Genomic DNA, 55,016 nt, shown 5'->3' with positions numbered 1-55,016 from the left:
CCGTGGTTCGAGTAGTCGTTCGACGCGAGTTCCTCCGCGCCGGGCGGGAGTTCGACCACCGCGTCCGAGTGGGTGGTGAAAGCGGTGAAGCGGTCGTCAACGCCGTCGAACAACTCGGAGTCGCCGGTGTGTTCGACCTCGCGGTAGCCGATTTCGTACTCGCCCATGTCGGCGACCTCGCCGCCGAGAACGTCGGCGAGGAGCTGGTGGCCCCAACAGATTCCGAGATACGGGAGGCCCGCGTCGATGGCGTCGCCGACCCACTCCTTGGTCGGCGCTATCCACTCTTCGTCCCAGTAGACCGACGACCGCGACCCCGAGACCACGACCCCGTCGAAGTCGAGGCCGTCGGGGAGTTCGCCGCCGGTCGCGTCGAACTCCACGAGGTCGGCGTCGAGTTCCCGCCGGAAGTTCCGCCGGGTGTCGCCCCCCTCGTGTGCGGCGTTGAGAAACGCGATGCGAAGTCTGCTCATCGTGAGATACGAAACACCTCTCGGACAAAAGGGGTTTCGCTGCGGGGAGTTCTGCCGGTATCGGAACTAATCGCTGGAGTCTTGGGTCTTGCGTTGGTTCAGTAATCACTCGGAAGATGCATCACCGATATAGTCGAAAGTGTGAAAAGCATAGTCGCATTAATTGCAGCTATGAGAGAGTATACTCGTAGACTGCAAATATATGCATTATTACTTTTGGTTTTCCTGTCTCCACTGGTGGGATTTGCTGTCTTCGACGGCTATCATATCGAGGCGACTGTGCTGATTTGGGGTGCCGTGATAGGCACTTTTTTGTTTTTCTCTTTCGACTCTGGTACCGACCATAAATTGACCCAAGAGTTGGCTAGCATCCAGTACCAACCAAACGGCACCTCATCTTTAGAAACCGGGGTCTCCGAAGCGCGAAGAACCCTTGACGTTCAAGTAGCGAACCTCAACGACATCGACACGAAAGCGATTCGAATCCTCCGAATCAACGTGCTTCTAATAGGGTTGCTCCTTTCAGCGCTCACCTTCTCTGCAAACAACCCAAAGGTTTCCTTCGATACACTCCTCAATAGGTATCTCGGAACGGGGATACTCTTCTTAATATCGTCCACTGCGACTGCTGGACTCACTTACACCGCTTCGGATCTTCGTGCTGGAATGAGTAAACCAAACCTCATTACGATGTTAGAAGAGGACTTGGTAGATAAAGAATTGAACCTCATTCTATCAAAAAGCTATGCGAAATGGATTCGCAAGAACCAGTCGGCGGAAATCCTGAATTCGTTCTATTCGACTTCCACGATACTGCTTTTGATTTACTCAGTCACGTACCTCGCACTCGGTGTGTATCATGGTCTCGTTGATGCGGTTTCTGTTTCGTTGGTTGGTACATCGAGCGTTGCTTTGTACATCATCACATTGGCTTCCGGATACCCGTCGCAGATACAACGAGTGATTGACGAAGTTGATTTCCGAATCGAATGAAGCACAATCATCCCAATCTATTTATCTCTGTAGGAGGTATCGTGAGCCACAATGGGTGACGACAACGACGAAAACGAACGCCGAAACCGAGTCTCGCGAATCGTTTTCGACGGCCAAGTAGTTTCGAAGGGTCGTCGTCCTTCCGACGAAGACGAGTGACTGTCGGCTTTTTCGAAATATCGGTTGTATTCCCTCCCGTTAGCTAACACTCACTCCATCTCGAATCGCTCCTCACCGGAGACCTGCCGTCGAATCTTCGCTCGGTCGGGTTCGCCGGTCGGACGACGCGGGAGCGACTCCACGACGACGATTTCGCGGGGGACGGCCGCGTCCGGGAGTCGGTCGGCGACGAACGCCCGGAGTTCGCCGGGGTCGGCGTCGCCGACGACCGCAGCGAGCGAGTCGCCCGAGACGACCGCTCCGGCCTCCCGAATCCCGTCGTGGGCTTCCAGCGCGCGCTCGACTGTTCGGGGGTGGACGCGATTTTCCTCGGACTCCAGCGCATCCGCCGTCCGCCCGAGAACGTAGAAGTCGTCGCCCTCGCGGTACGCGAGGTCGCCGGTCGCGACCCACTCCGGGAAGTCCTCGCCGCCGACGTAGCCGCGTGCGGTGACGGGGCCGCGCACCTCCAGTTCGCCGACGTCGCTCTCGTTCGTCTCCCTCTTGTCCGCCTCGTTCTCGCCGACTCCGGCCGCTCTGCGGCCGGAGTCGGCGAACTCCGCGAGTCGAACCTCGCAGTCGGGGAACGGCCGGCCCACGCAGTCGGGGTCGAGGGCCGGGTCGGATTCGCGGTCGGCGTCCGAAGCCGCGCGCTCGACCGGGACGACGAGGTTGTTCGGCCCGGTCTCGGCCCGGCCGTAGGACCGGACCACGGGCGCGCGCTCGGCGAGCGCCTCGCGCGCGTCGGTCGGGAGCACCGACCGCGTGCCGACCCACTCAACGCTGTCGAACTCCGTCGATTCGAACGACTCGTCGGCCACCAGTTCGCGGTACTCGGTCGCACCCGCGAACAGCGCGGTCGCGCCGCGATTTTCGATTACCGCGAGCGCGTCGGCGGGGTCGAACGCCCGGAGGACGACGACCCGCCCGCCGACGTAGAGCAGGGGGAGCGCGAGTCGGTGGAGTCCGTCCGCGTCCGAGAGCGGAAGGAGCGTCGGCGCACAGTCGTCCCTGCCGAGACCCCACGCCGCAATCGCGGTGATGCAGTTCCACTCGACCGCGCGCTCGGGCAGGTCCACCACGCGGTCGGCCCGCCCGTTCGCGTGGAGGTACAGAAGCGAGCGCTCCGGGTCTGGGTCGGCCCGGTCGTAGTCGGACTGCTCGGTCTCCTCGCCACGACGGAGGTCTTGGAAGGTGTATTCGCGGTCGTCGGCGACTTCACGAACGAGGTCGCGCTGTGCTGGCTCGTGGACGACGATTTCGGGGGCCACGATATCGAGGGGTCGCTCGACCGTCTTGGGCGTGAGTCGGTGGGAAATCGGCGCGAGCGCGGCCCCGAGGCGACGGGCCGCGAACAGGAGCGCCAGCACCTCGACGCGATTCCGCGAGACGACCGCGACCGAATCGCCCGCCTCGACGCCGAGGGCGTCGAGGCGGGCCGCGAAGGTGTCGGCCCGCGCGTCGAGGTCGGCGTAGCTAATTCGGCGGTCGTCGCTGGCGTCCGCGACCGCGAGTCGGTCCCCCCACAGCGCCGCCCGGCGTTCGAGCGAGAGCGTCATAGCCGGGGTTCGACGCGCCGAGACGTAGGCGTTGTTGCAGTCGGGAACGAACGAATCTTCCGGGCGGCAAAATCCCACGGCGGCGATAGGTCTATGTGTCACCATCACATGGTACCGAGTGGATCGACATGCAACCGTGCCAAAACTGTCAGGCGGTCATCGACGAGTACATCTTGGATAAACAACTCGAACCCCTGCGAGACCTCACGGTCGACGACTTCAACGTCTGTGCCGACTGCGCCACCATCGTCGGCGAAGCGTGCGTCGAGTGCGGCGGTGCGGTCTACGTCCCGCGAGGAGTCGCCGCCACGCCCGACTACTGCCCGGCGTGTCGCTCCGAGCACATCGAGCGCACGGGTCGCGACCCCGGTTGGACTCTCGACACCACGACCTGCTGAACGGTCCGTCCGCGGTCAGAAGTCGCCGCCCTTTCTCCGCCGTCCGTCCGCCGGTCGCCACTCCGGAGTGCGGTCAGTCCTCGGCGTGGGCTTCCAGAAAGCCGACCAGCGCGTCGTTGACCTCCTTCGAGCGCTCCGCGAAAAACAGGTGTTCGCCGGGGAACGCCCGGAACTCCCCCTTCGGAAGCCCCTCGGCCAGCAGGCGACCGTCCGCGACCGGAATCACGCGGTCGTCCTCGCCGTGCAACACGAGCGCCGGGGTCGTGATTTCGTAGAGACGGTCGCTCACGTCGAAGTTCGCCATCGCGTCGAAGTGACCCCTCTGAGCGTCGAGCGCGGCGTCCTCCGCGAGTCGCCACTCAACGATGCGCTCGACCAAGTCGTCGGTCTCCAGCAGTTCCTCGCTCGCCGCGGGTTCGAGCGAGGCCCGAAGCGCATCGGAGTCGTCGCCGACCAGCAGGCGCTCGCGCACGTCCGCGGGGACGCCCTCGGCCCGCGGCCCGCCGGACGAGGTACCGAGCAGGGTCAGCGACCGAGCGCGCGAGTAGTCGAGGGCATATCGGAGCGCGACCATCCCGCCCATCCCCGCACCGACGAGGTGGACAGTCCGCGCCCCGGAGTCCGAGAGAACGGCGTCGAGGTCGGCGGTCATCTCTCCGACGGAGTACCGACCAGGGGCGTCCGACTCGCCCGTGCCGCGCGTGCTCGGAACGACGATGTCGTAGTGACCGGCGAGCGCGGGGTACTGCCAACTCCAGAGCCACGGGCCGTGACCCGCGTCGGCGAGGAGGACGACCGTCTCGGCGTCGGGAGCGTCGGATTCGGCGACTTCGTAGTGAATCGAGACGCCGTCGTTGTCCGCGTAAGGCATGGGTGGCGGTTCGATTTGGCGAGGTTTGAGTGGTTCGCTCTCGGAATCTCGTCCGTTTGCGGTGCAGATGCGGTTTTTATTGGCTCAAGTGGTTGCTTGCTTCTGCGTTTCTCGACGAAGTTCACCGTGATGCTGTCGAACGCTTCGTCTGCTTCGAACAACAAAATCAGTACCGGGGAACAGCCAGAAAGCCCCCGCCCGGTCGCGGTCGCTGACCGACATATCTGGGCCTCTCCGCCACGCCCGGCCCAGATAGAGGTCGGTCAGACGACCACGTAAACGCGACCGGACGGCCCCTTTCAGTCCCACCCGAGGTTTGTGTCACCGGCAGATTCTCGGCGGACGGTTCACCGGCAGATTCCCGGCGGCTGATTCACCGGCAGATTCCCGGCGGCTGATTCACCGGCGTTTCACACCGTTCGGTCTCTCGGCGACGCCGTTCGGCGTCGCCGAGAGACGCACGCTTTTTGTCACCCGTAAGTCAACACCGAACTCATGGAAGCCATCAAGGACAGCGTCCACGACCACATCCCGGTCTGCGACCTCGCCGCCGACCTGCTCGACACGCCCGCCCTCCAGCGGTTGCGCCACGTCAAACAGCTCAGCACGGTTCGGCTGGTCTACCCCTCGGCGAATCACACCCGGTTCGAGCACAGCCTCGGCGTGTATTACCTCGCGCGCGAGGCGCTCGACCACCTCGGAATCGAAGGCCAGCGCGCGAAGGCGGTCCGGGCCGCCGCCCTGCTCCACGACGTGGGCCACGGCCCCTACGGCCACCAGACCGAGGGCATCATCGAGCGCCGACTCGGCAAGCACCACGACGAGGTCGGCGACCTGCTCGCCGACGGGACCCTCGCGGCGGTCCTCGAATCCCACGGTCTCGACCCCGGCGAAATCGCGAGCCTCGTCGCCGGTGAGGGGAAGCTCGGCCAGCTCGTCGCGGGCGAACTCGACGTGGACCGGATGGACTATCTCGTGCGCGACGCCCATCACACCGGCGTTCCGTACGGCACCATCGACCACTCGCGACTCGTCGCCGCGCTCCGATTCCGCGACGGCGACCTCGTCCTCTCGGAGGGGAACGTCCACACCGCCGAGAGCACGCTGGTCGCTCGCGCGCTGATGAACGCGACCGTCTACCGCCACCACGTCTCGCGCATCGCGGGCGCGATGCTCGAACGCGCGGGCGAGCGCCTGCTGGATTCGACTACCATCCGAGCCGAGGAGTTCGCCCGGATGACCGACGACCGACTGCTGAGCGCGCTTCGCGACTGCGAGGCGACCGCCGACGCCGCCCGCCGACTCGAACGCCGCGACCTCTACAAGCGCGCGGTGTGGTCCGAACTCGGCGAGGTGCCGGAGGCGGTCGTCACGGCCGACCACGCCGCAGTCCGGGGGTTCGAGCGCGATATCGCGGCGAAAGCCGGGGTCGCACCCGAGTCGGTGCTGGTCGATACCCCCGGCGAACCGAGCATGCCCGAGTCCTCGACTCGCGTGGTCGTCGGCGACGAGGTGCGGCGACTCGGCGACGAGTCGCCGCTGGTCGAGGGGCTACGCGCCGCGGCGCGCGCCCAGTGGCGGTTCGGGGTGTACGCGCCCGAAGAATCGGTCGGCGAGGTGGGCGCGGCGGCCGAGCGCGTGCTGGGAGTGGACGCGTAGGAGTCCGCGGAACGGGGAGAGCGGTTTTAGCTCCCAGACCCGTGATACCCTTCGATGGGAGTTGGAAGCGACGCGCGCCGGTGTGGACCCGAACGAAGCGCTGGCTCTTCGGTGGGAGAGAGTAGTTCCGGCCCCGATACATATTGTCCTCGGGAACATCTTCCTCGTGTATGCCGTCACGGAAGTGGGAGTACGAGACGCTCCGGCCGAATCGAGACTCCACGATGAAGGAGGCGACCGACCCGAAATCCCAGTTGAACGAACTCGGTCGCGAGGGGTGGGAACTCGCCGACACCGTCGATTACGTTGGCGGCGGCACCAAGTTCTTCGTACTCAAACGCCCCGCGTCGGCGACCGACCGCGAAGATGAGTGAGCGTCACGGCGACTCGAACGACGGAAACAGCGGGGGCGATGGCGAAATCAGCACCGCGAACACGATGCGCGAGCGGGCCGACGAGAGCCGTCTCAAACTCCGACTGCTGCTCGAATCGAATCGCCTCGTCGTGACCGGCGTCTTGGCCGCGTTCGTCTTCGTCGCGTTCGTCGTGTCGAGCGCGTTCATCTACCCGACGTTCCGCTCGACCGCTATCGCGGGCGACGTGATAGAGACGATGTTCTCGGCGATGATTGGCGCGGTCATCACGGGGACGACGCTCGTAGTGACTATCAATCAGCTCGTTCTGTCCCAAGAGACCGGACCGCTGGGCGACCAGCGCCAGCGCATGAGCGACGCGATGGACTACCGGACGTACGCCAGCGAACTGCTGGGGAAGACGACGCCCTCCGACCCGTCGGCGTTTCTCTCCGAACTGGTCCGACTCAACGAGAAGCGCGCCAACGAACTCCGAGACGCGGTCGAAGAAAGCGAAAACGACCAACTCCGCGAGGAAGTCGGGGAACTCACCGACAGCATCACGGGCAACGCCGACACCGTCACGGACCAACTCGACGGCGCGGAGTTCGGCACGTTCGAGGTGCTGTCCGCCGCGCTCAACTTCAACTACTCGTGGAAGGTGTTCCACGTCGAACGAATCCGCGAGGAGTACGACAACCTCACCGACGGCCAGCGAACCGCGCTGGACGAACTCCGAACCGCGCTGGTGATGTTCGGTCCGGCCCGCGAACACATCAAGACGCTCTACTTCCAGTGGGCGCTCGTGAGCCTCTCGCAGTTGATACTCTACGCCGCGGTGCCCGCGCTCACCGTCGCGGGAATCATGCTCGCGTTCGTCGGCGGGGAGTCGTTTCCAGGCGCGACGCTCGGCCTCGCGAACGTCCTCTGGGTGGTCGCGGGTGCGTTTACTGTGACGCTAATTCCGTTCCTGCTGTTCACCGCCTACGTGTTGCGAATCGCTACGGTTGCGAAGCGGACGCTCGCCATGGAACCGCTCATCCTCCGGGACTCCCAGCGGTAAACCCTCTCGTCGAGGGTGTCTCTCGGTTCGTCGCAGCAGCCCACCGGACGTCTTCCGCGAAAAAGAGGTCTCCTACGCGTTCAGCACTTGCTTCAGCACGTCGGGCGCGTCCTCAAGCGCCCCGTCCAACTTCCCGGCGTCGGGACCGCCGCCCTGCGCGAAGTCCGGCGGGCCGCCGCCGCCACCGCCGACCTTCGCGGCGAGTTCGGAGACGACCTCCCCGGCGTTGACGCCCGATTCCTCGGGGACGGCGACCACGAACTGCGCGCCGTCCGCACCGCTTCCGATGACCGCGATTTTGCCCTCGTCGGCGAGCGCGTTCGCGGTCGCGCGGAGTTCGCCCATGTCGGCGTCGATGCGCTGGATTACGGCGGTCGTGTCGCCGACTTCGACCTCCTCGCCGCCTCCGCCGCCCGAGGCGCGAGCTTCGGCGAGCTGTTCTTTCAGGTCCTCGATTTCCTTGCCGCGGCCCTTCCACTCCTCGAAGAAGCGCTCGGCGGTCTCGGGCACCTCGTCGGGCGACACGTCGAGTATCTCGGCGGCGTCGGCGAGCGCGGCCTCGGTGCGCTGGGTCGCCTCGATGGCGGCGTCCCCGGCGGCGAACGTGAGTCGCTCGACGCCGTCCTGAATCCGCTCGGTGTTCGTGATTTTGATGGTACCGACATCGCCCGTGCGCCGGACGTGGGTACCGCCGCAGGCCTGCACGTCCTCGGCGACGTGGATGAGCCGGATGTTCATCCCCGCCGGGATGCCGCCCTGATACAGGTCGAAGCCGTACTCCTCCTCGGCCTCGTGGCGGTTGGGCCACTCCTGCTGGACCGTGGTGTTCTCCATCACGATTTCGTTGGCGACCAACTCGATTTCGTTTCTGGTCTCGCGGTCGATGCGGTCGTAGTGGCGCACGTCGATGCGCGAGCTATCGACGCCCTTCTGCGCGCCCGCCTGCCGGACGTGTTCGCCGAGGACTTCGCGGGCGGCGTGGACCACGATGTGTGTCGCGGTGTGGTGGCGCATCAGCCGACGGCGGCGCTGGCCGTCGATTTTCCCGCGGACGATGTCGCCCTTGTCGAGTTCCTCGTCGGTCCGGTGGAGGATGACGCCGTCGCGAATCTGCACGTCCTCGACCTTCGCGCTGGCGTCGTCGGTGGTCAGCACGCCCCGGTCGGACGGCTGACCGCCGCCCTCGGGGTAGAACATCGTCTGGTCGAGCACGATGTCGTAGACCGTCTCGCCGTCGTCCTCGCGCTCGAACACGTCGAGGACGACCGCCTCGAAGTCGGTTCCGTACTGGTCCTCGTAGTAGTGGCGGTCGGTCTTCGGGAGGTCGGCGAGTCTCTCGTCTTCCTCCGCTTCCTCCTCGAAGGCTTCGCCGCCGTCGTGTCGGGAGGCCACGAGACTGTAGAAGTCGTCGGGCACCTCGACCTCGGTGCCGAACTCGCTCGCGATTTCCTCGACCATGTCTGGCTGGATGCCGTGCGAATCGTAGAGTTCGACCAGTTCGTCGGTCGGGATGGGCTTGCCCTCCTCGGCGTACCGCTTGGCGAGGCGCTCGACCCGGCGACCGCCCTGTTCGAGCGTCTCGCGGTACTTCTCGACCTCGGTTCGGACGATGTCCCGAATCGTGTCGCGGTTCTCGTAACCGAGGCGGTCGGCCTGCATGTCCACGAGTTCGTCGAGCGGGGCGTCCACCCCGACGTTGTCACAGAGGCGCTTGGTGCGCCGGAGGACCATCCGGGCGAGGTAGCCCGTGGCGACGTTCGAGGGAACGATGCCGTCGCCGAGCATGTACGCCAGCGTCCGGCAGTGGTCGGCGATGGCGTAGATGTCTTCGAGGGGTTCGAGCAGGGCCTCCAGTTCGGCGGTGGACACGCCGAGTTTGTCGGCGATGTTGTCGCGGGCGGCCTCCATGTCCTCGGCCTCGTCGATGTCCATGTGGCCCGCGAGTTTCGACGCGCGGTGGACGAGTTCGGCTTCCTCCTCGGAGTGGTCGATGCCCGCGTTCTCCTTGAGGAACGAAATCATCTCGGGGTAGATGGCCTCGTACACCGTGGGGGTGCCTTGGCTAATCCACGTCCAGCGTTCGAGTCCGTACCCGGTGTCCACGACGTACGTGTCCATCTTCGAGTACCGATTGCCGTCCTTCATCTCGTACTCGCCCTCGGGGTCCTGCTCCATCGACATGAAGACCAGCGTGGCGAGTTCGACGCCGCGGTAGATGACCTCGATTGCGGGTCCGGCGTTACCGCCGCCGACCCACGGGTCCTCGATGTAGACGATTTCCTCGGGGTTTGCGCCCATCGACTCGAAGAACGCATCGCAGTACTCGACGGTCTCGTCCTTCCAGTACACCTCGCCCTGATAGGCGTACTGCTCGGGGTCCTCTAAGTCCTCTCGGGCGTTGAAGGCGTGGTGGGCCATCATCTCGAACGCCATCGTGTGCCGCCCCGTCTTGCCCACGTTGTCGATGTCCTGCATCCGGATGCAGGGCTGGCTGATGGTGAGGGGGTTGGCGGGCGGGGGCGTCTTCCCGGAGGTCACGAGCGGTTGGAAGTCGTAGACCGACGCCTGGGTGAGCAGCACGTCGTCGCGCCACCGGTTCGCCGCCACCGGGTAGGGGTCGATGCGCTCGTGGCCGTTGTCCTCGAAGAACGAGAGGAACGCCTCGCGCATCTCCTCCAAACTGTACTCGGCGTCGAGACTCGGATTGTCGATGAAGTCGTACTCCTCGCAGGGCGGTTCGCCGCACGTCTCCCTGTCGCGGTCGCGCGTCCAGAAGTGCGCTCCGCACTCCGAACACTCCTTTCGGACGAAGCCCTCGGCCTCGAAATAATCGAGGCGGTACTCCTCCTCAAGTTCGCTCATATTGTTCGTTATTCGCCAACGAACGGGTAAAACAGTTCCGCAAGTGGTGTGCTGTCTCGCACGCCTCGTCGCGTCCCGACCCGATTATCCCCCGGTTCCCCCGAGCGAAAGCGAACGACGGTCAATCGTCGGCGGTCGGTCGCGCGGCCGAATCCCTCTTCCGAGCGCTCACCGGTTCGGTCCCGCAACTCACGCAGGCGTACGACCCCTCCACGGTCTCGACCACGGGCGCGTTGCACTCGATGCACTTCATGCGCGCGTCTCGCACTTCTCGCGGATAGCGTCCCATAGTAACTCCCCCGAGAGTACGTGGGTCGGTGATAAAAGACGGACGGCCGTTTCGACCGAGCAACGCGGGATTTCCCGGCGAGCGGGGCGTTTTCGAATCGCACTGCCGCCGAAACGAGCGATTTCGGGCGAGTCAGCCCCGTGCTACTCGCCGAGCGACAGCGACGCCAACAGCGCCTCCAACTGGACCTGCTCGTTCGCGCCCTCGGTGATGCGGTAATCGACCTCGCCCACTCGGTCCATCAGGCGCACGGTGGCCTCGTCGTCGAGGTCGAACTCCCACACCGACCGGTGGAGTTGGTCGATGATGTCGCCGCCTGCCATCCCCTTGTCGGTCAGCAGGTCGTCGAGAATCGACCGGGCCTTGCCGAAGTCGCCGTCGAGCGCGTGGCGGACCATCGACTCGATTTCCTCGGGGCGGGCGGTGCTGGTGATAGTGTAGACCGCCTCCTCGTCCACGACTTCGCCCATCACCGCGGCGGCCTGCAGGGCGTTGATGGCCTTGCGCATGTCGCCGGCGGCGGCGTAGACGAGCGCGTCGATGCCGTCGTCGGTCGTCTCGATGTTCTCGGCGGCCGCGACCTTCAGAATCTGTTCGGCGACCGCGTCGTCGTCGATGGGACCGAACCGGAACGTCGCGCACCGCGACTGGATGGGGTCGATAATCTTCGAGGAGTAGTTACACGAGAGGATGAATCGCGTGTTGTTCGAGAACTGCTCCATCGTCCGGCGGAGCGCCGATTGTGCGTCAGACGTGAGACTGTCGGCCTCGTCCAAAAAGATGATTCGGTAGTCGTACCCGCCGAACGACGACCGCGCGAAGTTTTTGATGCGGTCTCGAACCACGTCGATGCCGCGCTGGTCGGAGGCGTTGAGTTCGAGGAAATTGTTCTCCCAGTCGTCGCCGTAGAGCTGTTTGGCGATTGCGACCGCGGAAGTCGTCTTGCCGACGCCCGCCGGACCGGAGAACAGCAGATTCGGCAGGTCGTTGCGCTCGACGTACCGCTTCAGGCGCGCGGTGATGTCGTCGTGTCCGGCCACCTCGTCGAGCGTCTGGGGTCGGTACTTCTCTATCCAAATCTCCTGTCGGCCCGCCTTGGAGACGTCGCCGCCCTCGCTCTCGGCCTCGCTCATGTGGAACACGTGGCGCTTGCCGGTCTTAAAGCCCGCGAGGTCCGGACGCTATCACTTTCTCGCGGGGCGGGCGCGCGACCGCGCGCCCGCCCCGCAGGTCGGAAATCGCCCGTCGAGCGAGTCAGTATCCGAAGTTGCCACGAGCGCAAGTCGTGCTTAATCGACTCGTGCGCGCACAATCAGTCAATTACTATCTTCGGGACTCTCGACGTGGCCGACATGAAACGAGGATTCGCGCTCTTGCTCGCAGTCGTCGTGGTATTCTCGGTCGTTCCCGCGCCGGTCGCGGCCGACGAGACCCGGACGGGCGGCAACGTCGTCGTCGGCGTGAACGAGACCATCGACGACGACCTGACCGCGTTCGCCGGGACCGTTATGGTTCGTGGGACGGTCGAGGGCGACCTGACCGCGTTCGCCGGGAACGTGTTCGTGGAGGGCGAGGTGAACGGCAACCTCAACGCGTTCGCCGGAAACGTTCGCATCAATGGCACCGTCGCGGGTGACGCCAACGCGGCCGGGGGCAACGTCTTCGTCTCGCAGGACGGCCGCGTCGATGGGGAGTTGGAGGCCGGCGCGGGCAACGTCGTCCTCGAAGGCGAAGTCGGCGAGGACGCCCGCCTCGGCGCGGGCACCATCACGGTCGCGCCGACCGCGTCGGTCGGCGGCGACCTCGTGTACGACGGCGACCTCGACCTCGCCGACGGAGCGACCGTCGAGGGGGAGGTCCGCCAGAGCGACGACTTGGAGGTCGGCGTCACCCCGCCAATCGTTCCCGGGTGGCTCGGGTGGGCGTACGGCCTGCTGGTGAATCTCCTGCTCGGCGCGGTCGTTCTCGCCGTCTTCCCGACGTTCTCGCGCGACCTCGCCGAGCGCGCGGTCGGCGACCCCCTTCGGTCGGCCGGGGTCGGACTCCTGCTGTTCGTCGCGGTGCCGATACTGCTGGTGCTGTTCGCCATCACCATCATCGGCATTCCGCTCTCGCTGTTCGGCGCGCTCCTCTACGCGCTGGCGCTCTGGCTGGCGGGCGTCTACGGCGCGTTCGCGGCCGGGACGTGGGCGGTCTCGCTCGCCGACGCCGACAGCAAGTGGCTCGCGCTCGTCGTCGGCGTGGTGGGCGTCGCGCTCCTGAGTCGCATTCCCATCCTCGGCGGCCTGATTCAGTTCGTGGTCCTGTTGCTCGGTCTCGGCGCGCTCGCGCTCGCCGTTCGAAATCGCTACCGGGGACGCCGGTCGCGCCGGGCGTCTGCGACCGCCGCGCCCGGTCCCGGAAGCGCGCGATAGCCTCCCGATTCGGCGCGTGACGCGCCGAATCGGGAGGCTTAGGACGCTCGCCCGCCGACCGTTCGACCAGCAATGCTCACCATTCGGAACGCGACGCTCGCCGACGGCCGCGAGTGCGACGTTCGCATCGACACCGACGCGGGCCGCATCGCGGGGGTCGGCTCGACGCTCACCGAGGCGGGCGAGGTCATCGACGCGACCGGAAAGCTCGTCCTGCCCGGCGCGATAGACGCCCACGTCCACTTCCGCGAACCCGGCTTTCCCCACAAGGAGACGTGGGAGACCGGGAGCAAGTCGGCCGCCGCGGGTGGCGTGACGACCGTCGTGGACCAGCCGAACACCGACCCGCCGACCGTGGACGGCGACTCGTTCGACCTGAAGGCCGACCTCGCCGCGAAGTCGTACGTCGATTACGGAATCAACGGCGGGGTCACGCCCGACTGGGACCCCGACGAACTGTTCGACCGGCCCGTGCTGGCGCTCGGCGAGGTGTTTCTGGCCGACTCGACCGGCGACATGGGCATCGAGGAACCCCTGTTCCGCGAGGCGGTCGAGCGCGCGGCCGACGAGTACCGGGTCGTGACGGTCCACGCCGAGGACGCCGACCTGTTCTCCGAGGACGCCACCGAGCGCGGCCCCGACGACTACGACGCGTGGAGCGCCTACCGGACCCCGGAGGCCGAAGTCGCCGCAGTCGAGCGCGCCTGCGAAATCGGCGCGGACGCCGACGCCCGGATTCACATCGCCCACACCAGCACGCCGGAGGGCATCGACGCGGCGGTCGAGGGCGGCGCGACCTGCGAGGTGATGCCCCACCACCTGTTCCTCTCGCGCGACGACTACGACGACCTCGGCACCTTCGGACGAATGAATCCGCCGCTTCGGAGCGAGGAGCACCGGAAGGCCGTCTTCGAGCGCGTGGCCGACGGCACGGTGGATATCGTGGCGACCGACCACGCGCCCCACACCCGCGAGGAGAAGGACGCGAGCGTCTGGGACGCCCCGAGCGGCGTTCCCGGCGTCGAGACCATGCTCCCGCTCCTGCTCGAAGAGGCCCGAAACGGGAATCTGAGCTACGAGCGCGTCCGCGACCTGACCGCGGCCAACCCCGCCGACGTCTTCGGTCTCGCGCGAAAGGGGAGAATCGAACAGGGACTGATGGCCGACCTCGTAATCGTGGACCCCGACGCGTCCCGAGAGATTCGCGGCGACGACCTCCACGCGAAGTGCGGGTGGACCCCCTTCGAGGGAATGTCCGGCGTGTTCCCCGAACTCACGATGGTTCGCGGAAGCGTGGTGTACGACGCAAGCCAGGGGTCGGAGACGCCTCGAAGCGGGGACGAAACGCTCGACGGCGAGTTCGGCGACCCGGTCGGCGAAAACGTGCGAACGTGACGTTCGACCAACCACCGGAGACGCGACGGGAAACAATTTCCGAAATCGAACGGTTCCCCGAGAATTAGAAAACAAACGTTTCTATTTTGAGCGAGGAACGACGAGTATTGCCCGAAAAGGTGGCGTTATTTATAATACGTCCGTATTCAGTATCGTCGGCGGACCGACGCCGACTGTCGCACCGACTGCAAAATTGCTCGTCCATGAGTCGAAAGCCGTCTGGAGGACGACGGACCCCGCTGCTGGCACTTGGGGCCGTAACTCCTCGGCGGCCCTCATCTACCATTTCGTGCGAGTCGATACCGACCGTCGTGTCCTCACCCGTCCAACTGATTCGCGATGTCGGCCAGACTCTCGTCCGGTGACTCGGTGGCCTCGTAGAACGCCCGCTCGCCGGGTTCGCGGAAGCCGTACTTGAACCCCGCCTCGATTACGTCCACGAGGACCGACTGGTCGAACTCGATGCCGGTCGTTTCGAGCCACGATTCGAGGCGATTCTCGGCCTCACCGGGGTTTCGCGCGAGCGTCGGCGAGTCGTACAGGCCGCGGATTTCGCGGCCCTCGCCGGTGAGCGGCGACTCGATTCGGGCGCGGTACTCGGCGTCGTCGGCCACGATTCGAACGAGTTCGTCGGCGGGAAACAGGTCGGCCGAGTCGTCGGGAATCACTACTTTCGGACGGTCGAGTCCGCCGCTTCGGACCAGCGTGGCCCGGACGGTCGTGAGCGAGGAGTGGTCGCTGGAGATGCGGTCGGCCATAGCAATCGCTGTCGCCGGGTATGGTCGTGAGCGTAAAAACGCCTGCGGTCGTTACTCGTCGCCTTCTTCGTCGTCGCCCTCGCCGAGGAGGTCCTCGACGGACGCCTCGCCGCGCTCCGCGATTTTGACGTTGAGTTGGGCGACCACGTCGCTGACCTCGGCTCCGCGGACGGTCACGCGCTTGCGCTCGCCGTCTCGCTTGGGTTTGTAGCCGGTGCCGCCTTCGAGGAGGACCTCCTTCAGGTTCGGGCCGGACACGTCGCCGCGCATCGGGCGACCCGCGGCGTCGGAGCCGCCGGTGATTTCGACGGTGTAGCCGTCGAGACCGACCGCGCCGCCGTCTACCTCCTCGCCGATGGATTTGCCGAGGAATCGGTTCGCGTCCTGTCCGTCAACGTCGCGCTGGAAAGTCGTCCCGGAGTCGGGGTCCGCGACGACGACCTGAAAGTCTGCCATACGGAGAGGAAGGGGAATTGCGCGTAAAAATACATCGAAGTACCTTTTCGTCCGAGGGCGACGCCGTCGGCCCACGCCGGGGCGCTCCGACCGGGAGCGCCCCGGCGAGCGAGCGTGTTGCCCGACGAGTAGGCGCGTGGTCCGGCAAGTGAACTTTTGACGCTCGGAGGCGTCGTCGGTCCATGCGCACTCGAACCAAAGCCCTGCTGACTGCCGCGGGCGGCCTGCTCGCGGCGTGGGTCGGCTGGGGAGCCTACGTCGGTCGCACCACCGAGCGGGTGCCCTACGAGACGGTCGAGCGATTAGACGGCGCGGAACTCCGGCGTTATCCTCGGCTCGTCCTCGCCGAGACAACCGCCGAGAACGAACGCGCCGCATTCGGGCGACTCTTCCGGTACATCTCGGGCGAGAACGAGACCGGCGACGAGGTGGCGATGACCGCGCCCGTCGCGACGAGGGGTGCGAAGATTCCGATGACCGCGCCGGTCCGGACCGGTGCGGGCGACGGCGACGAGACGACGATGGCGTTCTACCTCCCCGAAGACTACGACCCCGGAGACGCCCCGATTCCGACGAACCCCGCGGTTCGGCTGGCGGTCGAACCGCCCCGGGCCCTTGCGGTCCGGTCGTTCTCGTGGTACGCGACCGAGGACCGCGTTCGGCAGAACAGGGATGCCCTGCTCGACGCGCTCGAAAATCGGGGTCTCGAACCCCGAACGCGGCCGACCGTGCTTCAGTACGACGACCCGTGGACGCCGCCGTTCATGCGCCGGAACGAGGTGGCGGTGGAGGTGGGCCCGGACGCGGAGGTGCTGGACATCGAGGTGGATGCTGACGCGCTGGACGTCGAAAGGGACGCCGAGAGCCGGTCGGACCCAGGCTCAGTTGCCGAGTAATCCCTCGCCGATGTCGTCGTAGGCGACCACCTCGCCGCCGTGCTCCTCGGCGAACGACTCGGCGTCCTCGGACTCGGAGAACGGGACGAAGTCCGGGCCCATCGCGCCCTCGACCTCGCTCTCGACGACGTACTGGAGGGTCTCGGCCTCGGCGAACGACGCCGGGTCGGTGTGCGAGGAGATGGTGGTCGTCCCGCCCTGAGTCGAGACGTCGTACTCGACCGACGAGTAGTCGGTGACGTAGCCGACGACCGCGTTCCAGCCCTCCTGTTCGCGTTCGAGCTTGTACGGGAAGAAACACTGCTTCAGCGCGTCGAAGCGCGCGGGGTTGTCGTGGCCCTCCGGCGACCGGTCCTCGAAGAATAGCTGGCCGTTCGGACCGGGGTGTTGCTCGATGACCATCCCGCAGTTGTCACAATCGAGCCCGTCCGCGAGCGAGACGGCCTCGGGCGTCTCCTCGCTTCCGCCGGTCAGGTCGCCGATGCAGCCAGCCAGCGACGCGGTCGTCGCGAGCCCAACCGCGCCGAGTACGGTACGCCGACTGGGGTGGCCCGGCCCGGGCGAATCGTCGATCCGGTCGACAGCGAGGGGGTCGCGGCCGCGGCGACGACCGTCTCCGTCGGGGTTCTCGAAGCACATTAGTGGGTGCGTAGGCGTTCGAGCGGCATACAAATGGTCCCTCGTTCTCGGAACCGGAGAATCGGGGCGAAGGTGTAAAAACACGCCGTCCGTACTGGCACCGACGCGACGATTCGACCGTCGAGAACGACCAGATGAATCCGAGACCCGTCCTCGCCGTCCTGTTCGCCTTCCTGCTGGTGGGCAGCGCCGCGTTCGCGGTGGACGCGGGCGACCGCGCCCCCGACCCGGTTCCGTTCGACGACACCGTCACCATGGGACTGACGGCAGCTGCGACAGTCGAAGCGGGCGACCGCGACGTCGAGATACCGCGGGCCGAGGTGTTCTACACCCAGTACCGCTACGTCGTCGGCTACTACGGCGTCACCTCGTTGGTGGACGAACTCGCCCGCGACGGCCACGAGCGCCAGTTCGGCGCGCCGCTCGCGACGTACGTCAGCGACTACGCGCGCGCCGAACTACGAGTGACCGACGAGGGGCACCTCCGCGTGCCTGACGACCCCGACTCGTTCGTCGGGTGGGTGCCCGCAGAGGAGGCCCACTTCGTCGTCGACAGCCGCGCCCGGACGCCGGGAGGCGAGACCGTCGTGCCCTTCTCCTCGCGGGACGCCGCCGACGACTTCGCCGCCGACCACGGCGGCGAAGTCGTCGGCTGGGACGGGGTCCGTACGCGCTCGTTCGACACCGGCGGGTCGACTCGCGAGTCGTTCCGGACCGAGGTCGACCGGCAACACGACTGGGCCGACGGTCGGGTCGCCGACGCAGACCGCCTGGAAGACCGGCCGGTGTCGGTCGTGGTCGGCGAGGACGCGGACTCGCTCGACGCGGCCGTGGCGGCCGCGCCCCCGAACACGACGGTGGTGGTTCCGCCGGGGACCTACGACGCCAACCTCACCGTCGACAAACCCCTGACGCTCCGCGGGGCCGGGTCGGCGACCCACCTCCGGGGCGACGCGAACGGGAGCGTCGTGACGGCGACCGCGCCCCGGGTCGGGATAACCGACCTCCGGATCTCGGGGGTCGGCGACACGCTGGTGGACGAGAACGTCTCGACCGACCGCGGCGACGACTGGGACTACCGCGTCCAGCTCGGGTACGGCTACGGGGACGCCGCGGTCGAACTCGCCGGTGCCAACGGCTCGCTGGTGCGGAACGTCTCCATCGAGACGCCCGCGAACGGCGTCGTCGCCCGGTGGAGCCAGCGCGCGGTCGTGGACAACGTGACCGTCGAGGGTAGCGACGAGTGGCAGGAGGGCTTCATGGGCGTGATGGTGATGCGCTCGCGCGTCGTCGTCCAGAACTCGACGTTCGTCGACGGGCGAGACGGCGTCTACACCCACCTCGCCGACGGCCTCGTCGTCCGGGACAACGAGATGCTCGGCCGCGACGGCTTGCGGTTCGGCGTCCACGAGATGTACACATCGGACGCGCTCGTGGCGAACAACACCGTCCGCGGAGCGGATACGGGCGTCGTGGTGATGACCCGGCCGACCGGGAACCTCATCGTCGGAAACGACGCTCGGGACAACGGCGTCGGTATCAACGTCGGCGGCGAGGCGTCGTACGTCGCCGACAACGTGGTCGCCGACAACCGATACGGCCTCAAAGCGCCGTCGAAGGTTTCCCTCTACGAGCGGAACGTTGTCGCTTGGAACGAGATAGGCGTTCGCGCGGCGTCGATAATCCCGACCAACCGCGTCGTCTCGAACGACTTCGTGGACAACGACCGATACGTCTCGGCGTACCTCGGCCCGCTCCGGGTCTGGACCGCCGACGGTCGGGGGAACTACTGGGACGACGCGCCCGGCGTCGACGCCGACGGGGACGGGACGATAGACCGGTCGTTCCACCCGTCCGGCCCGGTCGACGGCCGCGTGGGCGACGTTCCGGGCGCGAGCACGCTCGCCCAGTCGCCCGCCCAGGGGGCGATCCGGACGCTTCAGGGGCTGGTCCCCGGCCTCCGACCGACCGGCGTCGTCGACGAGGCACCGCTCGCCGAGTCCGTCCGTCCGAACGCCCTCGTCGACGACGGTTCGCGCGACCGAAACGCGAGCGACCGCGACGCGACCGATCCAAACGCGAGTGATCAGAACGCATGACCGACACCAGCCAGCACGGACGCGAACGACCGAGCGCCGAGTCGCCGAAGACGCGGGCGCTCGAAGTCGAGGGACTGACCCACTCGTTCGGGGCCGTCGACGTGTTGTCGGACGCGTCGTTCGGCGTCGAGGAGGGAACCGTCGCGGCGCTCGTGGGACCGAACGGGTCGGGGAAAACGACGCTCCTCCGGGCGATACTCGGACTGCTCGGCCCGGACGCGGGTAGCGTCACGCTCCCGCCACCGGCCCCGAGCGGGCGGCGAATCGGCTACCTCCCGCAGGCGCCGTCGTTCAGGCCCGCGTTCACGGTCGGGGAGACCCTGCAGTTCTACGCGGACCTGCTCGACGGCGAGGCGAACGTGGACGCGACGCTCGACCGCGTGGGACTGTCGGCCGTCCGGGACCGCCGCGTGGACGCGCTTTCGGGCGGCATGACTCGGTTGCTCGGCGTGGGTCAGGCCATCCTCGGGAACCCGCCGCTGGTCGTCCTCGACGAACCGACCGGCGACCTCGACCCGCGGATGACCGAGTACATTTTCGAAGTGGCGGCCGACCTCGCCGACGACGGAACGACCGTGCTGTTGGCGACTCACAACCTCACGGGCGCGGCCGAGACCGACGCCGTCGCCGTGCTCGACCGCGGGCGCATCGTCGGGTCGGGACCGCCGGAGGAACTCTCGGCGTCGGTCGACGCCGCGTCGCTCCGCGAGGCGTTCCTGGCGCTCACCGCGCGGGAGGCCGGTGACGACGAAGGCGACCCCTCGATTCGAGTCCGGACGCGGGGAGGTGACGGCGCGTGAGCCGCCCGGCGTTCGACCGACTCCTCGCGGTCGTCGGCCGCGAACTCACCACCGTGGTCCGAACGCGGGCCTTTCTGGCGCTGACCGCGGGGTTTGCCGCGGTCGTCGGGATGCTCGCGTGGACCGCGAACGCCGGGGGCTACGTCCCGCTCGTCCTCGACCTGCTCGCGCCCGTCGAAGTGCTGGTCCCGGCGCTCGCGCTGGCGTTCGGCTATCGCGCTCTCCTCGGTGACGACGAGCGCGGCGAACTCGACGTCGTCCGGACCTACCCCGTCTCGCGGGCGACGTTCGTCTTCGGCACGTACCTCGGTCGCGCGTCCGCGCTCCTGGTCGCGGTCCTCGTCCCACTGCTCGCGGTGGCGGCGGTCGTCCCGCTCTCCGGCGGGACCGAGAGCAGCTTTCTCGCGACCCACGCGGGCATGGACTCGCCGATTCGCTACGTTCGCTTCGTCGTCCTCACCGCGGGGTTCGCGCTGGTCGTCGCGGCGGTGGCCATCGCCATCTCGGCGACGGCCGGGACCGCTCGCGCGGGGCTCGCGCTCGCCACGGCGTTCGGCGTGGCGCTGGTCCTCGGCTTCGACGCCGGACTCGTCGCCGGCCTCGCGGGCGGCGTCGTCCCCGACGCCGCCCTCCCGTCGTTGCTCGCGCTGAGCCCCAACAGCGCGTTCCGCGGCCTCGTCCTGGAGACCGTCGTCGGCGGGGTCGAGACGGGGACTCCGGCGGCCTCGCCCGTCGCCGGTCTCGCCGGACTCGGCGCGTGGCTGGTCGCGTCGCTCGCCGTCGCCGTGTTCGCGGTGTGGCCCAAGACCGACCGGTGAGCACGGGAGTCGTCAACCGAAGTCGCCTAACCGGCGGTTCGGTCCGCCGGAGACGGCGACCCCGCCGGACTCGCCCCGTCGGGAGTTCTTCGCGGTCACCGCCTTCGGCCCACTCGCCGCCGATGTCGGGTCCGTCCCGGTCGCCGCCGGTGATGAACGGACGTTCGGACGTGACGGGCACGCTACGGGGCGAAGTCGGATAAGTGAGAGCAAACAAGCAGAAGGCGCTCGGATACCGTATCGAGGCCTGCGGGCGCTCAGTCGAGCGTTCGAACGGGTCAAACGGTCGCACGCGGGTCGGAACGCGGAGTCGTCCGTCCGGCGTCCCTCTCCGCGAACCCCGCGCTTATATCACACCCCTCCTCACGTAGGCACATGTCAGACCTCGAAGCGGAGACGCGACGAGACATCGAGCGGTTCGTGAGCGAGTGGGTCGGCGACCAGAACGTACCCGGCGCGAGCGTGGCCGTGGTCGATACTGACGGTCTCGCCTACGCCGAGGGGTTCGGCGCGCGCGACCGCGCGGCGAACGCGCCCGCCACGCCCGACACCCTCTACGGTATCGGCTCCTGCACGAAGTCGTTCACTGCGGTCGCACTCATGCAACTCGCGGAGGCGGGCGACCTCGCGATTTCCGACCCGGTGGACGACTACCTGCCCCACCTCCGAGACGTGCCGGGCGACCCCGTGACGCTCCACGAACTGCTGTGTCACTCCTCGGGGATGCCCAGCGACGGGAATCTCTCGGCGCTCGTGACCCGACTCACCGACCGGGGCGAGGGCGATTCCGGGCTTCCCATCACGGGCGACGACGATTTCCGCCGTCACGTCGAAACGTCGGCCGACGAGCGACTGACCGACCGCGAGCGATTCTTCTACTACAACACGGGCTACACCCTGCTCGGAAAAGTAATCGAAGAGGTGTCGGGCCAGTCGTTCGCGGAGTACGTCGCCGAGAACGTCCACGCCCCGCTCGGGATGGACCGGTCGTGCTTCTCGCGGGAGGCGTTCGAAGCCGATGACGACCGAATGACCGGCTACAACCTCGAAGACGCGGGCGACGACGAAGACGGGACGGGAGACGGCGGAGACTCGGCCACCGAGGCGGTCGAGGCCGACCTCGCGCTCGACGAACTCACCTACGCGCCGGGCGGCATGCTGAGTTCGGTCGCGGAGATGGCGAACTACGTCGGAATGTACCTCGGCGAGGGGTCATTCGAGGGCGAACGACTCCTCTCGCCGGACTCGGTTTCGCGGATGACCGAGCGCCACGCGACCCGCGACGACTACCTCGACGAGCGCGCGCAGGGGTACGGCTACGGCCTGTCTGCGACCGAGTTCTTGAACGACACGCTGGTCGGCCACGGCGGCATGATGGGCACGACCACTGCGTGGTTCGGCTACCTCGAAGACGCCGGTGTCGGCGTCGTGGTCGCGTGCAACACCGCGCCCGAGAAACACCCCTCGGTGGTCGGCAAGGCGGTCCTCGCGCTCGCGGAGGGCGCAGACCCCCACGCGACGGTGCCGACCTACGCGCTCGACCGGAAGGCCGAACCCCTCGTCGGCAAGTACACCTCCCACCGCGAGGTCCGGACCGCGACCGTCGAGCAGTCTGGCAGCGGCCTCACGATTACGGCCGACGACCCCGGATGGTCGGCGGAGTACCGCGTCTTTCCCGAGAGTCTCGACCCCGACGACCACTCGTACTACACCGTGACCGCGCGGGGCAAGCGCGTGCCCGTAGAATTTGTCGTGACGGACGACGACGTGAGCCTCCTGCTCCAGCGATGGCGGCTTCACAAGGAGTGAGACGCGAGCGGGACGTTTCGACGACACCCAGTTTCAAGACGCTCGGAATTGACGGTTCGGCTATACACCGATGAGAGTTCGTGACCGAGGGTGGCGCGCGTGGTAGAGCAGTTCACGCAGCTTTTCGGGTCGAACCCGGTCGTCCACGGACTCGTCGGGGGACTCGTCATCGCGTCGCTCAATCTGTTCGGGGCGTCGCTGGTGTTCGTCTGGCGGAACCCCTCCGAGCGCGCGATGGACGGCGCGCTCGGGTTCGCGGCGGGCGTGATGCTGGCCGCGAGCTTCACGAGCCTCATCATCCCGGGCATCGAGACGTACTCGGACGGGAATCCGATTCCCGTCCTCGTCGGGGTCGCGCTCGGCGCGCTGTTTCTCGACCGGTCGGACGTGCTGGTGCCCCACGCCCACTACCTCCTCTCGGGACGTCGCCGCCCGGACGCCGCGAATCCGGGCGACGACCTGAACGCTGACGGCGACCCGGACGCAGGTCGCGACCGGGCGGCGGGCGACCTCCCGGTGGACGACGAGCGCATCGCTGGCGTCGTGCTGTTCATCCTCGCGATTACGCTCCACAACATGCCCGAGGGTCTCGCAGTCGGCGTGGGATTCGGGAGCGGCGACCTCGGGACGGCCATCCCGCTGATGTTCGCAATCGGGATTCAGAACATTCCGGAGGGGTTCGCGGTGTCGGTGGCCGCGGTCAACGCCGGACTCAACAGGCGGTTCTACGCCGTGTTCACGGGACTCCGGTCGGGCGTCGTCGAGATTCCGCTGGCGGTCCTCGGCGCGTACGCCGTCCAATCCGTCTCGGCGCTGCTCCCCTACGCGATGGGATTCGCGGCGGGCGCGATGCTGTTCGTCATCAGCGACGAAATCGTGCCCGAGACCCACGCGAAGGGCCACGAGCGAGTCGCCACCCTCGGGACGATTCTCGGAATCATCGTGATGCTGTACCTCGACATCTCGCTCGGGTAGTCCGCCAGTCGAGACGGACCGGACGCGAACCGGACGGCGAACGCGAACGGGGACCCGAGACGCGAACCGGACGGCGAACGCGAACGGGGACCCGAGACGCGAACCGGGAATTTTTGGGGTCGCCCCGAGAGACTCAGCACGACGGTCACATGGACTCCCCACCCGACCGGCCGCCGGTAGAGCGCCTGACCGACCTCGTGAAGGAAGGTGACCGCGACGAGGCCGTCGCGTGTCTCGAACGATTCGAGACTGCCTCGGCCGACGGCCGGAAGGCCGCGCTGGGCGCGCTCCGGTCGCTCGCCGACGAGCGACCGGTCGCGCTCGAACCGCTCACACCGACCCTCCGGACGTTCCTCGCGGACGACGACCGCGCGGTTCGCCTGCGAACCGCGAAGCTGTTCGTCGCGCTCGCCGAGGCGACGCCGGACGCGGTGGTCCCGGTCGCCCCGGCGCTCGCCGAGCGACTGGCCGACCCCGACGAACTCTACTTCGTCCGGGCGCGCGCGGCCGAGACGCTCGGCTACGTCGCGCTCGAACACCCCGAGTCGGTGGCGTCGCCCGAGGTGCTCGCCGACCTCCGAATCGGTCTCTCGTTCGACGAACCCGAAGTGAAGGAGAAACTGGCGAAGGCGCTCGAACACGTCGCCATCGGCAATCCGGGGCGACTCGAACACCACGTCTCGAACGTGGCCGAGCACCTCGGCGACGAGAGCGAACTGGTCCGGTACCACCTCTCGACCGCGCTGGTCGTCGTCGGGTGCGAGCATCCCGACGCGCTCGCCGAGGCGCGCACGCGCCTCGGCGAGCGACTCGACGACGAGAACGCCCACGTCCGAGGGCGGGCGGCGGAGGCGCTCGGGCTGCTCGCTCGGTTGGAATCGGAATCGGAATCAGAGTCGGAGGAGCCTCCGATTCCCGAACCGGAACTTCGCGCGCTGGCCGACGACGAGCAGTTCGTGGCCGAGCGCGCTCGCTTCGCGGCGAGCGCGCTCGGCGGTGACGAGGGGCCGGACTCCGGACGGTTCGACGGCGTGGGAACCGTCGGAGCGATACGCGCGACGACCGACGAAATCGTCGCGGAACTCACGACGGCCGACTCCGACGAGTGTCCGAACTGCGGCCTCGCGCTCCCCGAAGAGTCGCCCCCGATGTGTCCGCGGTGCGGCGCGGCGTACTGAATCTGCCAATTTTTAGGCCAGCCGAAAAATCGAAAACGCTTTTACGTTTTAGGCCCGCCTAAATCCATGGCACGAGATTTTGGGGAGCGACCCACGCGGCGTCGATTTCTGAAGACCGGTGCGGGCGTCGGTATCGCCGGATTGGTTGCGGGATGTACCGGCGAGACCGACTCGGAATCGACGCCAACCGAGACGAGCGCCGAGACGACCACCGCGGAGGCGACGACCCCCGAACCGACCGAAGCCGAGTCGGCGACCGAGGAGGAAACCGAGACCACCACCGAAGCGACCGACTCCTACTCGGTCGAGATGGACCCGATGGGAACCGTCGAGTTCGACGCGGTGCCTGAGACGTGGTTCCCGTACACGGGCGACTACGCCGACATGGGCGTCGCGCTCGGGCAGGCCGACGGCCTCTCGGCCATCGGGGTCCGCGCCCGATTCGGGTCGCACTTCTACGACGAACTCCCCGGCGTTTCGGTGGACAAAGCGGACCTCGCGGAACTCTGGCAGGACGGCACCGACAAGGAAATCTTCTACGAACTCGACGCCGACCTCCACGTCATCGACCCCAACTTCATGGTGAACCGACTTCAGTGGAGTCAGGACGACGTGGACGAAATCGGAGACAACGTCGGTCCCTTCTTCGGGAACACGATTTTCTCGCGAGTGTACGACTGGCACGACTACGCCGACTACTCGCTGTACGAGGCGTTCGAGAAACTCGCGGCGGTGTTCCGAGAGCGAGAGCGATACGAGGCGTTCGCGGCGTACCACGACGAAATTCTCGACGACGTGCAGGTGCGACTTCCCGAGGAGACGCCCGACATCGCGGTGCTGTACCCCGCCGAGGTGCCACCCGAATCGTTCTACCCGTACCTCGTCGGCGAGGGCACCCAGTCCAAGCAGTGGAACGACCTGAACGTCGGTGACGCGCTGGCTCAGAACGACGTTCGAGACGCTCAAGCGGGCGGCGGCGAAATCGACTTCGAGTCCCTGCTCGAAATCGACCCGGACGCACTCGCAATTCGGCTTCAGGGCGAAATCACCCGAGAGTACTTCGAGGACGAAATCGTCTCGCACCTCCGGGACCACGAGGTCGCGAGCCAACTCCGGGCGGTCGAGAACGACCGCGTCATCTACGGCGGCCTGACCTACCAGGGGCCGATTATCCACCTGTTCCAACTCGAAGGGGCCGCACAGGGTCTCTACCCCGACGAGTTCGGCGACGAGGAACTGTTCGACCGCCAGCGAGTCGCCGACATCGTGAACGGGGAGTTCTGAGGACGGCGGGGGAACCGACGAACGAAAAAGGGTTCGCCCGGTAACAGTCGGTAATGAATCTCGAATTTCTCGGCGGGGCGCGCGAAGTCGGCCGGAGCGCCATCCTCGTCAACGATTCTCTCCTGCTCGACTACGGGACGGCGACCGGGAATCCGCCGTCGTTTCCGCTCGAAAATCCCGACCCCGACGCGGTGGTGGTCAGCCACGGCCACCTCGACCACGTCGGGTCGATTCCCTCCCTGTTATCGGGTGACGCCCGGCCGCCCATCCACTGGACGCCGCCGACGCGCGACCTGACCCGCGTGCTGGCCGAGGACACCCTGAAACTCCACGGCGGGAGCTACGACTGTCCGTTCACCGAGGTCGAAATCAGGCGCATGTCGCAGGTCTCCGAGACCCACGGCTACCGCGAGACGTTCGAGGCGGCGGGCCACGAGGTCACCTTCTTCGACGCGGGACACATCCCCGGAAGCGCGCACGCCCTCGTGGACGATGGCGAGACGCGCTTACTCTACACCGGCGACTTCCACACCGAGGACACCCAACTGCTCTCGGGCACGACCGCACGGCCCGACGCCGACGTGGTGCTCTGTGAATCGACGTACTCGGACGTGACTCGCGGTTCGCGGAGCGACGTGGAGGAGCGATTCGCCGAGAGCGTGAAGATGACGATTTGGGAAGGTGGCACCGTGGTCGTTCCCGCGTTCGCAATCGGGCGTACGCAGGAGATGCTGATGGTGTGTGCGGCCAACGACATCGACTGTTACGTGGACGGGATGGGCCAGCGCGTGACCCGAATCGCGCGTCGGTATCCCGAGTTCGTCCGGGACTCCGAGGCGCTTCAGCGAGCAAAATCACACGCCCGGTTCGTCACGGGCCGGGACGGCCAGCGAAAGCGCATCGCGGAGCAGAACACCGCGATTGTGACGACGGCCGGAATGCTGAGCGGTGGGCCAGTCGTCTCGTACATCCCCGAGATTCGAGCGAATCCGACGAACAAGATTGCGATGACGGGCTATCAGGTCGAAGGAACGCCCGGCAGGGAACTTCTCGACTCCGGACGGGCCGAAATCGACGGGCGGGTGATGCCCGTGAGCGCGCAAGTAGAGTCGTACGATTTCTCGGCGCATGCCGACCGCGACGGTCTCCTCGGATTTCTCGACTCGTATCGCGATTCGGAGATTCTGGTGAATCACGGCGACCGGTGTGCGGAGTTCGCCGACGAACTGCGAGAAGAGGGGTTCGACGCGAGCGCGCCGGAACTCGGAGAGCGAATCGCAGTCTCGACTGCCGAACCGGAGGCGTTCTCAGGAGAGACCGCAGAGCCAGAAGGCAGTCCGTGAGTACCGGCCCGTGCAACGAGACGTGAACGGCTATCGCGCGTCAGTTCGAGCAGATTCGTTCTCAATCGTGATTCACCGCACCGGACGATTCGCGTTCGCGGAGTCGAATCTCGATTGGGTCCCCGGGCTTGAGGTTCGAGCTGGCAATCAGGTCCGGGTTCGGGTCGGAAACGAGTTCGAACGTGTAGTCGCTGAGGATTGTGGCGAGCACCGTCTTCATCTCCATGCGCGCAAATCGCATCCCGATGCAGTGGCGAGGGCCGCCGCCGAACGGGAAATATGCGTACTCGGGGCGACCCGAATCCGCTGCGAACCGGTCCGGACGAAACGCCTTCGGGTCGTCCCACCACGCGCTGTCGCGGTGGACGACCCACTGGGGCAACACTAACGTCGTTCCTTCGGGGATGTCGTACCCGGCCAGTTCCACGTCCTCGGTCGCTTCTCGGAAGAACATGTACACCGGCGGGTAGAGACGCAGCGCCTCGTCGATGACGCGTTCGGTGTGTTCGAGTTCCGCGAGGTCGTCAGCGGTCACGCGTCCGTCACAGACGGCGTCGATTTCCGTGCAAAGTCGCTCCTGTTCCTCCGGGTGCTGGGCGAGACAGAGCAGCGCGTACGTGAGGCCGAGCGACGTCGTCTCGTGACCGGCGAAGAGGAACGTGACCATGTTGTCTCGGAGTTCCTCCCGCGTCAGGTCGCTCGCTTCGAGAAATTCGACGAGTATCGACAGCAGGTCGTCGCCGCGGTTCTCCGGCGGCTGGTCCCGGCGCTCTGCCGTGAGAGTATCGACGAAGGTTCGAAGCCGTTCGAGTTCTCGCTTGTACCGCCGATTCGTCGGCGTGGGGATAGTCTCGGGCAGGAACGACCAGAATCGGTTCGTGTCGAACCGCGCGAGAATCGCGTCCGACGCCTCGGCCACGACGGGTTCGTCCGTGACGTCCACCCCGAACAGCGTCCGCCCGAGAACGTCCATCGTCGTCTCGGTCATCGCGTCGTTCACTTCGAGGACTGTCCCATCGCGCCACTGTTCGACCATTTCAGTCGCCGTGGCGCGCATCTCGGGGACGTACGTGTTCAGCCGTTGGCGGTAGAACGCGGGTTGGACGTGCGTGCGTTGACTTTTCCACTGGTCGCCCTCGGTCAGGAAGAGACCCTCCCCCATAGCGTCGTCGAGGTTCCGAGTGATAACCTCACCTTTCTCGAAAGCATCGTGGTCGTCGAGGAGGATTTTCTGGATTGCGTCCGGATGGGCGACCATGCAGGCGTCGGTTCCGAACACTCGATAGCTCGCTATCCGACCGTACTCGTCGCGTAACTGCTCGTAGAACTCGAAGACGTCGCGGCTCAAATCGAGCGTGTTACCCACGACCGGCAGTCCGTTCGGTCCGGGCGGGTAGCTCAGTCCGGTGCTCATGTCCGTTTGTTTGAACTATTCTAACTACGGTGTTCTGTCGGACACGTCCACCTCTTTTAGTAGTTCGACGAGATACTGTCGGCTAATGCGATATCTCCAGTTGGAGATTTGGTATCCAGAGGGAGCGCGACACCCGATGCATCAGTTCCTCGTCGAACAGGAGTCGATTCGGCGGGCGTCCCTCCGCCACTGGAATTTCTCGAATCCGGAGTACGTCACGTCCCTATTTCACATCGTAGGTGACGTCGAGGAAGGACGCGACGATTACCTCTCGGCACTTTCGTCCGTGAGCACAATCCAGGAGTACGAGACGACGCCGATTGACGACCGGAGTTTTTACGTCTACGTTCGAGAGACCGCTAACGAACACGCGCGACGGTTTCGTGAACTCCTGGTCGATACGGATTTGCTCGTCGTTCCACCAATCGAGTACGGAGGCGATGGGGAGATGGTGTTCGAGATTGCTGGCGAATCGGAGGAACTGCAGACGGTAGTCGCTGGCGTCCCCGACCATCTCTCGGTCTCGGTCAATCGACTCGGAGAGTACGATGCGTACAGGGAGTCGCAAGTAGCGGCGCTGACTGACAGACAAGCGGAGGTGCTCGAAGTCGCCCGGAAACGCGGGTATTACGAACTCCCTCGACGGACGAGCGTTCGAGAGATTGCGGACGAACTGGACTGCGCGAAGAGTACGGTCGCAAACCACCTCCGAAAAGCGGAGGCCGGATTGGTCGCCCTCTACGGGGACCGTTCTACAGCGGACGAGCGCGAATCCGAGTAGCGCACACGGTCTCAAAACACGTCAGGCCTCCATTCGCGGTTCCGACGGCGTGGCGACTCAGTTGGCCGCCGACGGCGCGGACGAGGCGGGCGTTACACCGACAGGCGGCCGATAGCGGCCGAACGGTGACGCCGACGGTCGCCTTTTAGTCGTCCTCCGCGAACGCCCGGAGTTCGTCTGGGAGGCGCTGGAATCGCTCCCACCGACCGTTCTCGTTTGCCTTCCCCTTGCGAATCTGGGTTCGCTCCTCGAAGTCGAAGACGGCGCGCTCGTCGAGAGCGCCGTCTTCGGCGACTTCTCTGAGCTTTTTCGAGTCGAAGCTTCGGACCGAGACGGGGTCCACGCCAGCGTCTCGAACCGCCGAGCGAACCGCGGCGTCGTCCTTGAGGCTCCGGCGCTCGTAGGTGTAGCGACTCACCGAACCGAGGTCGGCGGTAATCTCGCCGTCGTCCCGAGTCGTCTCGATGAGCGCGTCCCGGACCTCCTTTCGGGCGTCGTCGGCCGAACTCTTGAGGTCCGAGAGCAGGGTGTAGATGTCCGTGAGCTGATTTCTGTCGAGGTCGTCGAGCGTCTCGAAGTCGTACTCCCGAGCGAGGTCAAGCAGGAGGAGCGCCTCGCGCTCGATACCGAGTTCGAACGGGTCGGGGTCGGTGGCCGCCTCGAAGGCTTCGCCGGGCGTTTCCGTGGAATCGGCAGTCGGCTGGCTCACTGCGCTTCCGTCGCCGTCTTCGCGCTGTCTGCGCTTTTCGGTCATCACGAAGTCGCGCGCGCCGTCGTAGCCGAGTCGGGACCACGAGTGGCCGTCGTCGTCCGAACCGCTGACGTGGCCCGCGACCGAGCGAATCCGGTCGCGGTACTCGCAGTCGGCGACCGGACACTCCACCGGGTCGTAGTCGGTCACGTTCGTCATTACCGGGAGATGGGTGCGTCACGGTACAAAAGCTTTCGTCGGCTACGAATCGGCGAGAGACGAAGATAGTGTAGAACTCCCATTTCAGACGGACACGGTACGACGATGGCTTCCTCGAAAGCCCCCGTGTCGCTATGAACTGCAGAATCAATCACGGGGAATGCTTCGAAAGCCCCCGCCCGGTCGCGGTCGCTCACCGACATATTCGCGCCTCCCCGCAACGCACCGCTCGGCGCGAATAGGGGTCGATGAGACGACCACGGCCTTCGGCCGCGACCGGGCGGCCCCTTTCATTCCCGTGAGGGACGAACGGGAAGCCGAAAGACGTGTCTTTCGGAAGTCCCGCCTGTTCGGTTGTGTGGCCGAGCGCTGTCGGTCGGTGGCTACCCCGATTCTGCCGGAATCGCGGCTTCGAGGTCGTAGCGCACGCCGGTCAGGTCCTCGGAGACCGACCAGAGGCGCTCTGCGAGGTCGCGGTCGTAGGACCGGTCGCTTGAGCGCTGGACTTCGGGCGGTCCGCGCATGTTCAGCAGGCCGCCGGGACCGACGTACTCGCCGCCGTCCACGTTCGGGACGGTGGCGGCGTACAGCATCGGGAGCGCACCTTTTTCGGCGCTCTGAGCGAGCAGGGCGTTCGCGGCTTTCGCGCCCCAGAGCCGAACCGTCGAATCCGCGAGTTCGGGACCTCGGCGCTGGAGGTTGGTGTCGGCGTAGCCCGGATGGCAGGCGAGGCTCGCCACGTCCCAGTCGGAGGCGTCGAGTCGGCGCTGGAGTTCGTAGGCGAACAGCACGTTCGCGAGTTTGCTCTGGGCGTACGCGCCCCACTCGTCGTAGGAGTGCTCGCCGTGGAGGTCGTCGAAGTTGATGTCGCCGCGCTCGTGGACGCCGCTGCTCTGGGTGACGACTCTCGCCTCTCCGGGCGTCTCCCGGAGCGAATCGAGCAGATGGCCGGTTAGCGCGAAGTGACCGAGGTGATTCACGCCGAACTGGGTCTCGAAGCCGTCTTCGGTCTCGCTGCGCGGAATCGCCATCACCCCGGCGTTGTTACAGAGGACGTGGAGTTCGTCGTGGTCGGCTTCGAATCCCTCGGCGAACGATTCGACCGAGGAGAGGTCCGCGAGGTCGAGTTCGGACACCTCGACCGACCCTCTCGGGTCGTCGTCTCGAATCCGAGCGGCGGCGTCGTCGCCGCGCTCGACGCTCCGACACGCCATCACGACGTGCGCGCCCTCGCTCGCGAGGGCGCGACTGGCTTCGAATCCCACGCCGCTGTTCGCGCCCGTGACGACGACGGTCCGGCCGTCGAGTGCTGGCATCCGCTCGGTCGTCCATCCGTTGGTCATGTCTCCGAGTAGTAGTTCGAGATACAGAAACGTACCGGCAACTTATTTGTCGCGCGCGACCACGAGACCGCGACACTCCGGACAGAGCACCGGTCCGCGATTTTCGAACGTCAGTCCGCATATCGTACAGACGTACGCGCCGCTCGTCTCACCGCGAATCCTCTCCCGAAGTTTGGCGACCAACTTCATGCTTCTCGGTCGGAAGTTCGACGCCTAACGGGAAAGCGGTTACTGCCGACCCGATTCCGTCTCCGAATTTCGACGTGTCGAGGGTGAGGAATTTTGCCCGACAGCAGGCGAGTAACGCTCGGCTTAATCCGACGCGCCCGGATTCAATCGACCCATCCCCGACTGAATCGCGGTGAACGATAGCGCCGATTTACTCGCGACTCCGCCGATTTTCGGGCGATGGAACAGACGCCGTTTCGAGCGAAGCACGCGGTGGCGGGAGGGGTCGCGGTCGTCGTCGTTCTCGTGGCAGTTCTCGTCGGGGCGGGAGTCGTCGCGGTCGACAGCGGAACGCAGGACCGGCCGGACGCGCAAGCGAACGACTCGGCAGGGAGCAGTGAGGCGGCCACGGTGGAAGCGTACGAGAACGCCACGGTAGTCGCGACGAGCGAGCGCACCGCGGGCGGCGACCGCGCGAACTTCGTGGCCGCGTACGCCGAGAACGGGTCGGAACTGTACCGCAACGACTCGCACCTCGTGTACAACGACGTGGACCCCGTGCCCGGCGAGCGCGCGACCGTCGAGTACGTCGCGGCCGAGCGTCTGGGTCCCGAGGAGTGCAACGCCGAAACCGCGTGCTGGAAGAACATGTTCGAGCGCGTGAACATGAGTACGGGCGAGGTCACGCGAATCTACACGTATCTCACCTCGACCGACCGCGGGCAGTTGCACGACATGGACCGAATCGGTCCCGACCGCCTGCTCGTCGGCGACATCGCCCGCGACCGAGTGTTCGCGGTGAACACAACGACCGGCCTCGTGACGTGGGAGTGGCAGGCGCAGACCGACTTCGAGTTCGACTCCGGCGGACCGTTCCCCCGCGACTGGACCCACCTCAACGACGTGGAGATGCTCGACGACGGCCGGGTGATGGCGAGTCTGCGGAATCAGGACCAAGTCGTGTTCATCGACCCCGAGAGAGGTCTCGACGAGGAGTGGACTCTCGGGAGCGACGGCGACCACGACACCCTCTACGAACAGCACAACCCCGATTACATTCCCGAAGAACGCGGCGGTCCCGCGGTCGTTCTCGCCGACAGCGAGAACGACCGCGTGGTGGAGTTCCACCGCGAGGGAAGCGCGGGCGAGACCGGTGAAGATGCCGAGTGGAATCGGGCGTGGACGTGGAGCGACGACGCCCTCGACTGGCCGCGGGACGCCGACCGACTCCCGAACGGTAACACGCTCGTGACCGACACCGACGGCGGCCGCGTCCTCGAAGTCGCACCCAACGGGAGCGTGGTCTGGAGCGTCGAGGTCGAAGGCGGCTACGATTCCGAACGTCTCGGCACGGGCGACGAGAGCGCGAACGGGAGCGCAGTAGAGTCAAACTCGGGAGCGATGGGGACGAGCGCAATCGAGAGTCCGGAGGCGACGCGGCCGCCGCGAATCGGCCGGTGAACCATCCGCCAGTAACGCCCCCGCGAACCATCCGCCAGTAACGCCCTGCGAATCGTCCGACGTGATTTCCGGACGGCCAAGCGAGGGACGGCGTTAAGGCCCTTCCCTCCCGACCACGAGGTATGGTTTCGAAACGACGGCTCGGCGTGAGTCTGCTTCTCGTCGGTCTCGCGTTCGTCGGAGTGTTCCACGCGGTTTTGGCGCTCGCGTTCGACACCGGACTGGTGGCGGTCGGCGTGGGCTTCGCGGGACTGTCGGTGCTGGCGCTGTTGGTGGTGAATCTCCCGGCACTCGGAGACGGGTGAAGAACCCGGAACTACATCCGCAAAAACTGCGCGTGGCGCGTCGAATCGACGTCGAGGACGTTCGCCTCGTCCACGAACCCCTCCCGAATCGCGAGTTCGACCGCCTCGCGTCCGACGAGGTTGGCGACCGACGCGCGTGCGAGGCTCTCGACGACCGCCTGTTCGTCCACCTCGTCGCCGCCGTAGAACTCCTCGGTCACGGTCAGCGACACCTCGCCCTCCTCGAACGTCTCGCCGAGCACGTCGTCGTCGCAGACCGCCACGAGGAGGCCCTCGTCGGTAGAGCGCTCGTTGAGAATCATCTGTCCTGCTGGCTCTCGATGAGTTCCTGTTCGGCCTGCTGGCGCATCTGTTCGGCCTCCTCCGCGATTTCCTCGGCGTCGTCGTACTGGCCGAGTTCTTCGAGCGCACGCGCCTTCTCGTCCAGAATCTGGGAGTTTCGAAGCCCGAGACGAATCGCGTTCTCTAAGCTGTTGAGCGCGTCCTCGGCCAGACCGCGTTCGAGCAGGAAGAAGCCGCGGTTGAACCACGCCTCGGCGAATCGCTCGTCGAGTTCGACCGCGCGCTCGGCGTGTTCGAGCGCCTGCTCGCTCCGGCCCGACTCCCACAGCGCGTACGCGAGATTGGTCTCGGCGGTGGCGGCGTGTTCGCTGTCGTCGTCGATATGGATGGCCTCGCGGTACGCGCCGATGGCCTCGTCCCACTCCTCCAACTCGGCGTGGGCGACGCCCTTGTTCGTCCACGCCTCCTGTTCGAGTTTGGAATCGTCGGGGGCGTACTGGGCCGCGCGCTCGAAGGCGTCGGTGGCCTGTTCGAACCGATTTATCTCCATGTAGTTCAGGCCGACTTCGAGCAGTTCGGCCACGTCCACCGCGTCGTCCGAGACGTTCTGCTGGTCGAGCAGGTCGGTCACGACCCGCGAATCGACCGGGTCCACCTTGTCGGGGTCCACGCCGAGTTCGGGAGGGTCGAGGTCGAACGCCTCGTAGGGGTCGTCGAAGCGGTCGTCCTCCGAGAAGTCGTGGTCCTCTGGGTCGGTCATGTACTCGGGTTGGCGTTCAGCGGTGTTAAGACCTACGCCATGGGGATTCACTTTTGGCGGTCTCGACGCCGTTCGTTCGACAGCGACCGCGAATCGGTAGTAAAGACTTTTAACGTTTTGCGGGATATCTAGAATTAGTATGGCGTACTCGTCCGACCGCGGCGACCACGAGACAGAGTATATCGACGATGAGGAGTCGGATTCCGAGTACGTGGTCACTCCCAAGCAAATCCGAGAAGGCGATTTTGAGACGCTCGACGATGTGCGCGACGCTATCGACGCGACCGACGAATAGCGTCTTCCGATTTCGGCTCCCCTCGGCGACAGATTGTTTTTAGTCGAAATAGTCAATGCTTTTGAGTGGCGCGTCACTACACCGAGTAGATGGCCGTCAGCTACGTCCTTTCGGACCCATTCTACGAGAAGCTAGTCAAAGACGTGGATCCCGGAAACGCCCGTGAGGTCGTCAGTGTACTCGAGAGCCGAAAACGAGAGGCGAGCGAGGCCAACGAAATACTCGAACGGAAGACGTTCCGAGGGACGAAACACGTTCGACAAATAAAAATCGGACAGTGGCGCATCGCTTCGCTCTACGTCCGGGGTATCGAAATCGCCGAAGTCGTGCAACTCTGCTATCTTTACAACAAGAACAAAAGCGCCGAACCCGACCCGGATATTCTACAGGAGATTGACGAAGCGGCGGAACGCCTCTTTGCCAAGGCTCCGAACTGGCCGCCGGACGAGCAGTCCGAATATCTCGAAGCGATGCAAACGCGGTTTCCGGAACTCTGAGTGAGCAGGCTCCCCCCGAGTGCGCCATCTCGACTCGCCACGCGACCACCCACCTTCAAGCCAGTTACCGTCCAAACCACGCCATAGTGAGACTGTTCGTCAGCATCGACCTGCCCGACGAGTTCGCCGACGACATCGCGCAGGTCCAAGACCAGTTCGCGGACGCCTCGGGCCTCGACGTGACCGACCCCGAGCAGGCCCACGTCACGCTCAAATTCCTCGGCGACGTGAACAAGGGCCAGCTCCCGCGGGTGAAAAACGCGCTCCGGCGGGCTGTCTCGAAGGCCGGGGTCGAACCGTTCGAAGCGACGTTCGAGGGATTGGGCGTCTTCCCGAGCATCGGCTACATCAACGTCGTCTGGCTCGGCGTCGGCGACGGCGGCGAGGAGATGACCCAACTCCACGAGGCCATCGAGCGCGAGGTCACTCGACTCGGCTTCGATGCCGAGGACCACGACTTCACGCCCCACGTCACGCTCGGGCGGATGAATCACGCTGGCGGCAAGGAAATCGTCCAAGACGCGGTCGAGAATCAGGACCCGACCGTCGGCACGACGGACGTGACCGAGATTCGGCTGACCGAGAGCGTGCTGACCGACGAGGGACCCGAGTACGAGACGGTCGAGTCGTTCGAGCTGTAGCGACCGGACGGTCGAACCGCCGCCGGTTCGAACCGCGCGAGCGACCAAAGGAACAAGATTTTAAACGCCGCCGGAAAAGGTCATGGTACCATGAGCAAGAAGTCGAAGGCGAAGAAAAAGCGCCTCGCGAAACTCGACCGGCAGAACAGCCGCGTCCCGGCGTGGGTCATCATGAAGACCGACCGCGACGTGATGCGAAACCCCAAGCGCCGCAACTGGCGGCGTAACGACACCGACGAATAATGAGTGCAAGTGATTTCGAGGAGCGAGTCATCACCGTGCCGCTCCGAGACGTGAAGGCCGAAGCGAAGCACAAGCGCGCCGACAAGGCGATGTCGCTGGTCCGAGACCACCTCGCCCAGCACTTCAAGGTCGAGGGCGACGAGGTCCGTCTCGACCCCTCCATCAACGAGGAAATCTGGTCGCGCGGTCGCAAAAAGCCCCCAAGCAAGCTTCGCGTGCGGGCCGCCCGATTCGAGGAAGAGGGCGAGACCGTGGTCGAAGCCGAAACAGCCGAGTAGAGCTTTGTTCCGCGCCGCCTTTTTCGGCTCGTCGTACGTCGGTGTGTTCGCGCGCACGACTGACGAGTATCTGCTGGTTCGGCCCGACCTCGAAGACGACCTCGTCGCGGACCTCGGCGAGGAACTCGAAGTCGAGACGGTCCCGACGACCGTGGGCGGGTCCGCGACCGTGGGCGCGCTCGCGGTCGGCAACGAGAACGGCCTGCTCGTCAGCAGTCGGGTCTCCGACCGCGAACGCGACCGCATCGAGGACGCCACGGGCGCACCCGTGACCGAACTCCCCGGAAAAATCAACGCCGCCGGAAACGTCGTCCTCGCCAACGACGAGGGCGCGTACGTCCACCCGGACCTCCCGCGAGAGGCGGTCCAAGCCGTCAGAGACGGTCTCGGCGTGGACGTCGAACGGGGCGAACTCGCGGGCGTCCGAACCGTCGGCACCGCCGCCGTCGCCACGAACCACGGCGTGCTCTGCCATCCGAAGGCGACCGACGACCAGCTCGACCGACTCGAAGACGCGCTGGGCGTGCCCGCCGACATCGGCACGATTAACTACGGCGCGCCGCTGGTCGGGTCGGGACTGCTCGCCAACGAACACGGCTACGTGGTCGGTCAGGAGACGACCGGGCCGGAGTTGGGTCGAATCGAGCAGGCGCTCGGCTACATCGACTGATAGTGATCGCTGTGACTCTGTACCGGTAGGCAGTCACAGACCGACGGATTCACCCCTCGACACCCCTGAAATGTCGGATATTTTGAATACTCGCAGCGATCACTATGAGAGATTTTCTCCGCGCTACTCCTCGTCGGCGTCTCGTTCTCGCTGTTCGCTCAGGTGTTCCCAGATTTCGGTGCATCCGGAGCCGTCGGCGAGGTCCGAGAGGTGGCTCCGGTCGTCGGCGTCGTCGGTCGCCCGCGACTCGTCGGCGTCGGACGCCTCCGTCTTCGAGGGCGGTTCGTCGAGTGTCTCGTCGGCAGTCATTGTCCCGTGGTACGAACACGACGCAGATAAGGCCGCCTTCCCGTGTAATCGCTACCGCTGCTCTCGCGTACCGGCGGTTCTCTCCGACACTTCGGACCCGACCGAATAACCGGTTCGGGCCGCGAGCCGACGGCTCGCGGCCCGAACCGGTTATTTTCGCGGTGGTCGTGCGTCACCGAATCCGATGACAGGTGGCAACGATGACGGGCGACGACAGCCTTAGGCCCGAACTCCGAGTTGTGGGTGGTATGGTCGTCTCGGTCCACCAACTCGACGACGGGGCGTGGCTCAGCGTCAACGACGAAAGAACCGTCCCCGTGAGCCAGCTCTGGCTTCTCGCGCGTCACGACATCTGCGACTGCGAACAGGCGGATTTCCTCGCGGAAGGCTTCGTCGAGGTCGGCGTCGATTGGCCCGACGTCGAGGGACGAATCGCGGGACAGTGCATCGCGTGCGGAGCCAGTGGCGTCACCGACTGGCTCGCGATGGGGCGGGTGGACCGCGAGACGGGAGCGTTCAGGAAGGTCGTCCCGTCGAGCGTTCACGTCCCCCGGCGGCGGACGAAACTGGCGACGCCGGAGTGATTGGGAGTCGGGCGGTCGAGTGACCGAGGACGCATCCCAGATACCGGCAAAACCCTCCCGTTGACGGGAGCCTCGGGGACAATTGACGGGGAAACCGCCTCTTTATCGGTTGCCCGCATTGGACCGCCCATGCCGAGCAAAGTCGAAGGTTGGAAGGACGAAATCTACGGGACGGAGGTCCGCGACCACCTCTACGAGTTCGCCGAGGAGGGCTGGGACGCCATCCCCGAGGACGAACACGACGCGTGGTTCGAGCGGTTCAAGTGGTGGGGGCTGTACCACCAGCGGAAGGGCCAAGAGTCGTACTTCATGATGCGAGTCGGCGTTCCGATGGGTCGACTCACCCCCGAACAGCTCCGAGTGGTCGGCGAGGTCGCCCGCGAGTACGCGACCGGGCCGGTCGAGAATCCCGAGTTCGGCGGTGCCTACGCCGACTTCACCACCCGCCAGTCGATTCAGCTCCACTGGATTAACGTCGAGGACATCCCTGACATCTTCGAGCGCCTCGAAGCCGTCGGCCTGTCCACGATTCAGGCGTGTGGCGACTCGTGGCGCAACATCGTCGGGTCGCCCGTGGCCGGTCGGGACGCCGACGAACACCTCGACGTGTGGCCCATCGTGGAGGACCTCCACGAGGAGTTCAAGGGCAACGACCTCTACGCGAACCTCCCCCGGAAGTGGAAGGTCGCGGTGACGGGCGACACCCGCGGCGCGGGACAGGGCGACATCAACGACCTCGCGTTCGAACCCGCGGTCAAGGAAATCGACGGCGAGGAAGTAAAGGGGTTCAACGTCAGAGTCGGCGGCGGACTCGCCCGGAAGGAACCCCGGTTCGCGCGGGACATCGACGTGTTCTGCAAGCCGGAGGACGTGGGCACGGTCGCGGCTGGCCTTTCCGCGCTGTTCCGCGACCACGGCGACCGCGAGGACCGATTCAACGCCCGCATCAAGTTCCTCGTTGACGAGTGGGGTACCGAGAAAGTACGGGCGGTGCTTCAGGACGAGTGCGTCGAGTACGACCTGCCGGCCGCGGGCGACAATCTCCGCGACCAGTACGACTACAACGCGGGTCGCGCCGACGCGCCGGGCGATTACGTGGGCGTCCACGACCAGCACGACGGCGACCACTTCGTCGGCCTGTCGGTCCTCGTGGGCCGGATGGGAGCCGACGAGGTCATCGAACTCGCCGACCTCGCCGAGTCGTACGGTTCGGAGATGATTGGCGTCACACAGCGCCAGAACCTCATCGTCGGCGACATCGCCTCGGAGGACTTAGACGACTTCCTCGGCGAATCTCTCCTCGAAACGTACTCGCCCGACCCCCACCCGTTCCTCCGGGGGTCCATCGCGTGTACCGGCACCGAGTACTGCTCGCTCTCCATCGTGGAGACGAAGAACCGTATGGTCCGGTACGCCGACTGGCTGAAAAAGAACGTTCCGGTGCCCGACGGCGTCGAGGACTTCCATATCCACCTCTCGGGATGCACAGCGTCGTGCGCCCAGCCCCAAATCGCGGACATCTCGCTCCGCGGGATGAAGACTCGGAAGGACGGCGACCCGGTCGAGGCGTTCGACGTGGGACTCGGCGGCGGTCTCGGCGAGAATCCCCAGTTCGCCGACTGGGTCGAGATGCGCGTGGCCGCCGACGAGATTCCGGGGTACATCCGGAATCTGCTCGCGGCCTACGACGAGCGGCGCGAATCGGGCCAGAGCTTCCGGGACTTCGTGGCCGACCGCGACGAGGACGAACTGCAGGCCCTCGCGGACCCCGAGGAGACCGACTACGAGGACCCCTACATGCACAACACGAAGATGACGTGGTATCCCTACGCTGACGAGGACGACCTCGACGCCTCGCCCGCGCCGACCGACCCGCAGGACGAACCCCTGCCGAGCGACGACTGACCATGACCGACCGCGTACTCAAAGTCAACGCGTACACCACGCTCGACCTCGTGGACGCGACCGCCGAGGGCCACGATTTCGAGGAGTCGGCGTACGCCACGCTGAACGTGACCGCGGCCCGGCGCGACCCCGAGCACGTCGAACTCCAACTCGAACTCGACAACACCGAACTCGATTCGCTCCCGGCCCACGCCGACACCGTGACGCTCGCGCCCGAGCAGGCCCGGTCGGTGGCCGCCGCGCTCGAACGACACGCCGAGCGAGTCGAGGACGCAGCGAACGACTCGATGGGGGCAGACGATGACTGAGCAGGCGCTCATCGTCGCCGGGCACGGCTCGCACCGGAATCCCGATTCGTCCGCGCCGGTCCACGAGACGGTCGAACGTGTGCGCGAGCGTGGAACGTGCAGCGAAGTTCTCCCGGCGTTCTGGAAGGAGGGGCTGTCGTTTCGGAACGCCCTCCACACCGTGAACGCCGACGAAGCAATCGTCGTCCCGCTGTTCGTGAGCGAGGGCTACTTCGTCGAGCAGGTCCTCCCGCGAGAGTTCGGACTGGGCGAGCGCGACCGCAATCGAGACCGCGACGACTCGCTGACGGTTCGGTACGCCGACCCAATCGGAACCCACCCCGCGATGACCGACGTAATCGCGGCCCGCGCCCGGCGACTCCTCGACGGCCCGGCCGACGACGTGGCGCTCGCGGTGGTCGGCCACGGCACCGAGCGCAACCCCAACAGCGCAGACGCCATCTACGACCATGTGGAGGCGCTCCGCGACGAGAGCGACTTCGCAGAGGTCGGCGCGGTGTTCATGGACGAATCGCCGTACGTCGAGGACGTGCGCGAGCACTTCGACGCCGACGAAATCGCGGTCGTCCCGCTGTTCATCGCCGACGGCTTCCACACGCAGGACGAGATTCCCGAACTCCTCGGACTGACCGACGACCCCGAAACGGGCTACTCCGTCCCGGCGACCGTGGGCGACCGGCGCATCTGGTACGCGCCGGCGGTCGGCACCGACCCGCTCGTCGCTGACGTTGTGCTCGAACGCGCCGCCGAAGCGGGCGCGAACGTCGAGCGGTCGGCGGAGGCCGCGGCCTCCGCCGACCGCTCTCGGCCCGTCGAAAGTGACGCCGCCGAAACGTTCCTCGACTGGGTGGAGAACGCGCCCGAGGCGCCCGGGACGGACGCCTCGAGCGCGGTGGCGGATACCTCGGGCGCGGTGACGGACGCCTCGGACACCCGTCTGTGGGGCGAACTCGCTATCACCTCCACGAACGACGGGAACTACGACCTCCGGCACCGCGAGGACCGCGAAACTGCGGTCGGCGACCTCGCGGGCCGCGAGGTCGCCGACCTGCGAGAGACGGTCCGGTATGCCGACGACGGCCGGTATCGGCCGTTCTCCGGCGAGCGAACGCTTCCGCAGGGGTGGGTGCTGACCGACCTCGACCGAGAGGGACTGCTCTGCGCGCTCAGCATCGTGTACCCCGCGAGCGTCGAGCACTGGGCCGCCGAGCGCACGGGCAACTTCGACCCGGTGGATTTCCGGGCGGTCGCCGACCGCCAGACCGGCATCTACGAGTGCGTTTCCGACTGTTCGCGCGAGGAGGTGGCCCGGACCGTCGAAGCGTGCTGTGGAAACTGCGCAAAACGACGGACGTGGGACGCGGGCGAGAAATCCGGAGAGGGAGAACGCGACGGCGCGATTCCGTGCCGGGAGCCGTGTTCGTTTCTGGTGGCCGCGGCGCGCGAGTTTCACCAGCACGAATCGGACGGGGACCGGCAGGCGAGCGCCGAACCGACCGACGAACAGCCACGCGAAGAAGACGCGTCCGTCCCGCGCGGGGACCTGACCGACCCGGCGAACGTCTACCGGGTCCGGTACCGCCGGACGGGACGCCCGAAGAGACGACCATGAGCCAACCGAATCCAACCACCACCGGAACCGTCTCGCTCGTCGGGGGCGGGCCGGGTGACCCCGAACTCCTGACCGTGAAGGCCCGGCGACTCCTCGACGAAGCGGACATCGTCTTCCACGACAACCTCGTGGGCAACGGCGTCGTCGAATCGATTCCCGAACGAACCGCGGTCGAGAACGTCGGCAAGCGACCCGACGGCGAGCGCACGCCCCAGGCCGAAATCAACGACTTGCTCGTGCGCGAGGCGCGGGCCGGAAGGGACGTGGTCCGACTCAAGGGCGGCGACCCGACCGTGTTCGGCCGGGGCGGCGAGGAGGCCGAACACCTCGCGCGCCACGGCGTCCCGTTCGAGTTCGTACCGGGCGTGACCAGCGCCATCGCCGCGCCGAGCGCCGCCGGGGTGCCGCCGACCCACCGCGACCACGCCTCCGCGCTCGCGGTCGTCACCGGCCACGAGGACCCCGCCAAGCCCGACAGCGCCATCGACTGGGACGCGCTCGCCAGCATCGTGAGCGCCGGAGGCACCCTCGTCGTCCTGATGGGCGTGGGTCGCCTGCCCGACAACGTGGCCGCGCTCGCCGAGTCCGGCGTCGGTCGGGAGACGCCGGTCGCGATGGTCGAGCGCGCCACGCTTCCGGGCGAGCGAACCGTGACCGGGACGCTCGACACCATCGTCGAGCGCGCCCGACGGGCCGACATCGAACCGCCCGCAGTCACCGTCGTCGGCGACGTGGTGGGCGTTCGAGAGACCGTCGCCCACTGCCTGTCCGGTGGCGCGAGCGAGTTAGGTCCCGCGAGTCCGGCCGCCGCGTCCGCCGAGGACGAAATCGAGGTGAACCACCAGTGACGCCGTCTCACGTCAGCAGGTCCATCGACGGCGAGTGGACGCTCCGGAGGCTCCTGACCGAGGTCGTCGGTTCCGGGCCGAAGACCGCCGACGACATGAGCTACGAGCAGGCGAGGGAGGCGTTCGACCGCGTGCTCGCGGGCGACCCCGACCCCGCGACACTCGGGGCGTTCCTGCTGGCGAATCGCTGGAAGGAGAGCACGCCCGAGGAACTCGCGGGGTTCGTGGATTCGATGCGCGAGCGGTCGGTTCGGACCTCAGCACCGGACGCCGACCCCGTGGACTGCGGGGCCAACTACGACGGCAAGCGCAAGACCGCGGTACTGGGAGTCGCGTCGGGACTGGTCGCGGCCGCGACCGGAACCCCGGTCGTGGCCCACAGCGGCCCGAAACTCCCCGCGAAGCACGGCACGACCTACGGCGACGTGCTGGCCGAACTCGGGGTTTCGACCGACCTCGACCCCGCCGAGAGCGCCGCGATGGTCGATGCGGTCGGGTTCGGCTTCTACGCCCAATCGCGGTTCAATCCGCTCGTCCACGCCCGGCGCGAGGTCCGCGAGTCGGTCGGGGTTCGGACCTCCATCAACACGGTCGAGACGCTGGCGAACCCCGCGAACGCGAGCGCCCACTTCGGGAGCTTCTACCACCTCTCGTACGCCGAGCGCATCGCGAACGCGATTCGAGAGAGCGAGAAACTCCCGTTCGAGCGCGTCGTGATGGCCCAAGGCATGGAGGGGTACGACGACGTTCGCCCCGGCACGACGCGAGTCGCCGAGTGGTCGGGCGGCGAAGTCGCGGACGACGAAATCGAAACCGCGGATTTCGGCGCGGACTTCGACCGCGAGGACCTGCGCGTCGAAGACCTCCCCGCGGATTCCGCCCGCGTCACCGAGGACGTGCTGGCGGGCGAGCGCGACGACGCCTTCGCGGACGCCGTCGCGCTCAACGCCGGGTTCCGAATCTACGCGGGCGGCGACGCGGACTCGGTCGGCGAGGGCGTCTCGCAAGCGCGAGACGCCCTCGCCGACGGGAGCGCCGCGGCCCGACTCGACGCGCTCCGGGCGTTCGACGCGTGAGGAATTTGGACGTTCAACACGCGACGGTTCTCCGACACGGAACGCTTATTTGAATACCTGTTCAATCGTTCCACCGATGGCGCACGCTACCGACACCCGGTATCGAATCGACTGCTCGCTCGCAACGCCCGCGGGGGACGACGAATGAAAGTCGCGTTCGTCTGCGTCCAGAACGCGGGCCGAAGCCAGATGGCGACCGCGCTCGCCGAGCGCGAGCGCGGTCGCCGGGGTACGGAGTGGGTCGAAATCGTCACCGGCGGGACTGACCCCGCCGACTACGTCCACGAGGAGGTCGTCGAGGTCATGCGCGAGGAGGGCTTCGACCTCTCAGACCGAACCCCGAAAGAAGTGACGTTCGAGGACTTACAGGACTGCGAGTACGTCGTCACGATGGGATGTTCGGCCAAGGACGTGTGCCCTGCAACGTGGTCGGGCGAGAACCGCGACTGGGGACTCGACGACCCCGACGGCCGGGACCCCGACGCGGTCCGGGCGATTCGAGACGAAATCGAGGGCCGGGTCGCCGACCTGTTCGACGAACTCGAACGCGAGCGCGACGCCGAGACCGGCGTCGAGGGAACGTCAGGAACGTGACCAGCGAGACCGACAGCGAAAGAACCGATGACGAGGGACTGGCCTGCGTTTCGGCCTGTTCGCCGAGCGCGAAGTTGGTGTACAAACTGCTGGAGTACCGCGGTCGTCGGAGCCAGTCCGAGCTAATCGCGGACGGCGGTCTCTCGCGGGACGCGGTTCGGTCGGGGGTCCGGAGCCTCGAAGACTGCGGCGTCGTCGTCGAGTATCGCGACCCCGGCGACGCCCGCCGAAAGGTGTACGAACTCACCGACTGAATCGCGTCGGGTCGTCACCGAGTAGGAAAATACTTCCCTGCGGATGCCCCACGTAGAGCCATGAGTGAGTTTACTGTACGCGGACGATACCAAGCCCGAGACGGCTGGCGAAACTTCGAGACGAGCATCGACGCCACCAACGAGAACGTGGCGCGCGAACACGCCTACGCCAACTTCGGCGGGCGACACGGACTGAAGCGCACTCAGGTCGACATTTCGGAGGTCGAAGCCCGATGATGGGTGGCGGCGGCAACCCCGAACTTCAGGAGCTCTCCCAGCAGTTGCAGGAGCTCGAACAGCACAAGGAGGCACTCGAAGGCGAAATCGAGGACCTCCGCGACGAGAAGACCGAAATCGACGAGGCCATCGACACCCTCGACGCGCTCGAAACCGGGTCGGTCGTGCAGGTCCCGCTCGGCGGCGGCGCACACGTCCACGCCGAAGTGCAGGACTTGGACGAGGTCGTCGTGGAACTCGGCGGCGGCTACGCCGCAGAGCGCGAGGAGGACGACGCCGTGGACACCCTCGAAACCAAGCAGGACACCCTCGACGACCGCATCGCCGACCTCGAAGACGAGGTCGGTGAGGTCGAAGACGAGAGCAGCCAACTGGAGCAGAAGGCCCAGCAACTTCAGCAACAGCAGATGCAACAGCAGATGCAGCAGATGCAGGGCCAGCAGGACGAGGACGAGTAATCGGCGATGTTCGACAGCCTGAAGGACAAACTCGGGAGTTTTCGGAGCGACGTCGAGGAGACGACCGAGGAGAAAGCGGCGGACGCCGAAGCCGAGGCCGAAAGCGAAGCCCCGGCGAGCGCCGAATCCGAGCCGAAGGAGGCCGAACCCGACGACGACTCGACCGACGCCAGTTCGTCTAACAGCTTCGCGAAGAAGGCCAAGTCGTTCGCGAAGGGCGAAATCGTCATCGAGGAACAGGACCTCGAAGACCCGCTCTGGGAACTGGAGATGGCGCTCCTCGAAAGCGACGTGGAGCTGAGCGTCGCCAACGAGATTCTGGAGCGCATCCGCGAGGACCTCTCGGGTGCGACCCGGTCGTTCAGCGACGAGACCGCCGACGTGGTCGAACAGGCGCTCGCCGACTCGCTGCTGTCGGTCATCTCGGTCGGCCAGTTCGACTTCGACAGCCGAGTTCGGGAGGCCGACAAGCCCGTCACAATCATCTTCACCGGCGTCAACGGCGTCGGCAAGACGACGACCATCGCGAAGCTCTCGCAGTACTTCGAGGAACAGGGCCTCTCGACGGTGCTCGCGAACGGCGACACCTACCGCGCGGGAGCCAACGAGCAGATTCGAGAGCACGCCGACAACCTCGATACGAAGCTCATCGCCCACGAGCAGGGCGGCGACCCCGCGGCGGTCATCTACGACGCCGTGGAGTACGCCGAGTCCCACGACATCGACGTAGTGCTCGGCGACACCGCGGGTCGGCTCCACACCGACGAGGGCCTGATGGACCAGCTAGAGAAGATCGGTCGCGTCGTCGGTCCTGACATGGTGCTGTTCGTGGACGAGGCGGTGGCCGGACAGGACGCGGTCCAGCGAGCCAAGCAGTTCAACGACGCCGCGGAAATCGACGGCGCGGTGCTGACGAAGGCCGACGCCGACTCGCAGGGCGGGGCGGCAATCTCCATCGCGCACGTCACGGGCAAGCCCATCCTCTTTCTCGGTACCGGACAGGGCTACGACGACATCGAGCGATTCGACCCCGAAGAGTTGGTCGAGCGCCTCCTCGGGACCGACGACGAGTAGCCGCGCCCGTTTTTACGCGTACCAGTGGCGGAGCGCCACGACGACGTTCACCGCGATGAGTCCCATCGCCGCCAACCCGAGCGTGAACCACTCGACCGGGAGGTGACGGAACATCACCCAGTACGACGCCGAGAGGATGGCGAGCGCCACCACGATGTTGTACGCGTCGGACGCGAGTTCGCCAGCCAGTTGGCCGAGCGACCGGCCTCGCGGTTCGCCCGTCACGTCCGCGCGTTCACCGTTCGTTGCTACCGAATCGTCGCGTGCCTGATTTAAATCGCGTGCCATGCATTGAACTAGTGCGGTCGTGAGTTTCGAAGGGAGTAAAATAAGCGTATCGGCCGGATGGCAGCGACGCTTACTTCGAGCGTGAACGCGACTACTGTTCGCTTTTCAGTTGAAACCGAAGCGACGAACGTTGGAGTCAGAACTGGCGATTTACGGATAGAGAATCCCGCTCGGTGTCCTGGCACCGCGCTTGAGAAATCTATGATATGGGCACTTCTACTGTCGGTAGTGACGATTGCAGTCGACGTTCTCAGTCTTCGGCTCGTGCCGAAGCGTTGGAACAGCGTTGACGTGAAGGTCAGGCCGTGGGGTCTGACCGTGTCGGCGGAGAGCGCCCCCGACGAACCCGAGTAGGGACGAGGGGGCCTCCGCCTTGGTCGCACTCTAAAACCGAGTCGGTGGGTCTGACCCGAGATACGTCGGTTCGCACACGTAGGCTAGAAAAAGGCTTTAACGCCCGCGCAGTCTATCCACGAACAACGATGGTACTCGACGATTTGGGAAGCTCTCTTCGCGGTTCCCTCGGCAAACTCAGCGGGCAGTCCCGCGTGACCGAGGCGGACATCGAGGAGATTGTCAAGGAGATTCAGCGCTCGCTCCTACAGGCCGACGTAGAGGTGAGCCTCGTGATGGAGCTTTCGGACTCCATCAAAGAGCGCGCGCTGGACGAAGAACCGCCGGGCGGCACCTCCGCCCGCGACCACGTCCTCAGCATCGTCTACGAGGAGATGGTGGCGCTCGTGGGCGAGAGTACCGACCTCCCGCTCGAAGACCAGACCATCCTGCTCGCGGGGCTTCAGGGGTCGGGCAAGACCACCACGTCCGCGAAGATGGCGTGGTGGTTCGCGAAGAAGGGCCTCCGTCCGGCGGTCATCCAGACCGACACCTTCCGGCCCGGCGCGTACGACCAGGCCAAGGAGATGACCGAGCGCGCCGAGGTGGACTTCTACGGCGACCCCGACGCCGAGGACCCAGTCGAAATCGCCCGCGAGGGACTGGAGGCCACGAGCGACGCCGACGTGCACATCGTGGACACCGCGGGTCGCCACGCGCTCGAAGACGACCTCATCGCCGAAATCGAGGAGATAGAGGAGGTCGTGAATCCCGACCGGAATCTGCTCGTCCTCGACGCCGCAATCGGGCAGGGCGCGAAAGACCAGGCCCGCCAGTTCGAGGAGTCCATCGGCATCGAGGGTGTCGTCATCACGAAGCTCGACGGGACCGCGAAGGGTGGCGGCGCGCTCACCGCGGTCAACGAGACCGACTCGTCAATCGCGTTCCTCGGGACCGGCGAGACGGTTCGGGACATCGAACGCTTCGAACCCTCGGGGTTCATTTCGCGCTTGCTCGGGATGGGCGACCTCAAGCAGCTCACCGAGCGCGTCGAGCGCGCGATGGAGGAGACCCAGGAGGAAGACGAAGACTGGGACCCCGAGGACATGCTCAAGGGCGAGTTCACCCTGAAGGACATGCGCCGACAGATGACGGCGATGAACAACATGGGACCGCTCGACCAGGTGATGGACATGATTCCCGGACTGGGCGGCGGCCTGATGGACGAACTCCCGGACGACGCGATGGACGTGACTCAAGACCGGATGCGGCGTTTCGAGGTCATCATGGACTCGATGACCGAAGCCGAACTCGAACACCCGCGAGCCATCGGTGCGAGTCAGGTCGAGCGCATCGCCCGCGGGAGCGGGACCGACGAGGAGACGGTCCGCGAACTCCTCGAACAGCACAAGATGATGTCCCAGACCCTCAAACAGTTCCAAGGGATGGGCCAGGGCAACATGGAGCGCATGATGAAGAAGATGCAGGGCGGCGGAGGCGGTGGCGGCGGTATGGGCGGGATGGGGCCGTTCGGGTAGAACTGTTCGGTCGTTCGGACTCGGTTTCTGTTCAGTTCACGAATTTCGATTAATCCACGCGCACCATTCCTCGAAATCCTCCGCACCGCAGTCCTCCGCAATGCTACTTAGCGTTCCGCGTGGTATCGTTTTCTTCGTGTCCGGCACCGTCACTCGACGTACCTTACCGTCGTGGGGCGACCGCCATTTTAGCGTGACGTGGCTTCCAGTCCGTGAGGCGACGACGTAGCTATTGTCGGTCAGTACCTTCAGAATCTCGCGGCCGGTGATGTTTTTCGACGCCACGCGTTCACAGCCACGGCGCGTCACTTTCCGGGACTTCATCGTCCGGATGGTTCGTGGCTTCCTCGTGGGACTCCAGTGCGTCGGCGAGCATTCGGAGTGCTTCCGCTCGCGTCTCACCGAACGAAGCAACTCCAGTCAAGCGGTCTTTCGCCGTGACCCGACCATCCGACTCTTGGATAAATTCGACGCCGTCCGGGTCGGTGTCTTTCGCAGAACTCGCCATTATGTGTACGTTGGTCCGCACTTCTGATAAATGTTCGTCCGGCGACTTCGCGCCGTACCACATTTTATTCCACAAAATCACGTGATTCGTACGCACCGTTTCGATACCGACCGACACACCGCTTTTTTGTCCGCTCACCGTGACGTACCGATAGATGTCCGTCCGCGATGTGGCCGAGCAGGCCTACCGAGAAGCCCTCCCCGTCCTGGCGATAAGCGCGGTCGGCGGCCTGTTCGCGGGCCTCGTTCTCGGCGGGATGCGAGCCGACCTCCGGACGGTCTCGGGCCTGCTCGTCCTCGTTCCAGCCCTGCTAGCGACTCGGGGAAACGTCTACGGCGCGATGGGCGCGAAGCTCTCGACCGCGCTCCATCAGGGTCTGGTCGAACCGAAGCCCGTGCCCGACGACCGTCGGGTGTACACCGCGGTCGCGGCCGCGATGCTCAACGGCGTCGCCATCAGCGTCTTCGCCGCGGGGGTCGCCTACGCGGTGTTGGTCGCGCTCGCGCGACCCACCGCCTCGCTCGCCACGCTCGCGGCCATCGCGCTCGTCGCGGGGATTCTGTCTGGTATCGCGCTGACGATTATCGTGGTCGCGGTGGTGTTCGCGGGCTACCGCCGGGGGCTGAATCCCGACACACTTGTCGGGCCGGTGGTCACGACCACGGGCGACGTGTTCGGGATGGCCGCGCTGCTGGTCGCGGTCCGACTCGTCGTTTCGCTCGGGGGCGGGTAGATGCAAGCGACGTGGACCGTCCGGGGTATCACCCGGGCGATGGCACCCCTGCTCGTGGTGCTCGCCGTCGTGGAGGTCGGGAGCGGCCTCGTTCTCGACACCTTCGGGGCCCAACTGTTGAGGTACCCTTCGCTGCTCGTCCTCGTACCGGTGATGATAGGCACCGCGGGCAACCTCGGGAGCATCCTCGCGGCTCGACTCTCGACCGCGTTCCACCTCGGCACGCTGTCGTTCGACCCCGCGGACGACGAACTCGCGGGCAACGCGGTCGCAACCGTCGCGCTCGCGGCGACCGTCTTTCCGCTGGTGGGCGCGGGTGCGTGGCTACTGGCGTTTCTGACCGGCGGGTCGGAACTGTTCGTCGGCACGGTGGTGGCGGTGGCGCTCGTCTCGGGACTCGCTCTCGCGGTCATCGCAATCGTCGTGACGCTGGTCTCGGCCTACGCCGCGTATCGCTTCGAACTCGACCCCGACGACGTGGTGATTCCGGTGGTGACGAACGTGTGTGACGTGCTAGGGGTCGTCGTGCTGTTTCTCGTGGTTCAGGTGTTGGTGTGAGTAGAGCGAGCACCGAAGAGTGAACGAAGTTAGTAAATAAGACGTACGTAGCCAACTCGCCCTTCTGCACCGACGGAATCGACGACGACCGTGTCGAGTTCGAGGTCGGGGGTACCGAATTCTGGCAGACTCGTTTTCGGCAGAATTATTTTAGCAGGTGTTGCACGCCGATGGCCATTACGAATGCAATCAGTACGGTTGCGGCAGTCCAAGCGATAAAACGACCGCCAGAGAGATCCTGTCGCGTCGTGTTTACAACAATTCCGATTGCCGAGAGAACTAACCCGACAGCGACGACCTCCGTGGTGATGTACTCAGCCATATACATAATATATCAATATAGCCATTATAAATTTTTTGTTTTATAGTATTTGAATACTTATGCGCCAGTTAATCCGAGTTCTCAAGCAGTACGGCGGTCAAAATTCAAAACGCGAGTCGGTGGCGTTTCGAACGCTCGAACCTAGCCCGGCCCCGAAAGTGTACGCGAGAGTGTGTGCTTCGCCGCGGACACGGCTGAGAACACCGGAACTGTCACCGAGTTCATCTACAACGACCTCGACTCCGAGACGGTCTTCCATTCGTTCCTCGACGTCGGTCTTCGTCCCGATGTTGTCGGCCAGACCAGATTCAACCGCCTTCTCTCCGATGAAAACCCTTGCCTCGGTCTCTTTGAGTGTCTTTTTATCGAGACCTATATCCTTGCTCATTCGGTCAATAAATAAATCGTGAAACGTATCTGCGATAGTCTGTAGGTGCTCTCGCTCGTGTTCCTCAAGTTCTTTGTACGGTGTCATGATTTCCTTATACTCCGCAGTTGTGATACTTTCGTATGACACCCCGATTTTGTCGGCTAGTTCGTTAACCCGGAACTGGGAAAACTTCACTCCAATACTGCCGACCATGCTCGCACGGCGGACCCAGACTTCGTCGCATCCGGCCGCAATCCAACAACCGCCGCTCGCACAAACTTCGGTTGCGTAAGCGATGGTCGGTCCATCGAACTCTTCAAGCGCGAGGCGTATATTTTCGCTCGGTATGATACCTCCCCCACCCGTGTTTAATTTCACTATCAGTCCTTTGATATTGTCCGCATCGTCGGCCGCTTCGATCTCGTCTACGACTTCGCTGGCGGAAACAGTGCTCCCTCCCAGCGGGTTTGAACTCTCTCCTTCAGCGATTGTTCCATCTATCGTGATTTTCCCGACGTTGTGCCCTGGAATGGCCGAATTCACCAGTTTCGTGACTACAATGGTTCCAACGGTGACGGCCAATACGGTCAACGTGATGCCACCTAACTCAGTCGGTGTCGATGGGAGACGAAAGAACAGAACGTAACTGACTCCCGTTACGGCGAGGACTCCAGCGATGAGGAGAGCTAATCTCCCCACCTTCTTCGTTAATTTCATTTAACGCATGATTTTTAATATCGACATATAAATTTACTCATATAGGTTTCAGATTCTGGTAAATATTATATTAGGGAGTTTACAGAGGCGTTTACTTTCCGAATAGCCTACCCTTAGTAAAGTTTAAATTTAGTTAATTCAGATTATCCATCATGAGTAATCCGTTCGAACGATACGAGCGCATTCAAGCGGCCAAATCTCCAAGGTTCGATTCAGACGGTCGCCGGTTGTCTTTCCTCCGTTACACGACCAATGGGCAACATCTATGGGTGATGGATGGTTCGGACGCATGGCCGGAACAACTGACTTACGGTCCGTGGCGAGTGGCATTCAGTTCTTGGTCACCTGAGACCGACACTATCATCTTCGGCGCGGATAGGGACGGGACCGAACGTATCCAGTTGTACCATCTTGAATTGGCCGAGGATGCCGCAAAACTCCGTGCGGCAGGAAGTCGAGACGACGCCCCAATAACGAAACTCACCGACGAACCCAGAGCGATACACCGCTGGGGTGGGTGGAGTTCTGACGGGTCACGAATCGCCTTCTCCGCGAATCGACGTTCCCCACGGGACTTCGACATCTACGTTAAACCGATTCACGACTCTGATAACGATGCGAGACTCGTCCGAAAAGAGACCGGAAAGACAGAAGTGAGTGGCTGGTCACCAAACGACGAGCAACTCCTCGTGCGACGGTCCGAGTCGAAGCTCGACCAGCACCTTCACTTCGTTTCGGTAGAAACGGGAGACACGACGCGGATAACTCCGGAAACGGAGCGAGTCCGGTTTCTAAGTCCACAATGGGGTCCTGATGGTGAGTTCGTCTACTGTGTAACAGACTATCAAAATGACCGGCTGTATTTTGCACGCATCGACCCTGACGAGCAGGATATACTCCCGCTCTTACAGTACGAAGAGAGCAACGTCGAGAGCGTCGCAGTCTCCTCCGAAAGCGGACATTTCGTTGCGTATCGAAACCAAGATGCGTACACCGATTTGATTTCTGGAACGGTATCGGGAGCGGAGGAGGTCGAGCGATTGCCGAAGCCTGAACTTCCGGCAGGCGTCGGCGGCGGTGGTGCGTTCGACGGCGACGGGTCTCAGTTTGCTCTCCCGTTCGTCACGTGTTGTGAGACGATGAACGTTTACGTCGTTTCGATGGAGTCCGGGAGTATCGAACAGTGGACCGATGTCTCGATGGCTGGAATCCCCTCTACCGACTTTGTGGATGCCGAACTCATACAGTACGAGAGTTTTGACGGCCTAAACGTTCCGGGGTTTTTCAGTCTTCCTCCCCAGACCTCCAAGGAAGGAGTACCGGTCGTGATCGATATTCACGGTGGCCCTCGAAGTCAGCGTCGACCAGGCTTCAACGCTTTCAAACAGTATCTTCTCCACCGGGGGTTCGCAGTGTTCGAGCCGAACATTCGCGGGTCGTCCGGCTATGGGAAGCAATACGCAGCGCTAGACGACGGTCGGCAACGAATGGATGCCGTGGCCGACGTAGCGGAGGCGGTTGCGTGGCTCAACGACCACCCAGTCGTTGACGCCGACAGAACCGCGATTATGGGTGCATCGTACGGCGGATTCGTCACGTTGTCCGCACTCTACTCGTATCCAGACCTTTTCGCGGCAGGCATCAGTATTTGCGGCATCACCGACTTCACGACGTTCTTGGAGAACACAAGCGAATGGCGACGAACGCGACGAGAGCGAGAATACGGGAGCCTCTCCGACGACCGAGAGTTTCTCGAACGAATCAGTCCGCTCTCGAACGCCGACCAAATTGCCGCCCCATTACTCGTAGTTCACGGCGAGAACGACCCTCGTGTTCCCGTCTCTGAAGCCAAGCAACTGATTGAGGTACTACGAGACGCAGAGGTCGAAGTTAAGTCAAAAATACTTGATGACGAAGGTCACGGTATCTCGAAAGGCGAAAATCGTGTAGAAGTTTACAACGAGATTGCGGATTTTCTCGAACATAACACGTAAGGCGTGTATAAACGAACGGCCTCCATTTCTAGCCACAGCGTGCAATCGGTATTTGAATCCCGCATCCACCCCTATTTTACCATCGTTAGATATATTATACTCAGATATAGATACTACGATGAATTAAACAATATTAGTTATGTATTTCCCATCGCGTCGTTCGAAGAAGTTCGCACGAGAAGCGGTTCCCAGAACGCGACCGTATCGGGCGAGAGACGGCAAAAACGATGATGGATAAACACGCAGAACCCAGCGGTGAGTCTCCGGTAATTAATGTGTCGAATCTTGAGAAGAGATACGGGTCCGGAGAAAGCGAGGTCACTGCGGTTGACGACGTTTCATTCTCGATAGAGAAGGGAACTGTCATCGGACTGCTTGGCCCAAACGGTGCTGGGAAGACGACAACTATCAAGATGATACTCAACCTCGTCAAGCCGTCAAGTGGAGAGGTTGAAATCGAAGGTGCCGACCCTCAAAGCGAGAGCGAGAGCGTTTACCGAGACGTGGCAGCATTACTCGAAGGAGCGAGAAACGCGTACTGGCAACTCACTCTTCGGGATAACCTACACTTTTTTTCGGGATTGAATGGTTTCGAGTACGACGAAGAGCGAGCGACCGAAATAATTTCCGAGGTAGGGTTATCTGAAAAGTCGGGCGAACCGATTCGGAACTTTTCGCGAGGTATGAAGCAAAAAGCGGCGTTCGCGTGTGCGTTGATTCAGAAGCCGTCGGTCCTGTTCCTCGACGAACCGACGCTAGGACTCGACGTTGAAGCCGCTCAAAACCTTCGGCGGATAATCAAGGA

The 55,016-nt window shown here is 65.0% G+C and carries 60 protein-coding genes and 3 pseudogenes (2 of these 63 cut by a window edge); 43 read left to right on the top strand and 20 right to left on the bottom strand.

The genetic code is table 11. The annotated features are described in order from the left end of the window. Positions 1-473, bottom strand: the 5' portion of a protein-coding gene (locus EKH81_RS04510) for a type 1 glutamine amidotransferase (protein WP_132059169.1). It extends 235 nt beyond the left edge of the window; only the first 473 of its 708 coding nucleotides appear in the window; it begins with the start codon at positions 471-473; the stop codon falls past the left edge of the window. Between the two features lie 237 nt (positions 474-710). Between EKH81_RS04510 and EKH81_RS04505 the strand changes: the two genes are divergently transcribed. After that, positions 711-1,466 carry a hypothetical protein gene (locus EKH81_RS04505; RefSeq protein ID WP_132059168.1) on the top strand — a complete coding sequence of 252 codons (756 nt, stop codon included), beginning with the start codon at positions 711-713 and terminating at the stop codon, positions 1,464-1,466. A 209-nt stretch (positions 1,467-1,675) separates the two neighbouring features. On the opposite strand, the gene EKH81_RS04500 is transcribed toward EKH81_RS04505, so the two are convergent. After that, a complete protein-coding gene (locus EKH81_RS04500) occupies positions 1,676-3,184 on the bottom strand; it encodes a class I adenylate-forming enzyme family protein (protein ID WP_132059167.1) in 1,509 nt (502 codons plus the stop codon). A 128-nt stretch (positions 3,185-3,312) separates the two neighbouring features. Between EKH81_RS04500 and EKH81_RS04495 the strand changes: the two genes are divergently transcribed. Further along, positions 3,313-3,582, top strand: a complete 270-nt coding sequence (locus EKH81_RS04495; protein ID WP_132059166.1) for a DUF7571 family protein — start codon at positions 3,313-3,315, stop codon at positions 3,580-3,582. Positions 3,583-3,655: 73 nt separating this feature from the next. Here the strand turns inward: EKH81_RS04495 and EKH81_RS04490 are convergent, their stop codons facing one another. Next, positions 3,656-4,453, bottom strand: a complete 798-nt coding sequence (locus tag EKH81_RS04490; protein WP_132059165.1) for an alpha/beta fold hydrolase — start codon at positions 4,451-4,453, stop codon at positions 3,656-3,658. A 495-nt stretch (positions 4,454-4,948) separates the two neighbouring features. Here EKH81_RS04490 and EKH81_RS04485 point away from each other — a divergent pair, with 495 nt between their 5' ends. The 3 genes from EKH81_RS04485 to EKH81_RS04475 all read left to right on the top strand — a co-directional run bounded on the left by EKH81_RS04485 (position 4,949) and on the right by EKH81_RS04475 (position 7,528). Further along, positions 4,949-6,112, top strand: a complete 1,164-nt coding sequence (locus EKH81_RS04485) for an HD domain-containing protein (RefSeq protein ID WP_132059164.1) — start codon at positions 4,949-4,951, stop codon at positions 6,110-6,112. Between the two features lie 170 nt (positions 6,113-6,282). After that, positions 6,283-6,486 carry a Sp36 family protein gene (locus EKH81_RS04480; protein ID WP_132059163.1) on the top strand — a complete coding sequence of 68 codons (204 nt, stop codon included), beginning with the start codon at positions 6,283-6,285 and terminating at the stop codon, positions 6,484-6,486. Beyond that, a complete protein-coding gene (locus EKH81_RS04475) occupies positions 6,479-7,528 on the top strand; it encodes a DUF7972 family membrane protein (RefSeq protein ID WP_132059162.1) in 1,050 nt (349 codons plus the stop codon). Before EKH81_RS04480 ends, EKH81_RS04475 begins: the two co-directional genes overlap by 8 nt. A gap of 72 nt (positions 7,529-7,600) precedes the next feature. On the opposite strand, the gene alaS is transcribed toward EKH81_RS04475, so the two are convergent. The 3 genes from alaS to EKH81_RS04465 form a co-directional block, all read right to left on the bottom strand. Continuing rightward, positions 7,601-10,390 (bottom strand): alanine--tRNA ligase, encoded by a 2,790-nt coding sequence (gene alaS, locus EKH81_RS04470; RefSeq protein WP_132059161.1) that lies wholly within the window; start codon positions 10,388-10,390, stop codon positions 7,601-7,603. A gap of 121 nt (positions 10,391-10,511) precedes the next feature. Beyond that, entirely contained in the window at positions 10,512-10,643 is a 132-nt protein-coding gene (locus tag EKH81_RS19725; RefSeq protein ID WP_274380478.1) for a hypothetical protein, read from the bottom strand. 179 nt (positions 10,644-10,822) lie between these two features. Then, positions 10,823-11,812 carry a replication factor C small subunit gene (locus tag EKH81_RS04465; protein WP_132059160.1) on the bottom strand — a complete coding sequence of 330 codons (990 nt, stop codon included), beginning with the start codon at positions 11,810-11,812 and terminating at the stop codon, positions 10,823-10,825. A 219-nt stretch (positions 11,813-12,031) separates the two neighbouring features. Between EKH81_RS04465 and EKH81_RS04460 the strand changes: the two genes are divergently transcribed. Then, positions 12,032-13,093 carry a bactofilin family protein gene (locus EKH81_RS04460; protein WP_132059159.1) on the top strand — a complete coding sequence of 354 codons (1,062 nt, stop codon included), beginning with the start codon at positions 12,032-12,034 and terminating at the stop codon, positions 13,091-13,093. A 72-nt stretch (positions 13,094-13,165) separates the two neighbouring features. Then, positions 13,166-14,488 carry a dihydroorotase gene (locus tag EKH81_RS04455; protein WP_132059158.1) on the top strand — a complete coding sequence of 441 codons (1,323 nt, stop codon included), beginning with the start codon at positions 13,166-13,168 and terminating at the stop codon, positions 14,486-14,488. Between the two features lie 317 nt (positions 14,489-14,805). Here EKH81_RS04455 and EKH81_RS04450 read toward each other — a convergent pair whose 3' ends face one another. Next, the gene (locus EKH81_RS04450; RefSeq protein ID WP_132059157.1) at positions 14,806-15,246 is read right to left on the bottom strand and encodes a DUF7112 family protein; all 441 of its coding nucleotides are present in this window, start codon (positions 15,244-15,246) and stop codon (positions 14,806-14,808) included. A 51-nt stretch (positions 15,247-15,297) separates the two neighbouring features. Beyond that, positions 15,298-15,702: a 30S ribosomal protein S6e gene (locus EKH81_RS04445; RefSeq protein WP_132059156.1), complete on the bottom strand. Its 405-nt coding sequence runs from the start codon at positions 15,700-15,702 to the stop codon at positions 15,298-15,300. A gap of 182 nt (positions 15,703-15,884) precedes the next feature. Between EKH81_RS04445 and EKH81_RS04440 the strand changes: the two genes are divergently transcribed. Then, a complete protein-coding gene (locus EKH81_RS04440) occupies positions 15,885-16,598 on the top strand; it encodes an SOUL family heme-binding protein (RefSeq protein ID WP_132059155.1) in 714 nt (237 codons plus the stop codon). On the opposite strand, the gene EKH81_RS04435 is transcribed toward EKH81_RS04440, so the two are convergent. Further along, positions 16,584-17,237, bottom strand: coding sequence for a nitrous oxide reductase accessory protein NosL (locus tag EKH81_RS04435; protein ID WP_132059154.1), 654 nt, complete (start codon positions 17,235-17,237; stop codon positions 16,584-16,586). The two genes, EKH81_RS04440 and EKH81_RS04435, sit on opposite strands and share 15 nt — an antisense overlap. Positions 17,238-17,371: 134 nt before the next feature. On the opposite strand from EKH81_RS04435, the gene EKH81_RS04430 reads away from it, so the two are divergent. The 8 genes from EKH81_RS04430 to EKH81_RS04395 all read left to right on the top strand — a co-directional run bounded on the left by EKH81_RS04430 (position 17,372) and on the right by EKH81_RS04395 (position 27,543). Beyond that, entirely contained in the window at positions 17,372-19,336 is a 1,965-nt protein-coding gene (locus tag EKH81_RS04430; RefSeq protein WP_132059153.1) for a NosD domain-containing protein, read from the top strand. Further along, complete coding sequence (locus tag EKH81_RS04425) at positions 19,333-20,136, top strand: ABC transporter ATP-binding protein (RefSeq protein WP_132059152.1); 804 nt, start codon at positions 19,333-19,335, stop codon at positions 20,134-20,136. The genes EKH81_RS04430 and EKH81_RS04425 overlap by 4 nt, the downstream gene beginning before the upstream one ends. After that, entirely contained in the window at positions 20,133-20,954 is an 822-nt protein-coding gene (locus EKH81_RS04420) for an ABC transporter permease subunit (protein WP_132059151.1), read from the top strand. Before EKH81_RS04425 ends, EKH81_RS04420 begins: the two co-directional genes overlap by 4 nt. Positions 20,955-21,329: 375 nt before the next feature. Then, positions 21,330-22,763 carry a serine hydrolase domain-containing protein gene (locus EKH81_RS04415; RefSeq protein ID WP_132059150.1) on the top strand — a complete coding sequence of 478 codons (1,434 nt, stop codon included), beginning with the start codon at positions 21,330-21,332 and terminating at the stop codon, positions 22,761-22,763. A gap of 90 nt (positions 22,764-22,853) precedes the next feature. Further along, on the top strand, positions 22,854-23,738 hold the full coding sequence (locus tag EKH81_RS04410) for a ZIP family metal transporter (protein WP_132059149.1): 885 nt from the start codon (positions 22,854-22,856) through the stop codon (positions 23,736-23,738). 149 nt (positions 23,739-23,887) lie between these two features. Then, positions 23,888-24,916 carry a HEAT repeat domain-containing protein gene (locus tag EKH81_RS04405; protein ID WP_132059148.1) on the top strand — a complete coding sequence of 343 codons (1,029 nt, stop codon included), beginning with the start codon at positions 23,888-23,890 and terminating at the stop codon, positions 24,914-24,916. Positions 24,917-24,982: 66 nt separating this feature from the next. Next, complete coding sequence (locus EKH81_RS04400; RefSeq protein WP_132059147.1) at positions 24,983-26,200, top strand: ABC transporter substrate-binding protein; 1,218 nt, start codon at positions 24,983-24,985, stop codon at positions 26,198-26,200. Between the two features lie 53 nt (positions 26,201-26,253). Next, positions 26,254-27,543, top strand: a complete 1,290-nt coding sequence (locus EKH81_RS04395) for an MBL fold metallo-hydrolase (RefSeq protein WP_132059146.1) — start codon at positions 26,254-26,256, stop codon at positions 27,541-27,543. Between the two features lie 61 nt (positions 27,544-27,604). Here the strand turns inward: EKH81_RS04395 and EKH81_RS04390 are convergent, their stop codons facing one another. Continuing rightward, the gene (locus tag EKH81_RS04390) at positions 27,605-28,957 is read right to left on the bottom strand and encodes a cytochrome P450 (RefSeq protein ID WP_132059145.1); all 1,353 of its coding nucleotides are present in this window, start codon (positions 28,955-28,957) and stop codon (positions 27,605-27,607) included. Between the two features lie 136 nt (positions 28,958-29,093). On the opposite strand from EKH81_RS04390, the gene EKH81_RS04385 reads away from it, so the two are divergent. After that, positions 29,094-29,738 (top strand): helix-turn-helix domain-containing protein, encoded by a 645-nt coding sequence (locus tag EKH81_RS04385; protein ID WP_202935059.1) that lies wholly within the window; start codon positions 29,094-29,096, stop codon positions 29,736-29,738. A 145-nt stretch (positions 29,739-29,883) separates the two neighbouring features. Here the strand turns inward: EKH81_RS04385 and EKH81_RS04380 are convergent, their stop codons facing one another. Both EKH81_RS04380 and EKH81_RS04375 read right to left on the bottom strand, forming a co-directional pair. After that, on the bottom strand, positions 29,884-30,648 hold the full coding sequence (locus EKH81_RS04380) for a DUF7983 family protein (protein WP_132059143.1): 765 nt from the start codon (positions 30,646-30,648) through the stop codon (positions 29,884-29,886). Positions 30,649-31,031: 383 nt separating this feature from the next. After that, on the bottom strand, positions 31,032-31,991 hold the full coding sequence (locus tag EKH81_RS04375) for an oxidoreductase (protein WP_132059142.1): 960 nt from the start codon (positions 31,989-31,991) through the stop codon (positions 31,032-31,034). A gap of 408 nt (positions 31,992-32,399) precedes the next feature. Here EKH81_RS04375 and EKH81_RS04370 point away from each other — a divergent pair, with 408 nt between their 5' ends. Further along, a complete protein-coding gene (locus EKH81_RS04370; RefSeq protein WP_132059141.1) occupies positions 32,400-33,620 on the top strand; it encodes an arylsulfotransferase family protein in 1,221 nt (406 codons plus the stop codon). A gap of 122 nt (positions 33,621-33,742) precedes the next feature. Further along, positions 33,743-33,925: a hypothetical protein gene (locus EKH81_RS04365; protein WP_132059140.1), complete on the top strand. Its 183-nt coding sequence runs from the start codon at positions 33,743-33,745 to the stop codon at positions 33,923-33,925. 11 nt (positions 33,926-33,936) lie between these two features. Here EKH81_RS04365 and EKH81_RS04360 read toward each other — a convergent pair whose 3' ends face one another. Together EKH81_RS04360 and EKH81_RS04355 are read right to left on the bottom strand one after the other, a co-directional pair. Continuing rightward, entirely contained in the window at positions 33,937-34,227 is a 291-nt protein-coding gene (locus tag EKH81_RS04360; protein ID WP_132059139.1) for a DUF424 domain-containing protein, read from the bottom strand. A 2-nt stretch (positions 34,228-34,229) separates the two neighbouring features. After that, a pseudogene (locus EKH81_RS04355) lies at positions 34,230-34,967 on the bottom strand (tetratricopeptide repeat protein); the annotation flags it as partial. A gap of 139 nt (positions 34,968-35,106) precedes the next feature. Here EKH81_RS04355 and EKH81_RS04350 point away from each other — a divergent pair. The 6 genes from EKH81_RS04350 (at position 35,107) to EKH81_RS04325 (ending at position 37,591) form a co-directional block, all read left to right on the top strand. Continuing rightward, positions 35,107-35,262: a hypothetical protein gene (locus tag EKH81_RS04350; RefSeq protein ID WP_162224490.1), complete on the top strand. Its 156-nt coding sequence runs from the start codon at positions 35,107-35,109 to the stop codon at positions 35,260-35,262. Positions 35,263-35,351: 89 nt separating this feature from the next. Further along, on the top strand, positions 35,352-35,759 hold the full coding sequence (locus EKH81_RS04345; RefSeq protein ID WP_132059137.1) for a hypothetical protein: 408 nt from the start codon (positions 35,352-35,354) through the stop codon (positions 35,757-35,759). Positions 35,760-35,845: 86 nt separating this feature from the next. Further along, positions 35,846-36,400, top strand: coding sequence for an RNA 2',3'-cyclic phosphodiesterase (gene thpR, locus EKH81_RS04340; RefSeq protein WP_132059136.1), 555 nt, complete (start codon positions 35,846-35,848; stop codon positions 36,398-36,400). Positions 36,401-36,490: 90 nt separating this feature from the next. Beyond that, a complete protein-coding gene (locus tag EKH81_RS04335; protein WP_132059135.1) occupies positions 36,491-36,643 on the top strand; it encodes a 50S ribosomal protein L39e in 153 nt (50 codons plus the stop codon). Beyond that, the gene (locus EKH81_RS04330) at positions 36,643-36,921 is read left to right on the top strand and encodes a 50S ribosomal protein L31e (protein ID WP_132059134.1); all 279 of its coding nucleotides are present in this window, start codon (positions 36,643-36,645) and stop codon (positions 36,919-36,921) included. Before EKH81_RS04335 ends, EKH81_RS04330 begins: the two co-directional genes overlap by 1 nt. Before the next feature lie 4 nt (positions 36,922-36,925). Further along, positions 36,926-37,591: a translation initiation factor IF-6 gene (locus EKH81_RS04325; protein ID WP_132059133.1), complete on the top strand. Its 666-nt coding sequence runs from the start codon at positions 36,926-36,928 to the stop codon at positions 37,589-37,591. 123 nt (positions 37,592-37,714) lie between these two features. Here EKH81_RS04325 and EKH81_RS04320 read toward each other — a convergent pair whose 3' ends face one another. Continuing rightward, positions 37,715-37,900, bottom strand: coding sequence for a hypothetical protein (locus EKH81_RS04320; protein ID WP_132059132.1), 186 nt, complete (start codon positions 37,898-37,900; stop codon positions 37,715-37,717). Positions 37,901-38,148: 248 nt separating this feature from the next. Here EKH81_RS04320 and EKH81_RS04315 point away from each other — a divergent pair, with 248 nt between their 5' ends. The 12 genes and pseudogenes from EKH81_RS04315 to ftsY all read left to right on the top strand — a co-directional run bounded on the left by EKH81_RS04315 (position 38,149) and on the right by ftsY (position 46,850). Continuing rightward, positions 38,149-38,484 (top strand): DUF8134 family protein, encoded by a 336-nt coding sequence (locus tag EKH81_RS04315; protein WP_132059131.1) that lies wholly within the window; start codon positions 38,149-38,151, stop codon positions 38,482-38,484. Positions 38,485-38,613: 129 nt separating this feature from the next. Further along, complete coding sequence (locus EKH81_RS04310; protein ID WP_132059130.1) at positions 38,614-40,389, top strand: nitrite/sulfite reductase; 1,776 nt, start codon at positions 38,614-38,616, stop codon at positions 40,387-40,389. 2 nt (positions 40,390-40,391) lie between these two features. Beyond that, positions 40,392-40,697, top strand: a complete 306-nt coding sequence (locus tag EKH81_RS04305) for a DUF6360 family protein (RefSeq protein WP_132059129.1) — start codon at positions 40,392-40,394, stop codon at positions 40,695-40,697. Further along, positions 40,690-41,520, top strand: a pseudogene (locus EKH81_RS19955) (CbiX/SirB N-terminal domain-containing protein); the annotation flags it as partial. The gene EKH81_RS04305 and the pseudogene EKH81_RS19955, both read left to right, overlap by 8 nt. Positions 41,521-41,544: 24 nt before the next feature. Next, positions 41,545-42,309, top strand: a complete 765-nt coding sequence (locus EKH81_RS19950; RefSeq protein WP_394352035.1) for a DR2241 family protein — start codon at positions 41,545-41,547, stop codon at positions 42,307-42,309. Next, positions 42,306-43,157 carry a uroporphyrinogen-III C-methyltransferase gene (cobA, locus tag EKH81_RS04295; protein WP_132059128.1) on the top strand — a complete coding sequence of 284 codons (852 nt, stop codon included), beginning with the start codon at positions 42,306-42,308 and terminating at the stop codon, positions 43,155-43,157. The genes EKH81_RS19950 and cobA overlap by 4 nt, the downstream gene beginning before the upstream one ends. Continuing rightward, a complete protein-coding gene (locus tag EKH81_RS04290; protein ID WP_238392116.1) occupies positions 43,154-44,233 on the top strand; it encodes an anthranilate phosphoribosyltransferase in 1,080 nt (359 codons plus the stop codon). Before cobA ends, EKH81_RS04290 begins: the two co-directional genes overlap by 4 nt. A 144-nt stretch (positions 44,234-44,377) precedes the next feature. Then, positions 44,378-44,827 (top strand): arsenate-mycothiol transferase ArsC, encoded by a 450-nt coding sequence (locus tag EKH81_RS04285; RefSeq protein WP_132059127.1) that lies wholly within the window; start codon positions 44,378-44,380, stop codon positions 44,825-44,827. Then, entirely contained in the window at positions 44,824-45,081 is a 258-nt protein-coding gene (locus tag EKH81_RS04280) for a winged helix-turn-helix domain-containing protein (RefSeq protein ID WP_132059126.1), read from the top strand. The genes EKH81_RS04285 and EKH81_RS04280 overlap by 4 nt, the downstream gene beginning before the upstream one ends. 60 nt (positions 45,082-45,141) lie before the next feature. Next, positions 45,142-45,318, top strand: a complete 177-nt coding sequence (gene rpl18a / locus EKH81_RS04275; RefSeq protein ID WP_132059125.1) for a 50S ribosomal protein L18Ae — start codon at positions 45,142-45,144, stop codon at positions 45,316-45,318. Continuing rightward, positions 45,246-45,776, top strand: a pseudogene (gene pfdA, locus EKH81_RS19250) (prefoldin subunit alpha); the annotation flags it as partial. The gene rpl18a and the pseudogene pfdA, both read left to right, overlap by 73 nt. A 6-nt stretch (positions 45,777-45,782) precedes the next feature. Continuing rightward, on the top strand, positions 45,783-46,850 hold the full coding sequence (ftsY, locus tag EKH81_RS04270; protein WP_202935058.1) for a signal recognition particle-docking protein FtsY: 1,068 nt from the start codon (positions 45,783-45,785) through the stop codon (positions 46,848-46,850). A gap of 12 nt (positions 46,851-46,862) precedes the next feature. On the opposite strand, the gene EKH81_RS04265 is transcribed toward ftsY, so the two are convergent. Then, a complete protein-coding gene (locus EKH81_RS04265) occupies positions 46,863-47,138 on the bottom strand; it encodes a hypothetical protein (protein ID WP_132059124.1) in 276 nt (91 codons plus the stop codon). Positions 47,139-47,366: 228 nt separating this feature from the next. On the opposite strand from EKH81_RS04265, the gene EKH81_RS19720 reads away from it, so the two are divergent. Beyond that, positions 47,367-47,492 carry a hypothetical protein gene (locus tag EKH81_RS19720; RefSeq protein ID WP_274380476.1) on the top strand — a complete coding sequence of 42 codons (126 nt, stop codon included), beginning with the start codon at positions 47,367-47,369 and terminating at the stop codon, positions 47,490-47,492. Positions 47,493-47,620: 128 nt separating this feature from the next. Beyond that, positions 47,621-49,009 (top strand): signal recognition particle protein Srp54, encoded by a 1,389-nt coding sequence (locus EKH81_RS04260; protein WP_132059123.1) that lies wholly within the window; start codon positions 47,621-47,623, stop codon positions 49,007-49,009. A gap of 36 nt (positions 49,010-49,045) precedes the next feature. Here EKH81_RS04260 and EKH81_RS04255 read toward each other — a convergent pair whose 3' ends face one another. Further along, the gene (locus tag EKH81_RS04255; protein WP_132059122.1) at positions 49,046-49,333 is read right to left on the bottom strand and encodes a type II toxin-antitoxin system HicA family toxin; all 288 of its coding nucleotides are present in this window, start codon (positions 49,331-49,333) and stop codon (positions 49,046-49,048) included. Beyond that, positions 49,299-49,517, bottom strand: coding sequence for a type II toxin-antitoxin system HicB family antitoxin (locus EKH81_RS04250; RefSeq protein WP_132059121.1), 219 nt, complete (start codon positions 49,515-49,517; stop codon positions 49,299-49,301). Before EKH81_RS04250 ends, EKH81_RS04255 begins: the two co-directional genes overlap by 35 nt. Before the next feature lie 154 nt (positions 49,518-49,671). Here EKH81_RS04250 and EKH81_RS04245 point away from each other — a divergent pair, with 154 nt between their 5' ends. After that, positions 49,672-50,250, top strand: a complete 579-nt coding sequence (locus EKH81_RS04245) for a magnesium transporter (protein ID WP_132059120.1) — start codon at positions 49,672-49,674, stop codon at positions 50,248-50,250. After that, on the top strand, positions 50,251-50,808 hold the full coding sequence (locus EKH81_RS04240; RefSeq protein WP_132059119.1) for a magnesium transporter: 558 nt from the start codon (positions 50,251-50,253) through the stop codon (positions 50,806-50,808). Between the two features lie 145 nt (positions 50,809-50,953). On the opposite strand, the gene EKH81_RS04235 is transcribed toward EKH81_RS04240, so the two are convergent. Both EKH81_RS04235 and EKH81_RS04230 read right to left on the bottom strand, forming a co-directional pair. Then, positions 50,954-51,130, bottom strand: a complete 177-nt coding sequence (locus EKH81_RS04235) for a hypothetical protein (RefSeq protein WP_162224488.1) — start codon at positions 51,128-51,130, stop codon at positions 50,954-50,956. A 97-nt stretch (positions 51,131-51,227) separates the two neighbouring features. Then, positions 51,228-52,217, bottom strand: a complete 990-nt coding sequence (locus tag EKH81_RS04230) for a S49 family peptidase (RefSeq protein WP_132059118.1) — start codon at positions 52,215-52,217, stop codon at positions 51,228-51,230. A gap of 152 nt (positions 52,218-52,369) precedes the next feature. Here EKH81_RS04230 and EKH81_RS04225 point away from each other — a divergent pair, with 152 nt between their 5' ends. Together EKH81_RS04225 and EKH81_RS04220 are read left to right on the top strand one after the other, a co-directional pair. Continuing rightward, a complete protein-coding gene (locus EKH81_RS04225) occupies positions 52,370-54,211 on the top strand; it encodes a S9 family peptidase (RefSeq protein ID WP_132059117.1) in 1,842 nt (613 codons plus the stop codon). A gap of 227 nt (positions 54,212-54,438) precedes the next feature. Continuing rightward, positions 54,439-55,016, top strand: the 5' portion of a protein-coding gene (locus tag EKH81_RS04220) for an ABC transporter ATP-binding protein (RefSeq protein WP_132059116.1). It continues 421 nt past the right edge of the window; only the first 578 of its 999 coding nucleotides appear in the window; the start codon lies at positions 54,439-54,441; its stop codon lies beyond the right edge, outside the window.

It is taken from the genome of Halorussus amylolyticus, from assembly GCF_004143485.2.
Taxonomy (GTDB): domain Archaea; phylum Halobacteriota; class Halobacteria; order Halobacteriales; family Haladaptataceae; genus Halorussus; species Halorussus amylolyticus.
The sequence above is the reverse complement of the archived record's forward strand: the minus strand, read 5'-3'. Positions and strand labels throughout refer to the sequence as shown.

Coding starts and splice junctions, on each gene's coding strand:
- EKH81_RS04500 (WP_132059167.1), bottom strand. CDS start 3,184: ATGACGCTCTCGCTCGAACGCCGGGCGGCGCTGTGGGGGGACCGACTC.
- EKH81_RS04495 (WP_132059166.1), top strand. CDS start 3,313: ATGCAACCGTGCCAAAACTGTCAGGCGGTCATCGACGAGTACATCTTG.
- EKH81_RS04490 (WP_132059165.1), bottom strand. CDS start 4,453: ATGCCTTACGCGGACAACGACGGCGTCTCGATTCACTACGAAGTCGCC.
- EKH81_RS04485 (WP_132059164.1), top strand. CDS start 4,949: ATGGAAGCCATCAAGGACAGCGTCCACGACCACATCCCGGTCTGCGAC.
- EKH81_RS04480 (WP_132059163.1), top strand. CDS start 6,283: ATGCCGTCACGGAAGTGGGAGTACGAGACGCTCCGGCCGAATCGAGAC.
- EKH81_RS04475 (WP_132059162.1), top strand. CDS start 6,479: ATGAGTGAGCGTCACGGCGACTCGAACGACGGAAACAGCGGGGGCGAT.
- alaS (WP_132059161.1), bottom strand. CDS start 10,390: ATGAGCGAACTTGAGGAGGAGTACCGCCTCGATTATTTCGAGGCCGAG.
- EKH81_RS19725 (WP_274380478.1), bottom strand. CDS start 10,643: ATGAAGTGCATCGAGTGCAACGCGCCCGTGGTCGAGACCGTGGAGGGG.
- EKH81_RS04465 (WP_132059160.1), bottom strand. CDS start 11,812: ATGAGCGAGGCCGAGAGCGAGGGCGGCGACGTCTCCAAGGCGGGCCGA.
- EKH81_RS04460 (WP_132059159.1), top strand. CDS start 12,032: ATGAAACGAGGATTCGCGCTCTTGCTCGCAGTCGTCGTGGTATTCTCG.
- EKH81_RS04455 (WP_132059158.1), top strand. CDS start 13,166: ATGCTCACCATTCGGAACGCGACGCTCGCCGACGGCCGCGAGTGCGAC.
- EKH81_RS04450 (WP_132059157.1), bottom strand. CDS start 15,246: ATGGCCGACCGCATCTCCAGCGACCACTCCTCGCTCACGACCGTCCGG.
- EKH81_RS04445 (WP_132059156.1), bottom strand. CDS start 15,702: ATGGCAGACTTTCAGGTCGTCGTCGCGGACCCCGACTCCGGGACGACT.
- EKH81_RS04440 (WP_132059155.1), top strand. CDS start 15,885: ATGCGCACTCGAACCAAAGCCCTGCTGACTGCCGCGGGCGGCCTGCTC.
- EKH81_RS04435 (WP_132059154.1), bottom strand. CDS start 17,237: ATGTGCTTCGAGAACCCCGACGGAGACGGTCGTCGCCGCGGCCGCGAC.
- EKH81_RS04430 (WP_132059153.1), top strand. CDS start 17,372: ATGAATCCGAGACCCGTCCTCGCCGTCCTGTTCGCCTTCCTGCTGGTG.
- EKH81_RS04425 (WP_132059152.1), top strand. CDS start 19,333: ATGACCGACACCAGCCAGCACGGACGCGAACGACCGAGCGCCGAGTCG.
- EKH81_RS04415 (WP_132059150.1), top strand. CDS start 21,330: ATGTCAGACCTCGAAGCGGAGACGCGACGAGACATCGAGCGGTTCGTG.
- EKH81_RS04405 (WP_132059148.1), top strand. CDS start 23,888: ATGGACTCCCCACCCGACCGGCCGCCGGTAGAGCGCCTGACCGACCTC.
- EKH81_RS04400 (WP_132059147.1), top strand. CDS start 24,983: ATGGCACGAGATTTTGGGGAGCGACCCACGCGGCGTCGATTTCTGAAG.
- EKH81_RS04395 (WP_132059146.1), top strand. CDS start 26,254: ATGAATCTCGAATTTCTCGGCGGGGCGCGCGAAGTCGGCCGGAGCGCC.
- EKH81_RS04390 (WP_132059145.1), bottom strand. CDS start 28,957: ATGAGCACCGGACTGAGCTACCCGCCCGGACCGAACGGACTGCCGGTC.
- EKH81_RS04385 (WP_202935059.1), top strand. CDS start 29,094: ATGCATCAGTTCCTCGTCGAACAGGAGTCGATTCGGCGGGCGTCCCTC.
- EKH81_RS04380 (WP_132059143.1), bottom strand. CDS start 30,648: ATGACGAACGTGACCGACTACGACCCGGTGGAGTGTCCGGTCGCCGAC.
- EKH81_RS04375 (WP_132059142.1), bottom strand. CDS start 31,991: ATGACCAACGGATGGACGACCGAGCGGATGCCAGCACTCGACGGCCGG.
- EKH81_RS04370 (WP_132059141.1), top strand. CDS start 32,400: ATGGAACAGACGCCGTTTCGAGCGAAGCACGCGGTGGCGGGAGGGGTC.
- EKH81_RS04365 (WP_132059140.1), top strand. CDS start 33,743: ATGGTTTCGAAACGACGGCTCGGCGTGAGTCTGCTTCTCGTCGGTCTC.
- EKH81_RS04360 (WP_132059139.1), bottom strand. CDS start 34,227: ATGATTCTCAACGAGCGCTCTACCGACGAGGGCCTCCTCGTGGCGGTC.
- EKH81_RS04350 (WP_162224490.1), top strand. CDS start 35,107: ATGGCGTACTCGTCCGACCGCGGCGACCACGAGACAGAGTATATCGAC.
- EKH81_RS04345 (WP_132059137.1), top strand. CDS start 35,352: ATGGCCGTCAGCTACGTCCTTTCGGACCCATTCTACGAGAAGCTAGTC.
- EKH81_RS04335 (WP_132059135.1), top strand. CDS start 36,491: ATGAGCAAGAAGTCGAAGGCGAAGAAAAAGCGCCTCGCGAAACTCGAC.
- EKH81_RS04330 (WP_132059134.1), top strand. CDS start 36,643: ATGAGTGCAAGTGATTTCGAGGAGCGAGTCATCACCGTGCCGCTCCGA.
- EKH81_RS04320 (WP_132059132.1), bottom strand. CDS start 37,900: ATGACTGCCGACGAGACACTCGACGAACCGCCCTCGAAGACGGAGGCG.
- EKH81_RS04315 (WP_132059131.1), top strand. CDS start 38,149: ATGGTCGTCTCGGTCCACCAACTCGACGACGGGGCGTGGCTCAGCGTC.
- EKH81_RS04310 (WP_132059130.1), top strand. CDS start 38,614: ATGCCGAGCAAAGTCGAAGGTTGGAAGGACGAAATCTACGGGACGGAG.
- EKH81_RS04305 (WP_132059129.1), top strand. CDS start 40,392: ATGACCGACCGCGTACTCAAAGTCAACGCGTACACCACGCTCGACCTC.
- cobA (WP_132059128.1), top strand. CDS start 42,306: ATGAGCCAACCGAATCCAACCACCACCGGAACCGTCTCGCTCGTCGGG.
- EKH81_RS04285 (WP_132059127.1), top strand. CDS start 44,378: ATGAAAGTCGCGTTCGTCTGCGTCCAGAACGCGGGCCGAAGCCAGATG.
- rpl18a (WP_132059125.1), top strand. CDS start 45,142: ATGAGTGAGTTTACTGTACGCGGACGATACCAAGCCCGAGACGGCTGG.
- ftsY (WP_202935058.1), top strand. CDS start 45,783: ATGTTCGACAGCCTGAAGGACAAACTCGGGAGTTTTCGGAGCGACGTC.
- EKH81_RS04265 (WP_132059124.1), bottom strand. CDS start 47,138: ATGGCACGCGATTTAAATCAGGCACGCGACGATTCGGTAGCAACGAAC.
- EKH81_RS04260 (WP_132059123.1), top strand. CDS start 47,621: ATGGTACTCGACGATTTGGGAAGCTCTCTTCGCGGTTCCCTCGGCAAA.
- EKH81_RS04255 (WP_132059122.1), bottom strand. CDS start 49,333: ATGAAGTCCCGGAAAGTGACGCGCCGTGGCTGTGAACGCGTGGCGTCG.
- EKH81_RS04250 (WP_132059121.1), bottom strand. CDS start 49,517: ATGGCGAGTTCTGCGAAAGACACCGACCCGGACGGCGTCGAATTTATC.
- EKH81_RS04245 (WP_132059120.1), top strand. CDS start 49,672: ATGTCCGTCCGCGATGTGGCCGAGCAGGCCTACCGAGAAGCCCTCCCC.
- EKH81_RS04240 (WP_132059119.1), top strand. CDS start 50,251: ATGCAAGCGACGTGGACCGTCCGGGGTATCACCCGGGCGATGGCACCC.
- EKH81_RS04235 (WP_162224488.1), bottom strand. CDS start 51,130: ATGGCTGAGTACATCACCACGGAGGTCGTCGCTGTCGGGTTAGTTCTC.
- EKH81_RS04230 (WP_132059118.1), bottom strand. CDS start 52,217: ATGAAATTAACGAAGAAGGTGGGGAGATTAGCTCTCCTCATCGCTGGA.
- EKH81_RS04225 (WP_132059117.1), top strand. CDS start 52,370: ATGAGTAATCCGTTCGAACGATACGAGCGCATTCAAGCGGCCAAATCT.